The following is a 57,269-nucleotide window of genomic DNA, read 5'->3' as shown; positions in this document are numbered from 1 at the left end:
GGCAGCGCGACCACGGCCGCCACCGCGACGGCCGGATGCCGGTACAGCGCGTCCTCCACCTCGATGCTCGAGATGTTCTCGCCGCCCGAGATGATGATGTCCTTGCGGCGGTCCTTGATCCGGATGTAGCCGTCCGCCATCAGCACGCCCAGGTCGCCGGTATGGAACCAGCCGCCGTGAAAAGCCTCGTCCGTCGCGTGCGGATTCTTCAGGTAGCCCTTCATGCAGAGGTTGCCTCGGAACATGATCTCGCCGAGCGTCTCGCCGTCGGCCGGCACGGGCGCTAGCGTATCCGGATCGAGCACGGTCGCGCCCGCCTGCAGGTGATAGCGCACGCCCTGCCGCGCGTTGAGTCGCGCCGCCTCGTCGTCGCCGAGCGCATCCCACTGCGCCTGCTTCGCGCAAACCGACGCGGGTCCGTAAGTCTCCGTCAGTCCATAGACATGGGTCAGCTCGAAGCCGATCTCCTTCATCTTCGCGATCACGGCCGGCGCGGGCGCGGCCCCGGCGACCTGCGCATGCACCGTGTGCGCGATCCCCTCGCGCCACGCGGCGGGCGCGTTCGCGATCGCGCTCTGGACGATCGGCGCGCCGCTGTAGTGCGTGACGCCCTCGGTCCGGATCAGCTCGAACACGCGCTGCGCATCGAACTTGCGCAGGCACACGTTGACCCCGCCGCGCGCCGCCACCGCCCACGGAAAGCACCAGCCGTTGCAATGAAACATCGGCAGCGTCCACAGGTAGACCGCGTGCTTCGGCATGTCCCATTCGAGGATATTGCTGAGCGCCGCCAGATACGCGCCGCGATGGTGATAGACCACCCCCTTCGGTTCGCCCGTCGTGCCCGACGTGTAGTTCAGCGCGATCGCCTCCCATTCGTCGGCGGGCGGCGTCCACGCGAATTCGGGATCGCCGCCGAGCAGAAACGCCTCGTAGTCGGTCGCGCCGCGAAACCGGACCGGATCGGCCGGCAGCAGATCGTCGACGCTCACGATCCGCAGTTCAGGCAGTTCAAGCGCCGCGCGCTGCGCGAGTTCGCCGTATTCGGTATCGACGATCAGCAGCTTCGCCTCGCCGTGACGCAGCATGAACAGGATCGACGGCACGTCGAGCCGGGTATTCAGCGCGTTCAGCACCGCGCCCGCCATCGGCACGCCGAAGTGCGCGTCGATCATCGCCGGGATGTTGGGCAGCAGCGCCGCGACGGTGTCGCCGCGCCCGATGCCGGCCCGCCGCAGCGCGCTCGCGAGCCGCCGGGCGCGCGCATAGGTTTCGCGCCAGGTGCGCCGCACGTCGCCGTGCACGACCGCCGGCCGCTCGCCGTACACCTCCGCCGCGCGCGCGATGAAATCGATCGGCGTGAGCGGCACGTAGTTGGCGTCGCGCCGGTCCAGCCCTTCGTCGAATCCCTGCGTCATGATGCGTCTCCCGCGGGGCGGGGCGCCCCGTTGTTTTTCAAATATGATTCAATGCGCCGTAGCCTACCCGCGGCCATTGTGGGCCGTCTGTCATCGAAACGACAGACTCGCCCCCCGCGACTTCGTGTAATCCCTATCCTCGCAAACCCTGTCTCATGTCCGACGCAGCCCAAGCCTCGCCGTCCCCGCCTTCGTGCACGCCCGCCGAACGGATCGCCGCCGCCGCGCTGCCCGCGCTGTTCGCGCAATGCGGCTGGTTCAACGCGCTCGCGCCCGAACACCGGGCGCTCGTCGTCGCGCAATCGCATGCCGAGTACCGCGAGGCCGGCGACTGGGTCGCGCGCCGGCAGGCGCCGTCCGACTACTGGATCGGCGTGAGCCAGGGGCTCGTCAAGCTCTCGATCTACAACGCGTCGGGGCGGGGCTGCACGCTGTCCGGCGTCCCGTCCGGCGGCTGGTTCGGCGAAGGCAGCTCGATCAAGCGGGAACTGCGCAAATACGACGTGATCGCGATCCAGCGCTCGCTGATACTTTACGTGCCGACCGCCACCTTCCACACGCTGCTCGACAGCAGCCTGCCGTTCTCCGGCTTCGTGATTCGTCAGTTGAACAACCGGATGGGCGAATTCATCGCGTCGATCCAGAACAGCCGCCTGCTCGACGTCGATGCCCGGGTCGCGCAGTCGCTCGCCCAGCTGTTCAATCCGGCGCTGTACCCCGACACCGGCGCGACGCTCGCGATCTCGCAGGAGGAGCTGGGCATGCTGGTCGGCGTGTCGCGCCAGCGGATTAATCAAGCGCTGCAGAATCTCGAACGTCTCGGCGTGCTGCGGATCGCCTATAACCAAATCACGGTCGTCGATCCGGCACGGCTCGCCGCGGTCGGCATGGAACAGATCTGACGCGCGCGGCCCGATCCGGCCCGCCGCGAACGCTACCTGACAATTCCGCCATTTTGGCGTCAGCCATTCGCCCGGGGCGGTTCTCTATCATGCGAAGCCATTCCTCGTGAGGCGCCGCCCGCCTCCCCACCACACCTGCCGCCTCCATGTGGATTGTCAATCTCGCGCTCCGGCGCCCCTACACGTTCATCGTGATGGCCATCATGATCCTGCTGGCCACGCCGCTCGCGTTGACGCGCACGCCGACCGACGTGCTGCCGTCGATCGACATCCCCGTCATCAGCGTGATCTGGAATTACACCGGCCTGTCCGCGAAGGAGATGAGCGACCGGATCACGTCGGTCCATGAGCGCACGCTGACCACCACCGTCAGCAACATCCAGCACATCGAATCGCAGACGCTGCCCGGCATCGCGATCGTCAAGGTGTTCCTGCAGCCGGGCGCGAACACCCAGACCGCGATCGCGCAGACCGTGTCGTCCGCCCAGGCGATCGTCCGGCAGATGCCGCAGGGCGCGACGCCGCCGCTCATCATCAGCTACTCGGCGTCGAGCATCCCGGTGATCCAGCTCGGGCTGTCCAGTCCGTCGCTGTCCGAGCAGTCGCTCGCCGACATCGCGATGAACTTCCTGCGGCCGCAGCTGATCACGATCCCCGGCGCGCAGGTGCCCTATCCGTACGGCGGGCGAACCCGGGTGATCTCGGTCGATCTCGACACGCAGGCGCTGATGTCGAAGGGCATGACGCCCGCCGACATCGTCAACGCGGTCAACGCGCAGAACCTGGTGCTGCCGACCGGCACCGCGAAGATCGGCCAGACCGAATACCAGATCGGCACCAATGCGTCGCCCGACACCATCGCGGAGCTGAACCGCATCCCGATCCAGACCGTCAACGGCACCACCCTCTATCTGGGCGACGTCGCGCACGTGCGCGACGGCTTCACCCCGCAGACCAACATCGTGCGCAAGGACGGGCAGCGCGGCGTGCTGGTATCGGTGCTGAAGAACGGCGACGCGTCGACCCTGCAGGTCGTCAACTCGCTGAAGGCGCTGCTGCCGTCCGTCGAGAGCACGCTGCCCGAGGACCTGAAGATCACCCCGCTGTTCGACCAGTCGGTATTCGTCGACGCCGCGATCCAGGGGGTGATCCACGAAGCGCTGATCGCCGCGCTGCTGACCGCGATGATGATCCTGCTGTTCCTCGGCAACTGGCGCAGCACGCTGATCATCGCGATCTCGATCCCGCTGTCGATCTTCACGTCGCTGCTCGTGCTGTCGGCGCTCGGCGAGACCATCAACATCATGACGCTGGGCGGGCTCGCGCTCGCGGTCGGGATCCTGGTCGACGACGCGACCGTGACCATCGAGAACATCGAGCGCCACCTGCACCTCGGCACCGGCCTGCGCGAGTCGATTCTGGAGGGCGCGGGCGAGATCGCGGTGCCGGCGCTGGTGTCGACGCTCTGCATCTGCATCGTGTTCGTGCCGATGTTCTTCCTGACGGGCGTCGCGCGCTACCTGTTCGTGCCGCTCGCCGAAGCGGTGGTGTTCGCGATGCTCGCGTCCTACGTGCTGTCGCGCACGCTCGTGCCGACGCTCGCGATGCTGCTGTTCCGCGAAGCGCAGACCCACGACACCGATGCGCGCGCGTCGCGCTTCGCGCGCCTCCATCACGGCTTCAATCACGCGTTCGAGCGGTTGCGCGCGTCGTACATCGTGCTGCTGAGCGTGCTGCTGGTGCGGCGGCGCTTCTACGCATCGCTGTTCGCCGGCTTCTGCGTGCTGTCGACGGGCCTCGTGTTCGTGCTCGGCCGCGACTTCTTCCCGAGCGTCGATTCCGGCAACATCCGCCTGCACATGCGCGCGCCGACCGGCTTCCGGATCGAGGAGACCGCGCGCCTCGCCGACCAGGTCGAGCAAGTGGTGCGCGAGGTGGTGCCCCCGGGCGAGCTCGGCACGATCGTCGACAACCTCGGGCTGCCCGTCAGCGGCATCAACCTGTCGTACAGCAACGCCGGCACGATCGGCTCGCTCGACGGCGAGATCATGATCGCGCTGAAGCCGGGCCACCGGCCCGCGCAGGGTTACGTGGAGCACCTGCGCGCGCTGCTGCCCGCGCGCTTCCCGGGCGTCGAATTCTTCTTCCAGCCGTCCGACATCGTCACGCAGATCCTCAACTTCGGCCAGCCCGCCGCGATCGACGTGCAGATCCAGGGCGCCGATCTCGCGAGCAACATGGCGATCGCGAGCCGCCTGATGAAGCAAATCCGCGCGATTCCCGGCGCGGTCGACGCGCACGTCCTGCAGCGCAACGACCAGCCGCTGCTGACGGCCGACATGGACCGCACGCGAATGCAGCAGCTCAACCTGTCCGCGCAGAACGTCGCGCAGAACATGCTGATCTCCCTGTCCGGCAGCACGCAGACGACCCCCGCGTTCTGGGTGAATCCGGCCACCGGCGTGCAGTACCCGCTGACGATCCAGACGCCGCAGTACCAGGTCGCGTCGGTCGGCGACCTGCTCGGCACGCCGGTGTCGGCCGGCGGCCGCGCGGGCACGCCGTACCAGTTGCTCGCGAATCTGGTCCAGATCCGGCAGGCGGTCGTGCCGGCCGTCGTCAGTCACTACAACATTCGCCCGGTGACCGACCTGTACGTGAGCGTCGAGGGCCGCGATCTCGGCTCGGTCGCGTCCGCGATCGGCCGGCTGGTCGACGACGAGCGCGCGACGCTGCCGCGCGGCACCGAGATCGTGATGCGCGGCCAGGTCGAAACCATGCGCTCGTCGTACTTCGGCCTCGGCGCCGGGGTCGCGATGGCCATCGTCCTCGTGTATCTGCTGATTGTCGTGAACTTCCAGTCGTGGCTCGATCCGCTCATCATCATCAGCGCGATGCCCGCCGCGCTCGCGGGCATCGCGTGGATGCTGTTCATCACCGGCACCCACCTGAGCGTGCCCGCGCTGACGGGCGCGATCATGACGGTCGGCGTCGCCACCGCGAACAGCATCCTGGTGGTCGCGTTCGCGCGGCAGCGGCTCGATGCCGGCGCCCCGCCGCTGACGGCCGCGCTGGAGGCGGGCGCGACCCGGATCCGCCCGGTGCTGATGACCGCGCTGGCGATGATCATCGGCATGATCCCGATGGCGCTCGGGCTCGGCGAGGGCGCCGAGCAGAACGCCCCGCTCGGCCGCGCGGTGATCGGCGGCCTGCTGTTCGCGACCGTTTCGACCTTGCTGTTCGTGCCGCTCGTGTTCGCCGGCGTCCACAATCGTCTGGCGAAACGCCGGGCGGGCCTGGCCGCTTCATCCTGACAGACTGAATCCGCATTGACCGGTTGACCCCATGGAAGAGAAACATCACAGCTCCGTCGGCATTCACGTAGAGGGATCGGGCCTCGATCTCCCCCCGCGCGCGCAGGTCTGGAAACGCGCGCGGATCGTGCTGATCGTGATCGGCCTGCTGCTCGCGGCGCTCGGACTGCGCACCGTGATCGCCAATCTGACGAACGGCAACCGGCTCGATGCGCTGACCGCGCAGAACGCACGCCAGTACGTCTCCATCGTGCTGCCGTCCAAGGCGGGCGGCGACAGCCGGCTCGCACTGCCCGGCACGCTGCGCGGCTACGTCGAGGCGCCGATCTACGCGCGCGCGAGCGGCTACGTGCAGCGCTGGGCCACCGATATCGGCACGCACGTCAAGCAGGGGCAGCTGCTCGCCGTGCTGGAGACGCCCGAGCTGGACCAGGAGCTGGCGCAGGCGGTCGCCCAGCGGCAGCAGGTGGCGTCGACGCTCGCGCTCGCGAAAACCTCGTTCGACCGCGCGCAGCAGCTGCGCCAGCGCGACGCGGTGTCGCAACAGGAGCTCGACGACCGTCAGGGCGCGTACAGCCAGGGGGTCGCGAACCTCGCCGCCGCCGATGCGAACGTGCGCCGCCTCACCGAGCTGAAATCGTTCCAGAAGATCGTCGCGCCGATCGACGGCGTGGTGACGCAACGCAACATCGACGTCGGCGATCTCGTCAACGCGGGCAACAGCGGCACCGGCCGCGCGCTGTTCACGGTCGTGCAGGCCGACCAGCTGCGTCTCTACGTGCAGGTGCCGCAGGCCTACGCGCAGCAGGTGAAGCTCGGCCAGCATGTCGGCGTCACGCAATCCGAGCTGCCCGGCCAGCGCTTCGACGGCACCATCACCCACACCGCGCAGGCGATCGACGTCGCCACCCGCACGCTGCAGATCGAGATCACGCTGCCCAATCCCGACGGCCGCCTGCTGCCCGGCGCGTACGTGAAGGCGACGCTGCCGATGGCGCCCGCCGGCAACCTGACGATCCCGGCCAATACGCTGCTGTTCCGCGCGGAAGGGCCGAACGTCGCGGTGGTCGAGGCCAACGGGCAGATCCGGCTGCATCCGGTCACGATCGCGCGCACGCTCGGCCAGACGCTGGAGATCGACAGCGGCGTCGCCGCCGGCGACCGCATCGTGCTGAACCCGAGCGACTCGCTCGCGAACGGCGACGAAGTGATCGTCGCGCAGCCGCGCAAGCCGGTGGCGGCGGCCTCCGGCGCGGCGGCGGGAGGCCGGCCGTGAGCGCGGCGCGTGCGCCGCGCTTCGGCGTGCTCGCGGCCGTCGCGGCCGTCGCGCTGCTGGCGGGCTGCGCGGTCGGCCCCGACTACCGGCGGCCCGCGGTCGACACGCCCGCCGCGTGGCAGCGCGATCCGGCCGACGGCTACTGGCATCCGGCCGCGCCCGCGCGCGCATCGCTCGATCCGGACTGGTGGAGGACGTTCGGCGATCCGCTGCTCAACGCGCTGGAGACGCAGGCGCTCGCGAACAACCAGAGCGTCAAGGTGATCGCGGCCCGCTACGACCAGGCGCGCGCGACGCTCGCGTCGGCCGCGTCCGCGCAGTTGCCGAGCGTCGGCCTCGCGGCCGGCGCGAGCCGCTCGAAGATTTCCGCCGACCGGCCTCAGACCAACTACGCGACGCAGAACGCATCGACCGTGCAGAACGACGTGCAGATCGGCGCCAGCGTCAGCTACGAGCTGGACCTGTTCGGCCGGATCCGCCGCACCGTCGAAGCGGCTCGGGCGACGACGCAGCAAGCGCGGGACGACCTCGCGAACGCCCGGCTCGTGATGACCGCCAGCCTCGCGACCAGCTATCTCGCGCTGCGCGCCGCCGATGCGGAAATCGACGTGCTGAACCGCTCCGTCGTGCTGCAGCAGAAGGCGCTCGATTTCGTGACCGCGCAGCACGACCTCGGCGCGGTGTCCGGCCTCAACCTGCTGCAGCAGAAAGCGCAGCTCGACGCGACCCGGACCGAAGCCCAGTTGCTGCTCAACCAGCGGGCGCAGTACGAACATGCGATCGCGACGCTGGTCGGCACGCCCGCGCCGTCGTTCTCGATCGCGCCGAAAGTCGTGGCCCTGCCCGCCCCCGTGTTGCCGACCGGGCTGCCGAGCGATCTGCTGCAGCGGCGGCCCGACGTGGCGTCGGCCGAACGCGCGATGGCCGCGGCCAACGCGCAGATCGGCGTCGCCCGCGCCGCGTACTTCCCGCGCATCACGCTGGCGCCCGACATCGGCTGGGACGCGACCCGTTTCGCGAGCCTGTTCAGCGTGCCGAGCCTGCTGTGGTCGGTCGGCGCGTCGGTCAGCCAGCCGCTGTTCGAGGGCGGCCGGCTGGCGGCCGGCGTCGACTTCGCGCAGGCCGGCTACGCGGCGGCGCAGGCCAATTACCGGCAAACCGTGCTGAGCGCGTTCGAGGAGGTGCAGAATGCGGTGACGGGCCTGTCCGTGCTGGACGAAGCCGAGCGCCGCGCGCTGGCGGCCGTCGGCGACGCGCGCCAGTTGGCCGGACTCGCGCAGGACCGCTACGCGGGCGGGCTCGCCGCCTATATCGACGTCATCAGCGCGCAACAGCAGCTCTTGACGAGCGAGCGCCAGGAGGTGCAGATTCGCGGCCAGCGGGCCGCGCTGGTGGTCTATCTGGCGAAGGCGCTGGGCGGCGGCTGGAGCGCCGCGGAAGTCGACGCGGCCGGCGGCCCCGGCACCGCGGGCACGGTCCCCGCCGCGCCGGCCTCGTAGCCGCGCAACAGGAAACGGACATGAAAGTACTGATTGTCGAAGACGAAGCGAAAGTGGTCGACTACCTGAAAAGCGGGCTGTCCGAGGAAGGCTGGGTCGTCGACACCGCGACGGACGGCGAGGAAGCCGCGTGGAAGGCCGTCGAGTACGACTACGACGTCGTGGTGCTCGACGTGATGCTGCCGAAGATCGACGGCTTCGGCGTGCTGCGGGCGCTGCGGGCGCAAAAGGACACGCCCGTCATCATGCTGACCGCGCGCGACCGGGTCGACGACCGCGTGCGCGGCCTGCGCGGCGGCGCGGACGACTACCTCACCAAGCCGTTCTCGTTCCTCGAACTGATCGAGCGCCTGCGCGCGCTGACGCGCCGCGCCCGCGTGCAGGAATCCACGCTGATCTCGATCGGCGACCTGCGGGTCGACCTGATCAGCCGCCGCGCGATGCGCAACGGCATCCGGCTCGATCTGACCGCGCAGGAATTCCAGCTGCTCGGCGTGCTCGCGCGGCGGCGCGGCGAAGTGCTGTCGAAGACCACCATCACCGAGCTGGTCTGGGACGTCAATTTCGACAGCAACGCGAACGTCGTCGAGACCGCGATCAAGCGGCTGCGCGCGAAGCTCGACGGCCCGTTCACCGACAAGCTCCTCCACACGATCCGCGGCATGGGCTACGTGCTCGAAGTGCGCGAGGACACCGACCCCGAACCGAGACGATCATGAAACGCTCGATCTCCCTGCGCCTGTCGGCGATGTTCGGCATCACGTCGTTCCTGGTGTTCACGCTGATCGGCGTCGGCATGTTCGCCGTCATGGAGCGGCAGCTGTTCGCCGAGCTGCGCGCGACGCTCGATACCCGCGCGAAGGTCGCCGAGATGATCCTGTCGCACGCGACGACGGCCGCGCGCTGGCACATCACCCAGGACAAGCTCGCCGACCTCGAACCGCCGAACGGCTCGACCCGCTACCAGGTCGACAGCGCCGACCCCGCGTTCCGCTTCGGCAAGCCGCTGATCGGCACGCCGTCGGGGCCGCCCGCCGGCGCGTTCCAGATGCTGCACCTGACCGACAGCGGCTACGACGCGATGACCAAGACCGTCGTGCTGCCCGCGAGCGGCGAGCGCCCCGAGCTGAAGCTGATCGTGTCGGCCACCTGCGAACGGACGCAGAAGATGCTGCAGCACATCGGCATGACGCTCGCCGCGCTGATCGCGGGCGCGACGCTGATCTCGCTCCTGCTGAGCCGGGCCGTCACGCGCTTCGGGCTCGAGCCGCTGGCGCGGCTGTCGCGGGAAGCCGCCGAACTCAGCCCCGCGAACCGGCGGCAGCGCCTGCAGACCGATGCGCTGCCGCGCGAGCTGCACGATCTCGCGACGTCGTTCAACGGCGCGCTGGAGCGCATCGAGCATGCGTACGAGCGGCTCGAATCGTTCAACGCCGACGTCGCGCACGAGCTGCGCACGCCGGTCAGCATCCTGATCGGCCAGACCCAGGTCGCGCTGACGACGCGCGACCGCTCCGCCGAACGGATGCGCCAGACGCTGCAGTCGAATCTCGAGGAATTCGAGCGGCTGCGCGTGATCGTCAACGACATGCTGTTCCTCTCGCGCAGCGATCGCGGCGAACGCGCGACCGATCTGACCGACGTGTCGCTCGCGGCGGAAGTCGCGCGGATGCTCGACTTCCTCGAGATGTCGTTCGACGATGCGCAGTTGCGCGCCGAGCTGTCGGGCGACGCGCGCGCCCCCGTCGACCCGTCGCTGTTCGGCCGCGCGATGACGAATCTGCTGATCAACGCGATCCAGCACTCGCGCCCGGGCGACACGATCCGGGTGAGGATCGCGCCGCGCGGCGAACAGGTTGAAGTCGCGGTCGCGAATCCGGGCGAACCGATCGAGCCGGCCGCGCGCGCGCATATTTTCGAGCGCTTCTACCGGCTCGAGGAAGCCCGCGCGAACAGCCGGGAAAACCACGGCCTCGGGCTGTCGATCGTGAAGGCGGTGGCCGAGATGCACGGCGGGACGGTGTTCGTCACGTGCAGCGGCGGAATGAACACGCTCGGTTTCTCGGTGGCGGCCCCCTCGTCGGGCGTCGTGACGCGCGCCGCGCCGCCTCCGGCGAACGCGCAGGAACGCGCGGCGGTGTTGCGCGCGGACTGAGAAAAGGGGGCAACCGGCGCGGAAGGTTCGCACCGGGCGCCTTTCTCGGCCGCGCGGGCAACCAGCGCCGCCCTTCCCCCGAGCCGCCGCGGCGCCTCGGGGCAATCCCGCCGCGCCATGCGGGACGAAGCCCATGCGGCCCGCCGCGCGAGCGGTTATCATGACCCGGCATCGCCCAACCGGCGCTCGCCGCCCCCCTTCCGAGAGTCCGCACGCGTGACCATGTCCCCCTCCGCCCCGTCCACGCCGCGCTTCTGGCGTGATCCCGCGCTGCCGTTCATCGAAGCGCGCTCGGTCGACGACGGCCGCCGGATCGGCTATGCGAAGCACACCCACGAGACCTTTTCGATCGGCGCGGTACTGGGCGGACGCAGCACCTACCTCAACGGCGCCACGCGCGAAGCGGTGGGCGCCGGCGCGGTCGTCCTCGTCAATCCCGCCCAGGTGCACGCATGCAATCCGCACGGCGACGATGTCTGGCGCTACCGGATGCTGTACGTCGATACCGGCTGGCTGACCGGGCTGCAGCACGCGCTGGGATTCGACGCGAACCACGACTTCCGCGCGTGCTCGGTCACGCTGTCCACGCAGGCCGATCTGTACGGCGCGCTGAACCGCTTCTACCGGCTGCTGGTTGCGCCGGACGCCGACGCGCTGCGCAAGCAGAGCGCCGCCGTGGCGTTCTTCACGGCGCTGCAGCGCCGGATCGATCCGGCGCCCGCGATCCGGCAGCCGGAGGCGCAGGCGAAGCTCGCGCGCGCCGCCGACTACATCGACGCGCACCGCACGCAGGCGCTCACGCTCGACGACATCTGCGCGGCCGCCGGGCTGTCGCCGTCCTATCTGATCCGCGCGTTCAAGGCGCGTTACGGCATGACGCCGCATGCGTATCTGGTCGATCGCCGGATCCAGTACGGACGCACGCAGCTGAAGCTCGGCCGGCCGATCGCCGACGTCGCGCTCGACGCGGGTTTCGCCGATCAGGCGCATTTCCAGCGCGCATTCCGCAAGGTCGTCGCGGCCACGCCGGGCCAGTACCGAGGCTGACGCCGCCGCGCCGCGCGAGCTACGCGTCGAGCAGATAGAACGCGCTCGCCGCGAGCAGCGCCGCCATCGCGCGATTGAACAGGCGGACGCGCCGCGCGTCGCGCAGATACCGGGTCAGGCAGACGCCCGCCACCGCCCAGCTCGCGACCGAGCCGTAACACACCACCAGGTAGACCGCCGCGAACCGCCAGACGAGCGCGGTGTCGCCGTTCGCCGCGAACGCGCTCATGCCCGCCACCGATGCGAGCCATGCCTTGGGATTGAGCCACTGCATCGCCGCGCCGCGCCACGCCGACGGCCCCGCCGCCGCGCGCTCGACGCCGAGCCGTCCGTCGTCGAGCGCGAGCCGGTATGCCAGGTACAACAGGAAGGCCGCGCCCGACCATTGGATCGCGGCCGTCAGGAACGGCCAGCGATGCAGCGCCGCGTGCAGGCCCAGGCCGATCAGCAGGAACAGCGCGACAAAGCCCAGCGTCGCGCCGGCGACGTGGCGCAGGCTGGCCGAGAGCCCGTATTGCGCGCCCGCGCTCAATGCGACGAGATTGACGGGGCCGGGAGAGATCGATGCGGCCAGCGCGAAGGCGGCCATCGACAGCAACACGTTCATTCGGGATTCCTCTTGCGCTCGTTCTGATCGAGCGTTCGAGGATAGGGAGTGGACGGTCGCGGGTATTGAAGAAAACGACCCTGCTCGCGGGATGAAACGGCGAACGGGACGTATCGCGGGTTCTCCGGCCACGCGGGCCGGGGCCGGGGCCAGCGAGCGGGCCCCATCGGTTCCGGCCCGCCGCGCGGGATTCGCCCCGCGCCGTTCGCGCTACTGCGCTGCTAGGCGGCCGCCATCGCCGCCGATTTCACCACGCCGGGCCACTCCGCGACATACGCCGGCGTCCCCGCCGGCGCGGCATCGACCACCGGCTCGAGCCGCGCGACGCCGATCGGCAGCACACCCGCCCACACCGGCAACCCCAGATCCGCTTCGTCGTCCTTCGGCCCGCCGGTGCGAACCTTCGACGCGGCTTCGTCGAGCGCGATGCGCATCACCGTGGTCGCGGCCAGTTCGTTCGCGTTGCCGGGCCGCACCTCGCGGCTGCGCCCCGGCGCGACCCGCTCGACGAACGCGTCAAGCGCGGCGGCCTTGTGCGTCTCGGACACGACCTCGAACGCGCCGTAGATCACCGCCGACCGGTAGTTCATCGAGTGATGGAACGCCGAGCGCGCGAGCACCAGACCGTCGAGATGCGTGACCGTCACGCAAACCTGCGCGCCGGTCGCCGCGAGCTTCAGCATGCGGCTGCCGTTCGAGCCGTGGATGTACAGATGATCGCCCTCGCGCCAGCACGCGGTCGGGATGCAGTGCACGCCGTGCTCGTCGGCGAACGCCAGATGGCACAGATAAGTGTCGTCGAGAATCGCGTACAGCGTGTCGCGATCGTAGTGCGCGCGCTGGGCGACGCGGCGCACCCGGGTGCGGGCGCTCGGCGCGACGGTATCGTCGATCGGGGTCGTGGTCATGGTGCGGCTCCTGCCGGATGTGGGGTCAACGAAACTGCGGCACTGAAACGATAAGAAAACTATGGCACCATGCATAGACCCATGACGTGTCGATTTCTTGGAGCCATGATGGACTACGGCGTGCTGCTGGCCAACTTCGAGCGGACCTCCGCGCACGACGCCGTCGCGCGCGCTTCGCAGCAGCACCGGCTCTACGCGTGCCTGCGGGCGGCGATCCTGAACGGCACGCTCGAACCCGGCACTTATCTGCTGCCGTCGCGCGCGCTGGCCGAGGCGCTGCGGATCGCGCGCAACTCCGTGCTGTATGCCTACGAGCGCCTTGCCGCCGAGGGTTTCGTCGTCGGCCGCCGGCAGGGCACGATGGTCACGCACGTCGGGCTGCCGAGCGCCGCCGCTGCCGCCGAGACGCGCGCGGCGCCCGTGCTGTCGCACCGGGTCGCGAACCTGCGGCACGCGGGCGACGGCATGGAGGATCCGCTGCCGTTCCTGCCGGGCCAGCCCGCGCTCGATCAGTTTCCGCTGACCCAATGGCGGCGCTGCGTCGAGCGCGCGTGGCGCCATCTCGGTCCGGCCCAGCTCGGCTACACGCCGGTCGAAGGCAATCTGCGGCTGCGCCAGGCCGTCGCCGAATACCTGCGGGTGTCGCGCGGCATGACCTGCGACGCGAGTCAGGTGTTCATCACCGACGGCACGCAGAACGGCCTCGACCTGTGCGCTCGCGCGCTCGCCGACGCGGGCGACACCGCGTGGATCGAGAACCCCGGCTACAACGGCGCGCGCGCGGCCTTCCAGGCCGCCGACCTGCGGCTCGCGCCGATTCCGGTCGACGCCGACGGCCTCGCGCCGCAGCCGGAACACTGGCGCGACCAGCCGCCGACATTGATCTACATCACGCCGTCGCATCAGTACCCGCTCGGCGCGGTGATGAGCCTCGAGCGGCGGCTCGCCCTGGTCCAGCAGGCGCGCGCGGCGGGCGCCTGGATCCTCGAGGACGACTACGACAGCGAATTCCGCTACCAGGGCGCGCCGCTGTCCGCGCTGCAGGGCCTGAGCGACGACGCGCCGGTCGTGTATCTCGGCACGTTCAGCAAGGTGATGTTCCCCGCGCTGCGGATCGGCTTCGTCGTCACGCCCGCCTCGCTCGCCCCGGCGCTGCGCCGGACCGCGAGCGCGCTGTCGCTGCGCGGGCGGCTCGCCGAACAGCTGGCGCTCGCCGATTTCATCGAGGCCGGCCATTTCACCCGGCACCTGCGCCGCATGCGGCCGCTGTACGCGGCACGGCGCGACGCGCTGCAGCACGCATTGCAGCGGCATCTGGCGGAGCAGGTCACGGTGTCGGGCGGCGCGGGCGGGATGCACCTGTCGGCGCGGCTCGACGCGCCCGTGGCCGACACCGACGTCAGCGTGGCCGCCCGCGCGCGCGGGCTGGTGATCCGGCCGCTGTCGCGCCTGTGCCTGCCGGGCACCGATGCCGCGCCGTACAACGGCTTCCTGCTCGGCTACGGCGGCGTGCCCGCGGAGCGGATGGACGCCGCCGTGCTGCAGCTGCGCGCCGCGATCGACGAGGCCCGCCGCGCCGCGCGCTGATGAGGCCGCCCGGCGCGCTGCCGAAACGTCCGCTTTCGTCTAAGCTAGCGCTCGTGCCATCCGCCGGGCATCAGGGCGGCCCATCCCACTTTTTCGAAGTCCATCCATGCATATCGATCTGACTGGCAAGACCGCGCTCGTGACCGCCTCCACGGGCGGCATCGGCCTCGCAATCGCGGAGGGGCTCGCCCGCGCGGGCGCCCATCTCATCCTCAACGGCCGCAGCGACGAATCGGTCAAGCACGCGCTCGCGCATCTGCGCGTCGCCGCGCCCGGCGCGAGCGCGACCGGCGTCGCGGCCGACCTGTCCGACGCGGCGGGCGCGCAGCGGCTGATCGACGCCGCCCCGTCCGCCGACATCCTCGTCAACAACGCGGGCATCTACGGCATGAAACCCTTCTTCGACATCGACGACGCCGAATGGGAGCACTACTTCCAGGTCAATGTGATGTCCGGCGTGCGGCTCGCGCGGCACTACATGAAGGGCATGCTCGCGCGCGACTGGGGGCGTGTCGTGTTCATCTCGTCGGAGTCCGGGCTCAACATCCCGGCCGACATGATCCAGTACGGCTTCACCAAGACCGCGCAACTGTCGATCTCGCGCGGGCTCGCGAAGCTCGCGGCGGGCAGCCGCGTCACGGTGAATTCGGTGCTGCCCGGCCCGACGATGTCGGACGGCGTGAAGGCCATGCTGAAGGACACCGCCGAGCAGCAGGGCAAGACGGTCGATCAGGTCGCGGTCGAATTCGTGCGCGCGCATCGGGCCAGCTCGATCATCCAGCGGCCGGCGAGCGTCGAGGAAGTCGCGAACCTGGTGGTCTACACCTGCTCGCAGCAGGCTTCCGCGACGACGGGCGCCGCGCTGCGCGTCGACGGCGGCGTGGTCGACACGATCGCCTGATGCGTCACGCGGCGGCATCCGCGCCGTGATTCGCCGCGCCGTGCCGCGAGCAGGCTATCTGGCCGCTCCGGTATCGGCGCGCAGCAGGCCCTTGCGGTCCGCGTCCATGCAGGTCGCGAAGCCCCGGCGGATCACGAGGCCGCGCTTGTCGAACACGACATAGTAAGGACGCCGTTCTTCGCCCCGGTGCAGTATGTAGTTGTAGCAAACGCCGGTGCCGTCGCGAACCATCCAGACGCTGTTGGGATTGCCGCCCGCCTTGACGACCTGCGCCTGCGTCGCCCCCGGCTGCGACGCGGCCTTCGGCACCGGCAGCCGCGCATACGAGAACGTGCCGAAGACACTGAACCATGAACATCCCGTCATCAGGATGCTGGCGGCAAACGGAAGAGCAAGCGCGGTTCGGATCGTCGGGAGTTGCATGCCGGATAGCTGAATGGCGCGATGCCGTTGCAGGGTAAAAACCGCATGCTAATCGACGTTCCCCCCCTGTTTGTTTAAATTTGTGAAAACAACCACGAAAAAAATGCGCGTCCTCCGCGCCGGGCGCGACTAAAACGCGGCAATCGGGCCGATTGTTCACGTCATGCGCGCTCCGTTTCACCCCGCTTCTGTTGCGAAAGCCCGGCATTAACTCGCGTTAATGCCGCAATCGCGAGCGATCAACCGGCTTGGCCGCGCGCGGGCGCGGCCGGTGCTCACCCCGTCGCGCCGATACCCTCACCCATCGGAGATAAACGAGGCAATTACCCGTATCGGGTATGCAATAGCCCGGCGGCGCCCGCCCCGGCAGCGCATGCCGTACCGCGACCGCCCAAGTTCGCGACGACGATGCGGCGGGCCCGATCGATGCATGAGACGACATTCGCGCGCCGAATGCGCAAGACGACCGATTGCTTGCATCGAGTACGCGCCGGCCGGGACGGCTCGGGCCAAGCGGCGCAAGCCGCGCCGCCGCCGAGCGAGTCCGCCGCCGCGATGCCGCGATCCGCGTCCACGCTTGAAACCGGGATCGCGCATCGGCGCACGCGGCGGGCCGAATGACCCGCGACGGCATCGGCCGCGATCAGTCGACCCACTCCGCCCACAGCACGGTGAGCACGGTCATCAGCGCGGGGCCGATGAACAGGCCGAGCAGGCCGAAGGTTTCCGCGCCGCCCAGGATGCCGAACAGCACGAGCAGGAACGGCAGTCGCGCGGAGCTGCCGATCAGCACCGGCCGCACGAAATGTTCGGCGATGAACACGACGACGAAGCCGAACGCGGCCAGACCGATCGCCCATCCGGCCATGCCCTGCGCAAACAGCCACAGCGCGGCGCCGCAGAACACCAGCGGCGCGCAGAACGGCAGCATCGCGGCCACCGCCGTCACGAGGCCGAGCAGCGCCGCGTGCGGTACGCCCGCGACCGCATACGCGACCCCGAGCAGCGCGCCCTCGCCGAGCCCGACGACGACGAGGCCCGTCACCGTGCCGTGCACGGCGGCCACCATGCGCTGGATCAACGCGGCGCCGTCGGCGCCGAACGCGCGCTGCACGCCTTTCAGCAACGCGCCGGACAGGCGCGGGCCGGCTTGGAAGATCACGAACAGCGTGACCAGCATGAACCCGAACAGCACGGCCGCGTGCGCGACCCGCGAGCCGAAGTGCCGGGTGAACGCCAGAAAGGTCTCGCCGTTCACACCCTTGACCGCCGTCGACGCATGCAGCGGCTTCGCGAGATTCGCCTGCCACCATGCGTCCACCTGCTGCGCGCCGAACGGCAGGTGACTGACGGCGTCCGGCACCGGAATGCCGTTCTGCTGCACGCCGCGCACCCATTCGAACAGTTCGTGGGTCTGTCCGGCCGCCTGCACCAGCCCGATCACGACCGGCACCACCAGCAGCAACGCGACCGCCGCGGTGAGCGCGGCCGCGATCAGCGTCTTGCGGCCCGCGAACCACGGCTGCGCTTCGATACGATGCAGCGCGGGCCACAGCGCGATCGCGATCACGCAAGCCCACACGATCGCGGGAATGAAATCGGCGATCACCCACAACGCCAGCGCGACGAGCAGCGCGTACAGCACGCCCAGTGCGATCGTCTGAGTTTTCGGGCGACCGGACGGATCCGGGGAAACAGGCGCGGTATGGGCCATGGAATCTCTGAACGAAAAGTGAGGCGGAGCCGGCGCGCGCTCGGCGCGAGTGCGGCCGGCGTCATCGCGGCAGGGCCTGGCGCCGCTTCCGGCGCGGCGCCCGGCAGGCGCGGGCTCAGGCGAGCGACTTGGACATGAATACCCGGCTTGTACCCGGCGGATCGCACGGCACCTCGCCGAAACGGTGCCAGCCGAATTTCTCGTAGAACCCCGGCGCCTGGAAACTGATGGTGTACAGCACGCCCGACTTGCAGCCGCGCGCGCGTCCTTCCGCCTCGGCGAGGCGCAGCAGCTCGGCACCGGTGCCCGTGCCGCGCAGCGCGTCCGGCAGGTAAAGCAGATCGATGAACAGCAGCCCGAGCGACGTCCGGCCGGTCAGCCCGCCGAGCACCTCGCCGGTCGCCGGATCTTTCGCCAGCACGGCAAGCGGACGCTGATCGTCGACCCCGGTCCGCTCGACGTTGAATGCGCTAAGACCTTCCGAGATCAGGTCGACGGCCGTGTCGTCGAGCCGGTCGGTCGTGACGAAGGTAACAGGCGGCATAGGGCCCCCGGAAGTGGCGATGCGCCATGTTACCGCGCCTCGCCCCCCGCAACGGGGCGAAGCGCTTCAACGGCCGCCACGGCTCGGCGCCGCCGCGCGGCGCGAGGTCACTGCGTCGCGCGGCGCAGCTTCGCGACCTCGGCCGCCTCGATCGTCGCGCCGCGATTGTTCCAACCGGTCCGGATGAAGGTCAGCACATCGGCGATCTGCCGGTCCGTCAGCACGTTCGCGAATTTCGGCATCGGATAGGCGGACGGCAACCCCTGGATCACCAGATCCTCGGTGCCGTTCAGCGTCACGTTGATCAGCGACGCCGGATTGGCTTCCAGCACGTTCGGATTGCCCGCGAGCGGCGCGAGCAGCGGCGCGAACGCACGGCCGTCGGTCCCGTGGCAATGCATGCAGTACGCGCCGTACACCGTCGCGCCCGCATTGCCCGACGGCCGCAGCAGCGCCGCCTGCGTCGCCTTCGGATCGTACTGATAGGGCGGCGCGCCCGTGCCGCCCGCCGGCGGCAGCGCCTTCAGGTAGCGCGCGATCGCGCTCAGGTCGTCGTCCGTCATCGCCTGCATGCTGTGGTTGATCACGCTCGTCATCGAGCCGAACGCCGTCGCATGCTGGTTCGCGCCGGTTTTCAGGAACAGCGCGACGTCGGCCTCGCTCCAGCGGCCGAGCCCGACGTTGTGCTCGCCCGTCAGGTTCGACGCGAACCAGTGGTCGATCAGCGCGCCGGACAGGAACGCCGGCCCGCTTTCGTCGAGCGCCTTCTCCTGGAAGCCGACTCCGCGCGGCGTGTGGCACGACCCGCAGTGTCCGAGGCCCTGCACCAGATAGGCGCCCCGATTCCACGCGGCATCCCGGTCCGGCTTGTCCTGGTAGATCGCGGTGTCGAGAAACACCGCGTTCCAGATCTTGAGCGGCCAGCGCATGTTGAGCGGCCACGGGATGTCGGACGCGCGGTTCGGCGCCTTGACCGGCTCGACGCCGTGCATGAAGTACGCGTACAGCGCCTTCACGTCGTCGTCCTTCACCTTCGCGTACGACGGATACGGCATCGCCGGATACAGGTTGTGGCCGTCCTTCGCCACGCCCGCGCGCAGCGCCTTGCCGAACTCCGCCTCCGTGTAGCCGCCGATCCCGGTGTCGCGATCGGGCGTGATGTTGGTCGTGTAGATCGCGCCCATCGGCGTGACCATCTTCAGGCCGCCCGCGAACGGCTGGCCGTGCGGCGCCGTGTGGCACGCGATGCAGTCGCCCGCCTTCGCGAGATAGGCGCCGCGCGCAACCAGCGCGGCATCGTCGGGCGCCGCGGCGAGCGCCGCGCTCGACACGCACGCGGCCGCCAGCGCCGCACCCAGCGCCCGGACGGCGCGCCCCGCTTTTTTCAGATCGATCATCGGCATCCTCGCGTCAGGCCTGTTGAGCGGTTTGCAATTGGCTGCCCACCGGCATCTGCCGCAGCCGCTTGCCGGTGGCCGCGTAGATCGCGTTCGCGACCGCCGCCGCGAGCGCCGCCGTGCCGGGTTCGCCGATACCGCCCGGCGCTTCGGCGCTCTTCACGATGTGCACGTCGATCGACGGCGTCTGGTCGATCCGCAGCATCCGGTAGTCGGTGAAGTTGGTCTGCTCGACCCGGCCGTCCTTGATCGTGATCTCGCCGTACAGCGCGGCGGTGATCCCGAAGATGATCCCGCCCTGCACCTGCGCCTCGATGGTGTCGGGGTTCACCACCATCCCGCAATCGACCGCGCACACCACCCGCTTGACCGTCACGTCGCCGTTGTCGATCGCCACGTCGGCGACCATCGAGAAGAAGCTGCCGAACGCGTGCATCACCGATACGCCGCGCCCCTGCCCCTTCGGCATCGACGCGCCCCAGCCGGCGGCCCGGGTCGCGGTATCGAGCACGTTCAGCGCGCGCGGCGACTTGCCGAGCAGCGCGCGCCGGTACGCGACCGGATCGGCCTTCGCCTGGGCCGCCAGTTCGTCGATGAAGCTCTCGACGACGAACGTGCCGCGCGTCGGACCGACGCCGCGCCAGAACGCGGTCGGCACGTGGCGCGGCTCCTGCCGCACGTATTCGACGCGCTGGTTCGGCAGGTCGTAGGGCAGTTCCGCCGCCACCTCGACCGCGTCCGGATCGATGCCGTCCTTGAACGCGGGCGGCGCGAAGCGCGCCATGATCGACGAGCCGACGATCCGATGCTGCCATGCGACCGGCTTGCCGTTCGCGTCGAGCCCGGCGGAGATGCGGTCGTAGTAGTACGGGCGATACATGTCGTGCTGGATGTCCTCCTCGCGCGTCCACACCACCTTCACCGGCGCGCTCACCTGCTTGCCGATCTTGAGCGCCTGCTCGACCATGTCGGTCTCGAGACGCCGCCCGAACCCGCCGCCCAGCAGGTGATTGTTGACGGCGATCTTCCCGGCCGGCAGCCCCGTGACCCGCTGCGCGACGTCGACCACGCGCGTCGGCACCTGCGTGCCGACCCAGATGTCGCAACCGTCGGGGCGCACGTGCACCGTGCAGTTGACGGGTTCCATCGTCGCGTGCGCGAGAAACGGCTGCTGATACACCGCGTCCACCCGCGTCTTCGCGCCCGAGAACGCCTTCGCGACGTCGCCTTCCTTGCGGGCGACCGCGCCTTCGCGCTCGGCCGCCTTCGCGAGATCCGCGACGATGTCCTGCATCGACACCTTCGCGCCCGCACCTTCGTTCCACTTGATCACGAGCGCCGACGCGCCGCGCTTCGCCGCCCACGTGTGATCGCCGACCACCGCCACCGCGTTGTCGACCCGCACGACCTGGCGCACGCCCGGCACCTGCTTCGCGACCGTGTCGTCGACGCTCGCCACCGTGCCGCCGAACACCGGGCTGTTGACGATCACCGCGTACAGCATGCCCGGCACGCGCACGTCGAGGCCGAACTGCGCGGTGCCGTCGACCTTCTCCGGCGAGTCGAGCCGCTTGACCGGCTTGCCGATCAGCGTGAAGTCCTCCGGCTTCTTCAAGACGACGTTCTGCGGCACCGGCAGCTTCGCGGCCGCGTCCGCCAGCTGCCCGTAGGCGAGCCGGCGGCCGCTCGCCGGATGCCGGACCTCGCCGCCCTGCGCGCTGCACGATGCGAGATCGACCTTCCACTGCTGCGCGGCCGCCGCGACCAGCAGCGTGCGCGCCGTCGCGCCCGCGCGCCGCATCGGCTCCCACGCGTAGCGGATCGACGTCGAGCCGCCGGTCAGTTGGCCGCCGAGCAGCGGATCGAGGAACAGTTTCTCGTTGGGCGGCGCGTGATCGAGCGTCACGCTCGACAGCGGTACTTCCAGTTCTTCCGCGATCAGCATCGGCAGCGACGTATAGACGCCCTGGCCCATCTCGACCTTCGGCATCACCAGCGTGACCCGGCCCGACCGGTCGATCTGCACGAACGCGTTCGGCGCGAACACGCCGGGCTGCGGCGTTTCGACCGCATCGCCGCCGATCACCGATTTGCGCGCGTCGTCGCCCGCCGCCGGCACGCTGAATGCGAGCAGAAAACCGCCGCCCGCCGCCGCGCCGAGCGTCATGCCGAATTTGAGGAACGTGCGCCGCGATACGCCCGCGGCGTCGGCGGCGTCCGCCACGGCCGCGCGGCCGGCCTCGATCAGTCCTTGCGACATGTCAGGCCCCCTTCGCGGCTTGCTTGATCGCCGCGCGCACGCGGTTGTAGGTGCCGCAGCGGCAGATGTTGCCCGCCATCGCCGCGTCGATGTCGGCGTCGGTCGGCGCCGGGTTCGACGCCAGCAGCGACGCCGCCGCCATCACCTGCCCGGACTGGCAATAGCCGCACTGCACGACGTCGAGCGCGCGCCACGCCTGCTGCACCTTCTGGCCGGCGGGCGTCGCGCCCACCGCCTCGATCGTCGTGATCTTCTTGTCGCCGACCGCCGCGACGGGCAGCACGCACGAACGCACGGCCACGCCGTCGAGATGCACGGTGCACGCGCCGCATTGCGCGATGCCGCAGCCGAATTTCGTGCCGGTCAGGCCGACCAGGTCGCGCAGGACCCAGAGAAGCGGCATGTCGCCGGGCGCGTCGACGTCATGCGTCGCGCCGTTGATATTGAGCGTTGTCATCGTGGGGCTCCGGGATTCGGTTGTTTTATATCGTTGCTGCACCTGCACTTGCATCTACATCTACGCCGGCTGATTCCTCATCCGCTGCCGCACCCGGAACCGGCGGCCGGCGCGCATCCGGTCGAGACGCGCCGGGCCGCCGCCCGCTCAGGCCGCCTTCGACGCGACCTTGTACCGCTCGAGCCAGTGCGCGTACGGCGCGGGCAAGGTCCACGCCGGCCGCTCGACGCCCAGTGCCTTCGCAGCGTAATACGGCCAGTGCGGGTCCGCCAGATGCGCGCGGCCGACCATCACGAGATCGAGCTGCCCGTCCTCAATCACGCGCTGCGCCAGCTCGGGGGTATCGATCCCCCATGCCGACGCCACCGGCAGCTGCGCCTCGCGGCGCACCCGCTCGGCGATCGGCGCGAGAAACGCCGGCCCCCAGGGAATCTGCGCGGACGGCGTCGAGAACCCGATCGTAACGCTCAGCAGATCTAAACCTTCCTGCTTGAAGCGCTTCGCGAGTTCGATCGACTCGGCGAGCGTGTCGTCATCCCGGCCATCGTACTCGATCACGCCGAAACGCGCCGTGAGCGGCAGATGCTCCGGCCAGACCTTGCGCACCGCCGCCAGCGTCTCGATCAGAAAGCGGCTGCGGTTGTCCGGCGAGCCGCCGTAGGCGTCGTCGCGCCGATTGGAGTGCGAGGAGAAGAAACTCTGGGCCAGATAGCCGTGCGCGAAATGCAGTTCGAGCCATTCGAAACCCGCGTCGCGCGCCCGCCGCGCGGCCGCGACGTAGTCGGCCTGCACCCGGGCGATGTCGTCGGTCGTCATCGCGCGCGGCAGCTTCGGCAGATGCGCGCCGAACGGCACGGCCGACGGCGCGAGCGTCGGCCAGCCGCGCGGATCGCCATCCGCGATATGGTCGTCGCCCTCCCACGGGCGGTTCGCGCTGGCCTTGCGGCCCGCATGCGCGAGCTGGATGCCCGGGACCGCGCCCGCCGCCTTGATCGCCGCGACCGACGGCGCGAACGCGGCCGCCTGCGCATCGTTCCACAGGCCGGTGCAGCCCGGCGTGATGCGGCCTTCCGGCGACACCGCGGTCGCCTCGGCGATCACGAGTCCCGCGCCGCCGCGCGCGATGCTCGCGAGATGGACCTGGTGCCAGTCGTTGACGACACCGTCGACGGCGACGTACTGGCACATGGGGGGCACCGCGATGCGATTGCGCAGCGTGACGTCTTTAAGCTTGAATGGTTCGAACAACGCGGACATCGTCAACTCCTTCCTGCAGTTTAGTCATCCGTAACGAAGCACGGCAATCCCGCCCCGTGCCAACGAGCGGCCGGGATCGGGATCGGGGGAAACGCCGGCGCCGCGCGCCGGCTCGGGTTCAGGCGTGACCCAGCAGCTTCAGCAGCGCTTCGGCGACCGGCTCCGACGACGCGGGGTTCTGCCCGGTGATCAGCAGGCCGTCAACCACGGCGTGCGGCGCCCAGTCGGCGCCGCGCGAATACTCGCCGCCGTTGGCTTTCAGCATGTCCTCGACGAGGAACGGCACGACGTCGGTCAACTCCACCGCCGCTTCCTCGCTGTTGGTGAAACCGGTCACGCGCTTGCCTCGGACGAGCGGCGCGCCCGCCGCGTCCTTCACGTGGCGCAGCACGCCCGGCGCGTGACAGACGGCCGCGACCGGCTTGCGGGCCGCGAGCGCCTGCTCGATCAGCGCGATCGAGTGCCGGTCCTCGGACAGATCCCACAGCGGACCGTGGCCGCCGGGGTAGAACACCGCATCGTAGTCGCCGATCGACACGTCGGCGAGCCGGCGGGTCGAGGCGAGCGCCGCTTTCGCGTGCGCATCGGCGTCGAAGCGGCGCGTCGCATCGGTCTGCGACGCGGGATCGCTGCTCTTCGGATCGAGCGGCGGCTGGCCACCCAGCGGCGACGCGAGCGTCAGCTCGGCGCCCGCATCCTTGAACACGTAGTACGGCGCGGCCAGTTCTTCGAGCCAGAAACCGGTTTTCCTGCCGGTGTCGCCGAGTTGGTCGTGCGAAGTGAGAACAACGAGGATCTTCATCGGTGCGGCTCCTTGTAAAGATGACGCGGGCAAACCGGTCCGCCGAACGGCGGACCGCTCAAAGGCTGGCTTCCAGCACGCGGCGGCTGACCTCGAGCGTCACGTCCCGGCGCTCGCCGAGCGCCGTCATCGCGTGCGTGTCGAGTTGCGCGATCAGGCCGTCGATCGCGTCCGCCGCCACGCCATAGTCCGGCAGACGCGTCTTGACGTCGAGGCTTTCGAAGAACGCGCGGGTACGGGCGATCGCCGCGTCGATCCGCGCATCCTCGGTGCCTTCGGTGAGATTCCATACGCGCTGCGCGTATTGCAGCAGCTTCGCGCGTTTCGCTTCGCGGCGCACGGTCAACATCGACGGCAGCACGATCGCGAGCGTGCGCGCATGGTCGATGTCGTAGCGCGCGGTCAGTTCGTGGCCGATCATGTGGGTCGCCCAGTCCTGCGGTACGCCCGCGCCGATCAGGCCGTTCAGCGCGAGCGTCGCGACCCACATCAGATTGGCCCGCACCGCGTAATCGTGCGGCTCGGCGAGCGCCTTCGGGCCGATCTCGATCAGCGTCTGCAGCAGACCCTCGGCGAACCGGTCCTGCGCACGGCCGTCGACGGGATAGGTCAGGTACTGCTCGACGATGTGCGTGAATGCGTCCACCACGCCGTTCGCGATCTGCCTCGGCGGCAGCGAATAGGTCTTGCTCGGATCGAGAATCGAGAAAAGCGGAAACGTATGCGCGCTGCGAAACGCGAGTTTCGCCTGGGTCGCACGCCGCGTGATCACGCCGCCGTTGTTCATTTCCGAGCCGGTCGCGGGCAAGGTCAGCACGCTGCCGAACGGCAGCGCGGCCGTCACGTTCGCGCCGTGCGCCTCGAGCATGCTCCACGGTTCGCCGTCGAAGCAGGCGGCCGCCGCGACGAACTTGGTGCCGTCGATGACCGAACCGCCGCCGACCGCGAGCAGGAAATCCAGCCGTTCCACCCGCACCTGCTCCACCGCCCGCATCAGCGTCTCGTACGACGGATTCGGCTCGATACCGCCGAACTCGCGCACCGTGCGCGCGCCGAGCGCCGAGCGCACTTCGGCGAGCGTGCCGTTCTTCTCGGCGCTCGCGCCGCCGTACAGCACCAGCACGCGCGCGTCCGCCGGCAGCAGATCGGCCAGCCGCTCGACCGTGTGTTCGCCGAACACGATGCGGGTGGGGTTGTAGTAATCGAAATTCTGCATCGGGATGCTCAATCTATTAGACCAGTCGTCTAGAGAGGGAATCAAAAAAACGCGACCGGGCGGCGGGCAGCCGCGAACCGTCGCGTCGGGAAAGTCAGGCGGCGACGGGCAGGCGCAACAGGTACCGGGTGGTGGCCATCGCCACGTCGAGCGGCGTGCCGTCGCGCCGGATTTTTTCGAGCAAGGTTGCGCCGAGCCACAGCTCGTACAGCATCGCAGCCATGTGTGGCGGATCGAAGTCGCCCGCGAGCGAGCCGTCGCCGACCCCTTCCGAGATACAGACGGCCAGCCGCTCGACGATCTGGCCGGTACCGCGTTTGAGCACCGCGCGCATCGTCTCCGACAGGTCGCATACTTCCGCGCCGAGCTTGACCGCGAGGCATTTGCCTTCCGGATCGTTGCCGACCTGCATCAGCTGCCAGTGGCTCCAGTAGCGCATCAGCCGCTCCGCCGCCGAACCGCCGCCGTGCACGAGCAGCGCGTCGAGGTGCGCGAGATAGTCGACGAAATACGATTCGAGCATCGCTTCGCCGAACACTTCCTTCGATCCGAAGTAGTGATAGAACGACCCCTTCGGGATCCCGGCCGCGGCGAGGATCTCGTTCAGGCCGACGCCCGTGAAACCCTTGCAGAGCATGATGGGCTTGGCGGTGTCGAGGATGTGCTGCCGCACGTCGGCGGCGGTGGTCGCGTTCATGGAAGCGGATCATAGCGCAGAATTAGACCGGTCGTCTAGTAACTTGAACGGCGGTCGCGGGCGAATCCGCATGCGCCCGGCCGTCCTGCCCGCGCGCGGCGGAACGCCCCGCCGGGCGCCGCTTGCTTCGCCCCGTCGACGGCGCATCGCACCGCCTCCGGTCCGTCGCGCACGCCCTCTGCGGCGAGGCAGACATCGCCCGTCAAAACCTGTATATTCATACAGCCTTGCGCACTTGCAACGCGTCGCTGGACAAGCGCCCGGAAACGCAGATAATCACCGCCTGCCGCCCCCGCTGTCCCGGCCGTTGCCGGCTGCGCGCATCGGCGGCAACCTGCGCGACGCGGGGTCCAGGCAGCGCATACGGAGAAGAGACAGTGAAACGAGCGGGATGCGGGTTGTGCGTATTGGCGTTCGCCGCGTCGGCGTATGCCGGCGACCACTATGTCGAAGTCTGGAATCCGCCGGAGGCGCGCGGCACCGCGCCGCGTACGCCCGCCACTACGCAGAAGAACCGGCGCAACGCGCCGCATGTCGTGCCGACGAACGTCCATCGTCCGGTCGCCCCGTCCGCGCCCCCGAAGCTCGCCGCCAAGCCGCGCGCGGTGCCCGCGCCGAACACGGCGCGACGCGACGGCGCCGGGCGCGCGGCGCCGGATCTGTCGGCCACGCCGCAGATTCCCCGGCAGATCACGCCGGAAGGCAACATCCTGCAGGTCGGGACCCGCGGCCACGGCATCGAGGTCACGCGCTGATGGAAGCGGAAAGCTACGAGGGCTACCAGATCTGGGGGCACGCGATCCTGCAGCAGGATGAAATCCTCCAGCCGGAGCGCTATGCGGCCAGCGGGACGATCACCCAGAACAACAAGCTCATCGAAGCGTCGAGCGTGCTGGGCGTGTTCGATACGGAGGACCAGGCGCGCCAGGCAGGGCTCGATTGGGCGCGCGCCTGGATCGATAGCCACGGTTGACTCACGAAGGTCGTGGTTCGGCCATCATCGGCGGACGCGGCAGGTCGTCGTTTCCGGTTACGGCCGGCCTCAGCCGGCGCGGCGCCGATCTCGGCAACGCATTCGGCAAGCACGCACCGCCCCACCGAACCGGCCCCCACTTCGTGCAATCGGCCCGCGCACCCTGTTCCGCTTCGCGGCCCGTTCGATCCCTTCAGCGTCTCGGCCAGCCACGCAGCCCCCCATCGCAAACGATGCGCCGGCCTTACGCTTCATCCCGTTTCCGCATCGCGGTCGGCCAGATCCACTCGGCGTCTCGCCCGGCCACGCACTCGACGTCGCGAACGATGCCCAGGCGTTGCCGTCCGGACCCGCTTCGCTGGGCGTCTCGCGCGATCCCTTCCGCGTCGCGACCGGCGACGCCATCTCCGTCACCAACGATGCCCGGACCTGACGGTCCAGGCCGTTTCCGCATCGCGGCCCGCTCCCTCCATCCTGCGTGACAACGACGCGCCCCGCCCTCCGTTCCCGATAAGTTTCCGGTCTGCGCCATGCGACTCGGCCCGGCATCCTGCCTCCGTCCGGAACGCAGAGCCGGCCGTCAGGCCGGCCTCGCCTCCGCGTCACGGCGCGCTCGTCACGATCGCGGTCACTCGCCTTCACCGCCTCCCCAAACGAAAACAGCCGGCACGAGGCCGGCTGCTCACTGCTTCACGACATCACGCGGCGCGCACGCCGCGTCGCATCAGAAGCGGTGGATCATGCCGACGCCGACAGCCGTCTGGCTGCGCGACGACGACGGCGACGAGTTGAAGCCGTCGCCGATCGACGCGGTCGCGTCGATGATCTTGCCGCCCGCGAGCGTCTTGCCGTTCGCGCGCTGGTAAGCCTCGACCGCGTACAGGCCGGTGCGCTTCGACAGGCTGTAGTACTGCGACAGCGAGAACTGGTGGTACTGCGCCGCGCTCGTCACGCCGTTCGACTGGGTCGCGCGCGTGTAGCTGTAGCCGCCCGCGAAGTCCCACGTAGCCGACGGCTTGAAGTGCAGCACCGCGCCGGCCGTGTTGAAGATCGCCGTGTTGCGGAACGCCGAGTTGCTACCCGGGATGTACTGGACGTTCGAGTACGACGCCGACACGTCCCACGCCGACGAGAACTGATAGCCCGCCGTCACGGCGATGCGCTGTTGCGCCTGCGCCGTGCGGTAGCCGCCGTTGATCGCCGTCACGGCCGTTTGCGCGCCGTTGCCGTCGGTGCCGAGACCGTTCTGCGTCGTCGAGTTCGCGCCCCACACGCCGCCGCCCGGCGTCGAGTTGTTCACGCGCTGGAACGCGGCCGCGATGCCCATCGGGCCGTTGATGTACTGGACGCCCGCGCTCCACGTCGAGCCCGCGTTCGTGCTGCCCGCGACGCCGCCGAACGAGTACGAACCGCCGAACGTGAAGCCGTAGTACTTCGGCGACATGTAGACGAGGGAGTTGTTCGCGCGATAGCTGGTGTCGAGCGAATCGATATCGCCCGGATGCGCGCCGAACGCGCCCGTCAGCCAGGTCGTCGGGCTGTACGGCGACAGCAGCGTGTAGTACGCCGTGTACTGACGGCCAGCCGTCAGCGTACCGTACGCCGGGTTCGTCAGGCCGACCCACGCTTGACGCGTGAAGATGCCGCCCGCGTACTGCGACGTGCCGTTCGCGGTGTTGACGCCCGCTTCCAACTGGAAAATCGCCTTCGAGCCGCCACCCAGATCTTCGCTGCCCTTCAGGCCGAAGCGGCTGCCCGCCCACACGCCCGTCGACATCTTGACGGCCGAACGGCCGCCCGTCGTCGAACCGACGGACGTGCTGCTGTTCTGATAGGTCAACCCGTTATCGACGATCCCGTAGAGGGTCACGCTGCTCTGAGCGTGGGCGGTAGTGGCGGCGGCAAGGGCCGTCAAGGCGAACGCTACGCGCTTTTTCATTGATTCTCCGTCCTCAAAAATTCTTTTGTGTGGTGTGGTTCCTGCACATGGGCGAGACCATGCGGGCGCCATTCTGACGGATTACCAGATATTTCAAAATGCTGAATAAAACGCCGTCTGATCGGCGCAACGCGCGCGCTGACGGAACAGTAATCTGTTAGGCGCCTGCGCTGTGGGCCTTGCCAGACTTGACGCCGGTTTGATGGAACCGGTCCCGGACAAACCCTGATTTACATTCCTGCAAACCTTCCATTCCTGATTAATTCTTCTTACATATTCATCACACCCACGGCCGCACCGCTCTCGCGACGGACTTGGCCGACGCGGCCGCTTCGCTCGATGCGCCCGTTCGTCGCGCGAGATTGAAGCGCCACGAACGACTGCCGGCGCGCACGAGCGCAAGCCGGCAGGCCGCCCGCTCCGCTCAAAGGGAATCGATGTCGCGGCGCCGTCGCCGCGTACGCAGTGCGCCGCGTACGCCGCACTCAAGAGAAGTGCCGGCCCGATGAACCGCCGGCCGCGGACGGACATGCGGCCATGCCGCGCCGCGCATGGACGTCCTCGCGTCGAGTCGCGTGAAAAGTCAGATCACGTTGAAGTGGTGCGTGCCGTCGCGATCGAGTTGCGCGACCAGCCCGTACTCCCAGTCGAGATACGCCTGCATCGCATCGGCGGCATTCTCCGTGCCTTCGTACGGACGCCGATAACGATCGACACGCGCCGACGCCAGCCGGGTTTCGCCGCGCTCGACCGGTAAGCCGGCCGCGATCCACGCGCGCGTTCCGCCTTCCAGCACATAGCGTTCGGCACCGGCCGGCAGCCATGCGCGCAGATCCTGCGCCGCGAACGCCGCCAATTGCCCGGTCGCGCACGTCACCACGTAGCGGCGCGCGGCGGGCACGCGCCGCAGCGCATCGCGCCACTGAGCACGCACCGCGAACCAGGCGCCCGGCACATGCCCGTTCACATACGCCGCGCTGGCCGTCACGTCGAGCACCGCGACGTCGCCGTCCGCGCCCGCCGCCGCGAGCCACCCGGCGAGCGTCGCGGGCGCGACCGGCGGCACCGCCTCGGCGGGCACCGGCGCCGGCACGGCGGTCGGACCGGTCGCGCTACGTTCCGCCGGCTCGACCGGGTCCAGCACATGCACGTCCCAGCCCATCTGCGCGAGCCACGATGCGCTCATGTCGGCACGCACGCCGTCGTCGTCGGCCAGCACGATGCGCGCGCCGCGCACCGGCGCATGATGATCGGTCTCCTGCACGAGCTGGCCGCCTGGCGCGAGCGCGAAACCGGGTACGTGGCCCGCCGCGTATTCGTCGGGCGTCCGCACGTCGAAGCAGTACAGCGTGCGTCCGGGCGACGCGAGCGACGGCAGATCGCGCCATGCGATCCGCGGCACGCCCGCGCGCGCGGCGACCCGCCGCGCCGCCCGTCGCGCGTCGTCGCGCACGGCCGCGCCGACCCGCTCGGGACAACGCCGCGCGGCGCCGTGTTCCAGCGCCTGCCCGGCCAGCGTCCAGCCGATCGTGCCGTTGCGCAGCGCCGCCACCGGATTCGGCAGCCCGGCATTGATCAGCGACTGCGTGCCGATGATGCTGCGGGTCCGCCCCGCGCAATTGACGATCACCCGCGTCGCCGGATCGGGCGCGAGTTCGCGCACCCGCAGCACCAGTTCGGCGCCCGGCATGCTCGTCGCGGTCGGGATGCTCATCGTTTGATATTCGTCGAAGCGGCGCGCGTCGACGATCACGACATCCGCCCGCGCATCGATCAACGCCTTCACCTGCTGCGCGGACAGCGACGGCGTGTGGCGCTTCGCATCGACCCACTCGCCGAACGCCTTGCTCGGCACGTTGACGTCGATGAACAACGCCCCGCCCGCCGCCGTCCAGCCCGCGAGCCCGCCCTCGAGCAGATGCACGCGCGTATAGCCGAGCGTCACGAGCACGGCGGCCGCGCGCGGCGCGAGATCCTCGCCGAGCGCTTCGCCGTAGAGCACGATCGTCGTGTCGAGCCGGGGTATGCGGGCCCACGCATGAAGCTCGAGCGTGGACAGCGGCGCATTCGCCGCCCAGAGCGGATGCCCGCGCGCGTACGGATCCTCCTCCCGCACGTCGAGCAGCGCGATTTCATCCCGGGCGAGCAGCGCCGCGCGGACAGCCTCGGCGGACAGGGTCGGAAAGCGGGCCGCGGCAGCGGGATCGATAGCGGCGAGAGTAAGCGGAGAAAGCGTCATGAGCGGCAAAAGGAACCGTGCGAAAGAAAGAAGGCATGCGGCGGCGCACACACACGGCGCGTACCGTCAGGATCAGGCAGGAGCGGCCTGGCCGTCGGGCGGCCAGACGGGCGGCGCGTAGCCCGACACGAAGCGCTGGCGGACGCCATCCGGGCGATAGATCGAACGCTCGACCGCGCCGATGTCCGCGCCGTACGCGTGAATGCTGATCGATACGCGGTCGGCAAACGCGTTGCTCACGGAATGGATGTCACCGATCGTGGGCGACACCGCTTCGACCTGCCCCGGTTCGAGCCGACGCGCGTCGCCCGCCGCGACCGGCCGCCCGTCGGCGGCCAGCGCGAACGGCTGCGACAGCTCGGCGCCGCGCAGCATCCCGATCAATCCCCAGACCGTATGGTCGTGCACCGGCGTGGCCTGCCCCGGCCCCCACACGAAGCTCGCGACCGAGAAGCGCCCGGCCGGATCGCGATGCAGCAGGAACTGCTGGTAACGGCCGGGATCCGGCCGGCCCCACGGCGCGGGCAGCCAGTCGTCCCGCGCGACCAGCGCGGCGAGCAGCGCGCGCCCGTCGCGCAGGATCCGTGCTTCGTCCGGCCGCGCGTCCATCAGCGCGGTGAATGCGGCGACGAACCGGCGCAACCGCTCCGACGATGCTTGCGCGCGCAACGACGACTCCGTCCCTTGGTCCAGCGTATTCATCCGACGTCTCCCCGCATTCGATCCAGCGCCATGATGCACCTCAAATCGACGGCGCGGGGACGCGATGCGGGGCCGGCCTGCGCGGACCGGCCCCGGAGCCCGATCGGACAACCGCGCCGTTGCGTTTCGCATCGCTCGCGGGCGGCCGGCGCCGGCACGCCGATGAATCCGGAGAAGCCGGCCCGCCCGCCCCACCTGCCCATCCGCCGGTTCGCGCACTCGCGCTTGCGTCCGCCCATCCCGCTGCCCATCCCCGATACGACACCCTCCGGTTCTGGCAAAATCAGGGCTTGCCCGCCCCTCCGTTCAAGCCAGCACCATGCCAGCCATCAGCGAACTTTTCATCTATCCGATCAAATCGTGCGGCGGCATCGCGCTGCAGCGCGCGCGACTGCTCGCGACCGGCCTCGAATACGACCGCCGCTGGATGGTGACCGATGCCGAAGGCGGAATGCTGACGCAGCGCGCGCATCCGCTCTTGGCCCGCATACGCGTCGCGATCGGCGAGCGCGACCTGATCGTCAACGCACCCGACATGCCCGAGCTGCGCACCCCGCTCGCGGCGTCCGATCTCCCCCGCGCCGAACCGATGGCCGCCACGGTATGGCACGACACGGTCGGCGCGCTCGACACCGGCGCGCACGCCGCCGCGTGGTTCAGCGAATACCTGCGCACGCCCGCCCGGCTCGCGCACTTCGCGCCCGCCGCACGGCGCGCGGTCAGCGCCAAATGGACGGGCCCGACCCCTTCGTACACGCAGTTCGCCGACGGCTTCCCGCTGCTCGTCATCGGCCAATCGTCGCTCGACGATCTCAATGCGCGGCTGCGGCGCAAGGGCGCGCCGGCGATTCCGATGGACCGTTTCCGGCCCAACCTGGTCGTGACGGGGATCGAAGCCTACGACGAGGATTTCGTCGACGAGATGGAGATCCGCGCCGGGTCGCACGACGTGCTGCTGCGTCTCGTGAAGCTGTGCGCGCGCTGCCCGATGCCGACCATCGACCAGCACACCGGCGCGCCGGACCCGGCGTGGCCGAACGAGCCGCTCGACACGATGAGCGTCTACCGCGACAACCCGAAGATGAACGGCGCGCTGACGTTCGGCAAGAACGGCATCGTCCTGAAGGGCGACGGCGCGGTCCTCGAAACCGGCCAGGCCGTGTCGGCGGAAATCGGCTTCGGCGACTGAGCGAACCCGGCGCGTCACGCATCGCGCATCGCGCGCCGCTCGCGGCGTTCAGGCCGCGTGCACCGGCAGCGTCACCCGCACCACCAGCCCGCCGCCCGGCGCATCCGCCAACGCCACCTTGCCGTGATGCACGCGCGCGATCTCGCGGACGATCGACAGGCCGAGCCCCGTCCCCTCGACGGTCTGCGTGAGCGCGCTGCGATAGAAGCGCTCGAACACCGCATCGCGCTCGTCCGCCGCGATGCCCGGCCCGTTGTCGATCACCTCGAGCCGCGCGGCGGCGCCGTCGCGGGCGATCCGCACCGTGACCACCGCGCGGTCGCCCGCGTAGCGGATCGCGTTGTCGATCAGGTTGCCGACCAGCTCCGCCAGCAAGTCCGCGCGCCCGGTCACCTCGACGTCCGCCTCGTGCTCGAAACCGAGATCGATCCCGCGCGCCCGCGCGACGGGCGACCAGTCGAGCGTCACGCTGCGCGCGACCTTGTGCAGCGCGATCGGCTTGCGTTCGATCGCATAGCCGCTGTCCGACTCGAGCCGCGACAGCGACAGCAGCTGCTGGACGATCTTCGCCGCCTGGCGCACCGCGCCGTTCACGCGGCGCAGATGCACGTTCACGCGCGCGCTCTCGTCGGGACGCAGCGCCAGCTCGACGCCCGCCTGCACCGCCGCGAGCGGTGTCTTCAACTGATGCGCGGCGTCGGCGAAGAAGCGCCGGCGCGCGACCTGCATCCGCTGCGTGCGCGCGATGTACTGGTTGATCGAGTCGACGAGCGGCGCGACCTCGCTCGGCATGCCGCCCGTGTCGAGCGGCGTCGGATCGTCGTCCGCGCGGGCGGCGACCTTCGCCGACAGCCGGTTGAGCGGCTGCAGGCCGCGCGTCACGCCGAACCAGACGATACCGAGCGCCAGCACCACCAGCAGCCCTTCCTGCAGCAGCGACCCCACCAGGATCTCGCGCGCGAGCGCCTGGCGCGCCTCGATGGTCTCGCCGACCATCACCCATACCACCCGCGTCTGCGCGCTCGGCACGTCGTGCACCGGCAGCCGCAGCGCGGCCATCCGCAGTTGCTCGCCGCGATACACGGCGTCGTAGAAACGCGTCGTGAACAGCTCCACGTAGGTCTGCTTCGGCAGCGGCAGATCGGGATAGCCGGTCACCGCGCGGCCGCCGTCCTCGCGGATCAGGTAGTAGATCTTGCCGCCGTCGTTCGATTCGAGCATCTCGAGCGCGAGATACGGCAGATCGACCTCGACGTCGCCGTGATTGAGACGCACGCCCTCGCGGATCGACTTGATCGACGACGCCAGCGTGCGGTCGAACGCGGTATGCGCGGCGCTCATCGCGCGCTGGTAGGTCAGCCACGAATCGAGCGCGAGCAACCCGAGCAGCGGCAGCAGCAGCCACAGCCCGACCTGCATCCGCAGATTGAGCCGCGTCATTCGGCCTTCGCCTCGAGCAGATAGCCGAGCCCGCGCAGCGTGACGATCACGACGCCGCTGTTCTCGAGCTTCTTGCGCAGCCGGTACACGTAGATCTCGATCGCGTCGGCATTCACCAGCTCGTCCAGCCCGAAGATTTTCTCGGACAGCGTGTCCTTGTTGATCGCGCGCCCGTTGCGCAGCACCAGCACCTCGAGCACCGAGCGCTCGCGCGGCGTCAGCGCGAGCACTTCATTGTTCAGACGAAAACTGCGGTCGACGCTGTCGTACGCGAGCGGCCCGCACTCGACGCGGGTGTGCTCATGGCCCAGGCTGCGGCGGATCAGCGCGCGGGCGCGCGCCTCCAGCTCGGTCAGCTCGAACGGCTTCGAGAGATAGTCGTCGGCGCCGAGGTCCAGCCCCTTCACGCGGTCCTCGACCGACCCGTGCGCGGTGAGGATCAGCACCGGCACCGGGTTGCGCCGCGCGCGCAGCCGGCGCAGCACCTCGAGCCCGTCGAGCTTCGGCAAGCCCAGATCGAGGATCACCAGCGCGTAGTCCTGCGTATGCAGCACGTGATCGGCGGCCTCGCCGTCCGCCATGTGATCGACCGTGAAGTGCGCGGCGCTGAGCGCATCGGTCAGCGATTGCGCGAGGATGGGATTGTCTTCGACGAGCAGCACGCGCATATACGACCTCGGGAAATCCATGAGGAAAAGACAGCTATTGTGACGCGAAATGAAAGCAGGCTGAAAGTGCCTCACACTTACCATCCGCCTCACTCATAAAAGAGCAGCAGCTTAACCGGAGGAAGACATGCAGTTTGCGTTGAAAGGCATTGCCGTTGTTCTGACTGTCGCTGCGAGCGCCGCCTGGGCTCAGGTTCCCGACGGTTATCCAGGTAACTACCAAGGCTTGATCGATGCCGCGAAGAAGGAAGGCAAGCTGATCGTCTACTCGACGACGGACACCGGTCTCGTGCGCCCGCTCATCAAGGATTTCGAAAGCCTGTACGGTGTGAAGGTCGAATACAACGACATGAACAGCACCGAGCTGTACAACCGCTACGTCAGCGAGAACGCGGCGAAGAGCACCAGCGCCGACGTGCTGTGGAGCTCGGCGATGGATCTGCAGGTGAAGCTCGTCAACGACGGCCTGATGGCGTCGTACGATTCGCCGGAAACGGCCAGCCTGCCGCAATGGGCGCAGTACCAGAAGCAGGCGTACGGCACCACCTACGAACCGCTCGCGATCGTCTACAACAAGCGGCTGATCCCCGACGCCGAAGTGCCGAAGACGCGCGCCGACCTGATCAAGCTGCTGCAGTCGCAGCCCGAGAAGTTCAAGGGCAAGGTCACCACCTACGACATCGAGAAGTCGGGCGTCGGTTTCAACTACCTGACGCAGGACGCGCACATGAACGAGAAGGCCACCTGGGAGCTGGTGCGCGCGATCGGCGCGACGGGGCCGAAGCTGCAGTCGAGCACCGGGGCGATGATGGAGCGCATCTCGTCGGGCGAGAACCTGATCGGCTACAACATCATCGGCTCGTATGCGTATGCGAAGGCGAAGAAGGACAAGTCGATCGGCTATGTGTTTCCGAAGGACTACACGCTCGTCGTGAGCCGGCTGGCCACCATCTCGAAGCAGGCGAAGAGCCCGAACGCGGCGAAGCTGTGGATCGACTACCTGCTGTCGAAGCGCGGCCAGGCGCTGATCGCGAATCAGTCGAACCTGTACTCGATCCGCGCGGACGTGACCGGCGAAACGTCGATGGCGGGGCTGACGAAGGAGCTCGGCGATTCGCTGAAGCCGATCCCGATCGGCTCGGGCCTGCTCGTCTACCTCGACCAGGCGAAACGCCTCGCGTTCCTCAAGCAATGGCAGCAGGCGATCAAACGCTGATCCGCCGCGCCTGAACGCCCGCGCGGCCGCGCGGGCGTCCTCCCCCCTTTCTCCGATTTCCATTCAGGCGGCCCGTGGGCCGCAGGGGCGAACTCATGCTTTCAACCAGCACCGGCGGGACCACTCCCGCCCTCCCGCGCGAGCGCAACCAGGCCGTGCCGACACTGCCGGTCAGCAGCCTGCGGCCGTTCGCCGGCATGCTGCGCTGGATCGTCATCGCGGTCCTGACCATCGCGGTGGCGCTGCCGCTCGGCTTCATCCTGTTCCAGAGCGTGCTGTCGGCGCCGTTCTTCGACGCGAACCGCACGCTCGGCCTCGACGGCTTCCGCTTCATTTTCAGCGACCCGGATTTCTGGTCGGCCCTGAAAAACTCGTTCGTCATCGCGAGCGGCATGCTGTTCATCTCGATCCCGTTCGGCGGAATCCTCGCCTTCCTGATGGCGCGCACCGACCTGCCCGGCCGCCGCTGGCTCGAACCGCTGCTGCTCACGCCGGTATTCGTGTCGCCGATGGTGCTCGCGTTCGGCTACGTCGTCGCGGCCGGCCCCGTCGGCTTTTATTCCGTGTGGTTCAAAGATCTGTTCGGCGTATCGGACGTGCCGTGGAACGTCTACTCCGTCTTCGCGATCACCGTGATCGTCGGCCTGACGCACGTGCCGCACGTCTACCTGTACTCGTCGGCGGCGCTGCGCAACCTCGGCTCGGACGTCGAGGAAGCCGCCCGCGTGTCGGGCGCGCGGCCGTTCCGCGTCGCGCTCGACGTGAGCCTGCCGATGACGATGCCCGCGCTGCTGTTCTCGGGCGTGCTGGTGTTCTTCCTCGGCTTCGAGGTGTTCGGGCTGCCGCTCGTGCTCGGCGATCCCGAAGGCCACCTGGTGCTCGCCACCTACCTGTACAAGCTGACCAACAAGCTCGGCGTGCCGTCGTATCACCTGATGGCCGCGGTCGCGGTGTGCATCATCGCGATCACGTTCCCGCTCGTACTGCTGCAGCGCCGCCTGCTGCGCACCGCGAACCGCTTCGTCACGGTGAAGGGCAAGGCCGGCCGCTCGACCGTGCTGCCGCTCGGCGCATGGCGCTGGGTCGCGCTCGCGATCGTCGCGCTGTGGCTCGCGCTCACCGTGGCGGTGCCGCTGTCCGGCATCGTGCTGCGCGCGTTCGTGACGAACTGGGGCGAAGGCGTGGCGATCGCCGACGTGCTGACGCTGTCCAACTTCACCGAACTGTTCGAGCAGGACAACCTGGTCCGCGCGATCGTCAACACGCTCGGCATCGGCGTGATCGGCGGCGCGCTGGCGATCGGCTTCTACTCGCTCGTCGCGTTCGCGGGCCATCGCCGCAACGACTGGGCGACCCGCCTGCTCGACTACATCGTGCTGCTGCCGCGCGCGGTGCCCGGCCTGCTCGCCGGCCTCGCGTTCCTGTGGATCTTCCTGTTCGTGCCGGGGCTGCGCGAGATCAAGAATTCGATGTGGAGCATCTGGATCGCGTACACAGTCGTGTGGCTCGCATACGGGATGCGGCTGATCCAGAGCGCGTTGCTGCAGGTCGGCCCCGAACTGGAGGAAGCCGGACGCAGCGTCGGCGGCACCCGCGCGCGCGTGTCGCTCGACGTCACGCTGCCGCTCGTGCGCTTCGGCCTGCTCGCCGCGTGGCTGCTGATCTTCATGATCTTCGAGCGCGAGTATTCGACGGCCGTGTACCTGCTGTCTCCCGGCACCGAGGTGATCGGCGCGCTGCTGGTGTCGCTGTGGGCGACGGGCGCCGTCGACCAGGTGGCCGCCCTTTCTGTCATCAACATCGCGATGGTCGGCGTCGGACTCGGCGTGGCCCTGCGTTTCGGAGTGAAACTTCATGGATAAGCTCAGCGTCGACAACCTCTTTCTCAGCTACGGCGCCAACCCGATCCTGAAGGGCGTGTCGTTCGAACTCAAGGCGGGCGAAGTCGTCTGCCTGCTCGGCGCGTCGGGCAGCGGCAAGACCACGCTGCTGCGCGCGGTCGCCGGCCTCGAACAGCCGTCGGACGGCGTGATCCGGCTCGACGATCAGGTGTTTTTCGACGGCGCGCGCCGCATCGACCTCCCGGTCGAACAACGCTCGCTCGGCCTCGTGTTCCAGTCGTACGCGCTGTGGCCGCACCGCACCGTCGCGGACAACGTCGGCTACGGCCTGAAGCTGCGCCGCGTCGCGGCCGCGGAGCAAAAGCGCCGCGTGCAGTCCGCGCTCGACCAGCTCGGCCTCGGCCATCTCTCGCAGCGCTATCCGCACCAGCTGTCGGGCGGCCAGCAGCAGCGCGTCGCGATCGCGCGCGCGCTGGTCTACAACCCGCCCGTGATCCTGCTCGACGAACCGCTGTCGAACCTCGACGCGAAGCTGCGCGAGGAAGCGCGCGCCTGGCTGCGCGAACTGATCGTGTCGCTCGGGCTGTCGGCGCTGTGCGTGACGCACGACCAGTCGGAAGCGATGGCGATGTCCGACCGCATCCTGCTGCTGCGCAACGGCCGCATCGAGCAGGAAGGTACGCCGTCGGAGCTGTATGGCGCGCCGCGCTCGCTGTACACCGCGGAATTCATGGGCAGCAACAACCGGATCGACGCGCGGGTCGCGTCGATCGACGGCGAACGCGTGACGCTGGCGGGCGACGGCTGGCAGTTGCAGGCGCTGGCGCGCGAAGCCCTGCAGCAAGGACAGGACGCGCAGGCCGTGATCCGGCTCGAACGCGTGCAGGTGGCGGACGGCCCGGGCGCGAACCGCCTGCAGGCCGACCTCGTGACATCGATGTATCTCGGCGACCGCTGGGAATACCTGTTCCATTGCGGCGACCTGCGCCTGCGGGCGTTCGGCCAGGTGCCGCGTCCGGCGGGCAAGCACTGGATCGAGTTCCCGGCGAACGACTGCTGGGCATTCGCGAAGGCGGGCTGAGCCCCCGTCGCGGGCCGGACCCTGGCAGCGCGGCGCGAAACACCGCGAATCGCACCGGACCGGCGCACCGGCGCACCGGCGCATCGGCATCGGATGACGCGGCAACGCGTGCGCCGCTGCCGGACGGCAGCACGCATCCGTGCCGGACCCGCGATCGCGGGTCCGGCACACCGCCCGGAACACACCGCCCTTCCGGCACCCGCCGGCCGGCGTCCGCCCTCACCCGGGGCCACGGCGCCCGACCGGCCCGCTTCGGGTTCGACGTCCGACGCGAGCAGTACCGCAAACCACCATAAACGATACGGAGACACCTTCAATGAACAAGACGCACCTGCTGGCGGCCACGGCGGCCGCGAGCCTGACGAGCCTGCTGACGCCGGCGGCTCACGCCCAATCGAGCGTCACGCTGTACGGGATCATGGACGCGGGCGTGGAATTCACCAATCACGCGGCCAAGGACGGCGGCAACGCGGTCCGAATGAAATCCGGCAACAAGAACACGTCGCGCTGGGGGCTGCGCGGCGTGGAAGATCTGGGCGGCGGGCTGAAAGCGGTGTTCCGCCTCGAAAGCGGCATCGATCTCGCGAACGGCGCGCTCGACGACGGTCCCGATTCGATCTTCGGCCGCCGCGCGACGGTCGGCCTGAAGGGCAAATGGGGCGAAGTGACGCTGGGCCGGAATTTCACGGTCACCTACGACTACATGCTGCAGTTCGACCCGATGGGCTACGCGCAGAACTACTCGTGGGCGACGTCGTCGACCGCCACCGGCGGCCGCAAGGACGGCCTCTTCACGCGCTCGTCGAACGCGGTGCGCTACGACGGCGAATTCAGCGGCTTCAAGTTCGGCGCGCTGTACGGGTTCGGCAATACGCCCGGCAGCCTGAAAACCAGCTCGAAGTACGACTTCGCGATCGGCTACGAAAGCGGGCCGTTCGCGGCCGTCGCCACGTTCGACCGCCAGAACGGCGCGAGCGACAGCGTCACGCCGGCCGATCCGGTCAAGTACATCCAGGGCATTCATGCCGGCGTCAGCTACGACTTCGGCAACCTGAAGACGATGGCGGGCTATCGCAATTACCGCCGCACGTTCAACACCACGGCCGCCACGCAACAGAGCGACATGTACTGGGTCGGCGGCTCGTACCAGTTCACGCCCGCCTTCTCGCTGATCGGCGCGGTGTATCACCAGAACATCAAGGGCGGCACCGACGCCGATCCGACGCTGTTCTCGCTGCGCGCGCAGTACGCGCTGTCCAAGCGGACGACGCTGTACGCGTCGGGGGCGTTCGCGATGGCGCAGCATGGACAGAAGGTCGGCGTGTCGCGCGATGTGGTGGGCTATGCGGATACGCAGGTCGGGTTGACGGCGGGAATTCAGCAGCGGTTTTGATGTGACGGGAGGTGCGCGACGTGGGCGGGTGCGATTGTCGCGCCCGGCTCATGCGCCGCGTCGACGCGCTCGGGGTCGGCGTGTTCCGGCTCGGGGCGACCCGATACCGGCGCATGCCACCCGCGCCGTAACCACGCAGTACCGGTGAAACGGGAGAACGCGGGATATCCGCGTTCGATTTGAATGCACGGCGGCCCGACGGTCGTCGTGCTTTTTTTATTGTTCAGAGAATCGAGCGGTGGGCGTGCTGGACGCCCGGCGCGCGATCCTCGTCCGCCGCACCGCCACGTCAGGCGCGAAGGTGTTTCGTCATGACCGGATTCCGTTTGGCCGCCCCCGTTCGAAGCGCGGCTTCGTCGGCAATCGTCTCGGCGAATTCGACGGCCGCCGGCATCTTGGCGTCGTACAGCATGACGAATTCCATGTCGGGCAACGCAGGCAAGCCTTCGGACGCGCCCAATTCGCGCAGCTCATCGCCGATCGCGTGACGCGGCACCGGAGCGATCGCGATGCCCGCTCGCGCGAATGCCCGAATGCCGGTGACGCTCGGGCTTTCGCATGCGATCCGATACGGCATGCCGGCCAACGCGAGCGCCTTGACGGCGGCCTCGCGGTACGGACACGGATCGGGGAAGCACGCGAGCGGGACATCGCCTTCGGGAAGCGGTTCGTGACGAGCGAATGCCCAGGCGAGCGACTCCCTCCACAACGTGACGCCACGGTCCAGGTGTGAACACCGGCTGCCGATCACGAGATCGAAATCGCCGTTTGCATACCGTCGAAACAAGCTGTCGCCAATGTCGACCTTCAAATCCAGCAGCAAACCACGGCGCGCCGCGCTGTAGCGGCGCATCACGTCCGGAAGCCAACCGCCCGCGAAATCCTCCGATGCGCCAATGCGCAGCTTGCCGCCGCATGCGCCGCCCGGCCCCAAGCGGACCCTCGCCTCCTCGCTCAGATTGAGCATGGCGCGCGCGTATCCAAGCAGCGTCCGACCGTGCTCCGTGAGCGCAACGCTGCGCGTATCCCGGATGAAAAGCGCGCGGCCGATCTGCTCTTCCAGACGCACAACCTGGGCGCTCACCGCGGATTGGCTGAGATTCAGTCGCCGGCCGGCGCCGGTGAAGCTCAACACATCGGCAACGGCTACGAACGTATGGAGCAACGCGGTGTCGAGGGGATGGCTCATTGATCACAATTTAGGGTTAATTCAATCAATTAATATCATTTCCAAATTATAGATCGACTCGATACGCTGCGAACCGCAGTAGGCGAGCGCGCATCCCGCGCGTCGCCGTCACTTCTGACAAGGACCGGTTCCATGACACGCGTGCTCTATATCGAAGGCTCACCCAACAAGGGGTATTCGGCATCCATCGAAGTGTGCAATGCCTTTCTCGATGCCTACCGGCGGGAACATCCCGATCATGAGATACAAAAGCTCGATCTGTGGGACATGGCGATACCCGAATTCGGCGAAGACGCCCTCGCCGCGAAGTACGCCGGGCTGAACGGAACGGCGTTGACGCCGGCGCAGGCGGCGGCGTGGCGCAATATCGAAGCGCTCGCGGCGCCGTTTCACGAGGCGGACAAGTTGTTGTTCGGCGTGCCGCTGTGGAATTTCAGCATCCCGTATCGGCTCAAGCATCTGATCGACGTGATCTCGCAGAAGGACGTGCTTTTTACGTTCGATAGCTCAGGGTTCAATGGGATGCTGCGAGAGAAAAAAGCGGCGGTTGTGTATGCGCGGGGGCTCAGTTATCACTCGCCGGGGTCGTTTACGCCGGCCGACGAGTTCGATCTGCAGCGGCCTTATATGGAGATGTGGCTCAAGTTCGTGGGGGTGAAAGACGTCGTCGGTCTGGTGGTCGAGCGGACTTTGTTCGGGGCGGATGGGAAGGTCGATCGGCGCCGGGCGATCGAGGAGGCTCGGGAGATTGCGCGGAGGTTCTAGCGGCGGCGGGCAGCGGTGAGGATTCGTCGTCGGATGTGCGATGGGTATTGAGAATACGCCGAATACGTGAACGCTTGCTTGTGTGCTCGGACGCTTGTCTGATCGACGGCTATCGGAGAGGGGTGACCGCAGTCGGCGCACAAGGGGCCGTCGAATGGGCAACACGCGGACCGGGTGGCCTGGTCCGCGGCACCTTCCAAAAAAGCGGAGCCAAAGGCTCCGCTTCCTGACCGGAGGTCGTTGCAATGCGTGCAAATCCAACCGATCCAATTCGACACGTGAGTCAACGCGGAGGTATCGCGAGAAGTAAGCGCCGAGTCACCGCGTCACGAGGGTGAGTTCGTTGCCCCGGCCCGGGTTGATCGGAATCGACTGCGAGAGATAGCCGTTCGCCGGATCGCGGACATAGTCCAGGTAGACGTTCTCATGATCCAACGCGTTTTCCGCGAGGATCAGCGCGCTGCTCTTTAAACGCGGTTCGAGCAGCTTCAATACCGGCAGATACAGGCTGAATGCCCCATCGAGCAGGACCAGGTCGATTTCGCCGTGCAGATCGGCGAGTGTCTCGCGCGCGTCACCTACGCGGATGTCCACCAGATCGGCGAGGCCCGCGGCTTCGAGGTTGGCGCGCGCGCACGCCGCTTTGCTGGCTTCCAGCTCGCTGCCGATCAAATGACCGCCGCCCATGTCGCGGAGTGCGGCCGCCAGATAGACGGTAGACACCCCCATCGACGTCCCGAACTCCACGATCCGCGTTGCGTTGCTTGCGCGTGCGCATTGATAGAGGAATTGTCCATATGCGGGCGTCACGTTCAGGAAGTTGTCTACGTAGCCGTGATAAAAGCCGCGCAAGTCTCGGCGTTCTTCCGCGAAAAGTTCAGCGATCGCGTCGGCCAGCAGTTGCTCCGGCTGATCGCTCTCGCTGAACTGCGCCATCAACGCGCGATCGGCGTGTTCCGCTTGCGCAAACATGTGCTGCAAGGTCTGGGCGACGCGCCCGGTGCTCAATGAATTCATGGTTTCGTGTGCTCTGAAGAGGTTCGGAAATGTTTGACGGAGGGTGTCGACAGCCCTCGCCCAGCCAATCGGTCAGTGCTCGTGGGCATGCTAAACAACGTCGCTCTTGGCAACATCAGGAGACTTAGCCAAAATATGTGGAGTTCTTGCCAATCCATGTCCTGACGTGCAGCGCGTCCATCGGGTGCCTTTCCATGCCGGTTCTCAGTCAATTGTCCGATCCCGCCGAGTGGCTGGATCCCGACGACGTGCCTCGTCCGGTGGTGACGGTTGGCGCGATCGGCGTCGACATGAAAACGCTCGATGAGAAGGCGGCCGCCTTGTATCGGGAACGGAAGGAAATGGGCGCTCATCATCATCGCAAGGGTGAACTGCTGCTTGCGATGCACGGCGTGCTCACGTGCGAGGTGGAGGGCAGCTTATGGATCGTTCCGCCGCAAAGCGCGATCTGGGTACCGGGCGGCGTCGTCCATCGATTCGTTGCCGCTGGCCGGCTCGAATGCTATGTCGCCTTCGTCGATCCGAGCGTCGCCTCGAACTTGCCGTCGACGTGCTGCGCCCTTTCAGCGACGCCGCTGCTGCGCGAACTGCTCATCCGCTCCGCCAGCCTGCCGACGATGTATGCGGACGGCGGCATGGAATCGCATCTTGTCACGCTGCTGCTGGACGAAATCGCGGCGGCGCCGATCGGCAACCTTCATTTGCCGATGCCGACGGATGCGCGGCTGCGCAGGATCGTCGAGATGATCACGGCCACGCCCTCCGATCGCAGCACGATGGCGACATGGGCGAAGCGAGTGGGCATGAGCGAGCGCACGCTGGCACGTGCGGTCACCCGTCAAACGGGTATGAGTTTCGGGCGCTGGCGACAGCAGCTTCATCTGATGCTGGCCGTGCAATGGCTGGGCGTCGGGACATCGGTGCAGCAGGTTGCCGACGACCTCGGCTATGAAAGCGCAAGCAGCTTCGTGTCGATGTTCCGGAAAAGGCTCGGGGCGCCGCCCGCGCGGTATATGGCGGAGCGGGTCTGATCTCGGCGGGAAAGCGAGATGGCATGTGGACGGGGAGTTTCGACCCTGAACGGATGGTCGACATGACGCGACATCAACGATCGTTCCCGACCCATAAGGGACTTTGCGACAAATCCTGGAAATGTCAGGCATGCACGTGGCAACAGACATTGAAGAATGTCGCACTCCGTCCGCATCTGGGCCAGAACATGTGGTTGCGGACACGGCAGCTTCGCTGCGACCGCTTCTAGATTGGGAGCCGGGTTGTTTGCTTGATTCGTTTCAGCGGAATCTCGGTTTCGACATTGCGCACCCCTTTGATCTTCGTGAGCGTTTCCATTTGAAACCGCTGATAGTCGTCGAGATCTTTTGCGACAACGCGCAGAAGGTAGTCGTAGCTGCCGGCCATCAAATGACACTCGAGCACTTCGGATGCCTTCTCGATTTCCCGCGCGAAGTGCTCGACAGTCGTTTTGTCCTGGCGCTCCAGCGTAACGCGCACGAAGGCCGTAAAGCTCAAATCGAGGGCCGCCGCATTCAGAAGCGCGACGTACCCGTCGATGACACGTTGCGCCTCGAGGAGGTGAACGCGGCGTAGACAAGGGGTCGCGGAAAGCCCGGCCTGTTGCGCCAGTTCGGCGTTCGTCTGGTTCGAATTGCGTTGCAGCGCACGCAAAATGCGTCTGTCGATCGCGTCCAGCTTGATTAGCATATTTCACCACCCTGATTTTCGATACTAGATAATATCTCCAAATTCTATGTGAATTGCAGCCAATTACGCATCCAATCTCCACGAGAAGATGGCCATAATCCAAAGGCCGGTCAGCCCATGAAGCGTGTAATGGCTGCACACGCGACGTGCGGTTCCCACCCAGCCAACCCATTCAGGAGATATCTCATGCTGCACATCTCGTGGCTGCCGTTCATTGCCACTTCCCTTCTGATCATCCTTACCCCGGGCCAAGACATGATCCTGGTGATGTCACGCACGCTGTCTGGCGGAATCCGGGCGGGTATCGTCACCGCAGCGGGTGTCAGTGTCGGGCTGATCGTGCATACGACGCTCGCAGCTTTGGGCTTGGGTGCGATTCTCCAGGCTTCCGAGTGGCTGTTCACGGGACTGAAACTGGTCGGCGCTCTGTATCTTCTGTACCTTGGAATAACGTTGCTTCGTTCGTCGGGAGAGCTAGTGCTTTCGGGCAGCCACGACGCACCGAAATCAAGGCTGCGTACGTTCGCACAGGGCGCACTGTCCAATGTGTCGAATCCAAAGATTGCACTCTTCTACTTGGCCTTTCTGCCGCAGTTCGTCCCCACGGATGCGACGCATCCGATGCTTACCCTGTTCGTATTGGGCGCAACGTTTGCCGGCCTCACGTTTCTTGTCAAAGGACCTGTCGCGCTTTTCGCCGGCCTGCTATCGACGTCGATTCGCCGCAACCCGCACATTCTGACGCGCATGCATCGGATCAGTGGTGTCGTCCTATTGGCGCTTGGCGTCAAGTTGGCGTTCGAGCGCCGATGACTGCCAGTCGTTGCTCTGTGTCTTTGCGAGAGCACGACCAGTTCGAAAAGTGATGCAGATGGCGACGACAGGCCGTCAACCATATCAAACATCTTCGTCGCGTCTCCACTCGATACCACAAGCTTGCTGGACGCCCATGAGTAGTGCGAGCGTCCGCTCTGCGTCCGACTTGTGCCGCCTGGGCAACGTCTCCGAGTGTCTCTTCCTGGCCGAACCCCGTCCCCTGACAAGCTTCGGTGATCACGCTGAACGCCGCCGGTTATGACCGGCCGCCCCCGACCCTGAGCGGCCCTCCGGCTAGATCTTTTGATTGTCGCTACCGTTCTCCATAATAGTCGCTCTTCGGATGCGGCGAGATCGTCTTCAGTAACAAATCCGCAACGTCAAATGTGCTAATGGGCGACACCAAGCATGTATCTGATCCGAACATATAAATGTGCTTCTATCGAGCGTGGGAGCACGCCGTCAACACATAGTATTTTCACAAGACGTAATAATGGGTGACTTGCCGTGAATGCGGCAGGAATTCAGAATGGCGGCGCTCTCCACGTTGTTAAATTCGCGCCATGCGCGTAAAAGAACCATTGACTGTAGTGGCCGATGCCGACACGGCTCGCCGCCGAGCGCAGTTTTCGGAGTGTGGTGCGGCGTATTTTTAAGTGCGTGCGGAGGCGGATCCGGCAACTCGAGTTCGACCACACCTACGACGTCGCCTGTCACCATTGCGGCAGGTTCCAGCATGACCATGATGGCAGACACTTCCGTGAACGTGCCTGCCGGGACTACCGTTAGTGCGCCGAACGGCACGATCGTAACGATTAGTGGGTCATCAGATACCGTCGTTACACAGGCGGGCGCATTCGTCAGCGTACCGGCTAGTGCGACTGGCCCGGCGAACGATGTCGTTACAACCGGGCAGGCATCCGGTAGTGGCCTTTCGACGTCCGCCTTGTCGGTTACCAGCCTCGCCGGTTCATCAACCACAAACCTGCATCCTGTCGACGGCACGGGAGCAGCCGCCATTTTCTGGGGCGGTGGCCATCTTGCGATGGACTCGTCTGGCAACATTATCCTGTCCGATCAAGGTGCCCTTCGGAAGGTCACGCAGACAGGGGTAGTCACTACATTGACGACTCAGGGCGATTGGGATGGCGTTGCAATCGATCCGTCTGGCAACATTTATGGGTCGGGATACGTCTGGGGAATTTCCGCCTCCCCGCCCACATTTGTAACGTCGCTGCAAGAGTACTCAGCGTCGGGGGCCTACCAGCAATTGTTTGCGAGTTGGGAAAGCTCAGCCAATTTCTCGGTCGGCACCGGTGGTCTTGCGATGGACAGCCATGGTGCTCTGTTTCTGGCCGATGTGGTGAACAACCGTATCGTCAAGTTTAACGTCGGCAGCAACACCTGGACGGTTTTTGCTGGCAGCGGAACCGCCGGTAATCAGGACGGAGTAGGCACTGCCGCCACATTCACGCTTTATGCGATGCCCGATCTCGCAATCGACAACAACGACAATCTGTACGTAAGAAGCGTCGATACCGTTCGAAAAATTGCACCGGACGGCACAGTCACAACGATCGCCAGCCAGTTGCAAACGGCTGGCACGATTGCCGTCGACAAGTCGGGAAACATATACACGCCCGGTGCTCAGGTGATCAACCGTATTGCCAGCGACGGAAGCGTCATTTCGTATCCGTTTACGAACACGGCGGACTTTATTACGTCGTTAACCACTGATAGCAGTGGCAATCTCTATGCTGGTACGCGAGGTTTCGGAGCGCAGATCTTCAAGATCACGTTCCCAAATGACTGATCGTGGCTTCTGGCATGATTGATCATGCCGAATCGGAGCCGCTCGTGAACTGGCGCAGGCAAATGATACATGCGACCGTCTGTAGCGCCTTGCGCGTTCGCGCAAAGCGCCGATCAAGTCATGGCGAAAGCGTGCTGCTGTGCGCCGTCGCACACGCGACTGCGCTCGTGTTCTCTTCACCGAATGGCGGCGTACCGCGCATCAACAGACGTTCTGTCATGCGACCGCGAACGACAAGTTCATGGCCGACACCGGAAGCTCGCCTTCTGAACGGGACCGGGAATCGGCCCAACATTTACCCAAGGCATCTGTTATGCAACAGTTACACTGGGTTACATTTTCCCCGGAAAAGCGCAGTCCGCGACCGCCAGACGACCGCCGCGGCTATACTCCTTCTGCTTGGGAATCAGCCACTTTCGTAGGCACGGAACATAGAGCGGCTACTACACTGCGTGAGTGAACATCAACAACGCCTCTCCGAAAACATCCTGGTACAGGCGCCATTAGCAGAATTAGCGTACCCAATATCACAATTAGCGAACCTCAACAGTTGCCTCCTCGACGCAAGTTGTCACGTAACAGCTCGTAGCGGCTGAAGGTGGTTTCCAGCATACCTTCCCCACTGGTCAGCGAGGGAAGCAATTTCTGAAGCGCACACACGCTGGCGGCGCTTATCTCACCTTCCAAGGTACAAGAATTACCTCGCGTGACGGGAGCGCCATACGATGCCTTATGCTTGGCAAGGGCGGCAATCACTGCTCCGAAGGATGATGAAGGAAGATCCAACTGGAAGCCATGTATCGGCTGATACACTCGCGTTCCTGCTTGTTCGAGTGCCTTCGCCACGACCAGAGGCGTGAGTGCGCGATGTTCCGCCGGCGTGGTAAGCGAAGCCCAGTGACGACGCCGGATGTGATGCGTCATAGAGATCACGCAATCTGTCACCTCCCATCCATATCGTCCGTGACGAAGCGATGCCCGCGCCGCTTCCTCGACCGCTACGAAATATGCCGGCGGCAATGCGCCGTCCGGAACCTCCAGACTGAACACGACGCCCGATCCTTCCTCGCCGGGTTCCAGTCGCAGCCCGACGGTGGCGACGTATGGATCAGGCGCCACTTCCAAGGCCGCGCCACTTCCTGCCAGCTTCTCCACACAGATCATGGTGGTCTCTTGAAACTCGACTTCAATGCCGAAATCCGTGCGCAGGGTTTCCTTGATTACTTCCTTCTGGACTTCTCCATACAGCGACAATGCGATTTGCTGCAATGACTCGTCGTGACGCAGGTTGATCAGCGGATCCTGATCGGCAAGATAGGACAGCGCGGCATATAGCGGGGCCGCGTCGTCCTGATCGAGTGGAACGACACGCGTCTCCAGCGTCGGCGGCGCAAATCTATATGCCGTCGCCGGGCTCTCCTGCTTGCCGAGTACGTCGCCAATCTGTACGGCTTCGAAGCCCGAAATCTTTGCGATCTGGCCCGCACCGACAGTTTCGCGCGCCACGATCTCGCCGTGTTCGAATACCTGAATCGACGTCACCTTCCCGCTTCGATGACCCATCCCAATCGAGTCCCGAACACGGAGACAGCCGGAGAGCATCCTGACGAACGCCCGCTTCCCACCGCGTTGATGACGTTCGATCTTGAATACAATGCCCGACATCGGGCCATCTGCATTGGGCTCGGATGCGGGCAGAAGATCGACGATACCGGAGAGGAGCGCCGCCACGCCGGCGCCCGAAATCGCAGAGCCGAAGATGAGCGGGTAAATCTGCGCGCACTTTGCCTGAGCCGCCAGTTCGCGCTTCAGGAAGACGTAGTCAAGCTGTCCGCCATTGCGAATGAATAGCTCCAGGACGGCGTCGCTGTGCAGGGCTAGTTCGTCGGCAAGCGCAACACGATGCGCTTCGTCACGGCTCGTGTATGGGTGGTATGCCGCATCGGCGCTACCGCACGCGCTCACTCGGCCGAGGGCCACTGTGGCGGAGCTGAGCTTCTCGGCGACATCCTGCAGGACCCGATGGACCTCGGCGCCGGCGCGATCGATCTTGTTGACGAAAATCAGGCATGGAAGATTCAAGCGCCGAATGGCCCGCATCAAGACGCGCGTTTGCACCTGGACGCTTTCAACGGCCGAAATGACGAGAATCACCCCATCCAATGCCCTGAGGACCCGCTCGACTTCAGCGATGAAGTCCGGGTGACCAGGCGTATCGATCAGGTTGACGCAGGTATCGCCGACAGAAAACGAGGCCACCGCAGATTTGATCGTTATGCCGCGATGACGCTCTTGATCGAGCGTGTCGGTATGGGTATTGCCTTTGTCGACGCTGCCCAGCGCATCAATGGCGCCAGCAGCGAAAAGGAGATGTTCAGTGAGGCTGGTTTTTCCAGCATCCACGTGGGCGAGTATGCCCAGATTGAGCGTGCGCATGGTCGGTCGTTCCAGTTCGCATGATGATCATTGGGTTATGGGCGAACGAGAACTGACTGCGCATCGGTATATTTCCTTGGCTAAAAAATAGGGTATTTACTATATGCCACTCTAAGGAATAGGTCAATCATTTCGTTAGTCTAAATTAAAAGGTTATTACCCTCTTTGCAACCGAAGTGCGTGTCCCGATCAGCCCCGTCGCTGACTGTGTCGAGAAATGCCCCGCGCTACCGCTTGCCGGCATCGAGGCGCGGGACCGCTATTCTTCGATCAACGGAAACGAAGTCGATATTGGTCGACCGAACGCGATATGCATGGACTCACGCCGCTCGACACCGTGCGTGCCAATTTGATTTATTGTTGTCTCGCGACAAGCGCTCGGCGACGGAGGTCGTCGAGCACCTCGATGCTGAGTTCGGCAAGGCGCTCGACAGGTCGCTCTAAGTGGGTGCAGCTACAGATCCCGCATGACATATCGATGCTCATGCCATCGAGTATTCCGTGATAGATGCTTAATCTTTTGCAAAAATGGAATTGCTGATCGATGCGCTGCCTTCGCAGCTTTGCATGCTGATCTGATAACTCTGTTCGCATCCCATTTTCGCTATATAGCTCCCTCCACATGTTGCCAGGCAATGCTCGAGGACCGGAAACCACCTCTGTTGGCACTTGTCAGGAGGAGGGTTGGCTTCGCTGAATGACGAGAAGGACAATAAGCCCAGGGCAGGTACTGAAAGCAGCGCGATCACCGCAAGTTTTCTTGATATCATCATATCCTCTTCTGTTTGATGAACTCAAATTGAAGACTCATGAGTAGCTAATATAATCAGCAAAATTTACTGGGTGACGCCTACATAAAGATTTTTAAAAATTGCACCACCATCAACGAAATTTTGTCTGACAGCAACGATGCTACGACTAATCCCGTTAAAATTAGTGACTGAGAATTTATTTTCACACTGCGCTTCTCATATTGATTTAGGGACTTATTACGCCAGCTGTCGAAGAACGAAATACCTGCGAATATGAGCGAATAGTCTGCGAACGGCCGATTGTGTCCACATGCAGCCACGGTGCTGCTGTGAGGCATATTCATTCAGTTCGACCACGAGTTGCGGCGCGACAACATGCTCTCGAGTTTGAACGCAAATTCCGCGAATATGTCGCAGACTGAACGCATAAACTGCAAATGTCTCGCTCTGCCCGAGGAGCGCTTCAGTGGCTTCCAAGCCCATCCCGAACAAGCTCCCCTTGCACGACAATGCTCCGGACGGCAACAGGCTCGCAATTTATTCGTTCATATTCGCAGGTATTTCGTTCTTCGACACCAGCGCCGGGACATTGCGCATCGAAATACGGCTTCGGCACTGATTTGCATTGGCGACATCACGACGTTTTGCCTGCGAACACTTGGGCGCGGTATGCCACGCGGAGACCGTTCGCACCCAAAACGAATACGCTTGCCGACTCTTCTCGGTCATCGGCCCTGTTCGGGCGAACGGCCGTTCACCGCCCCGGATTTGCCATTGCCCGCTTGACCCGGGTCTCTCGCCGGGATCGGTCGTTGATGACTTGATGGCGCCGATGGTCGGTCATCTTTTTCCAGTCGCGGATTTCCTCGCGCGTGCGCAGGCAGCCAATGCAAAGGCCGGTCTTGCCGTCGAACGCGCAAACATCAATGCACGGCGATTTGACTGCCATTGCTCAGGCCACTGCGCGGGTCGGGTTGACTTCGACCGTCACATGGGAAAGTCCCTTGAAACGCTTGAGTGCTGCGTGGTAGAAGCTCGGACTGCGTTGGGTATCAGGGGTGGCGACCGACACCACAGCGCTCATGTGACCCGGGCCGACGCGCCATACATGAAGGTCAAGCACCGTGTCGCCGTTGTCCTCGATGACGTAGCGTACGTTCTCGGCTATTTTCCGGTCCAGGTTCACGTCGAGCAGAATGCCACCCGTATCGCGCATCAAGCCCCACGACCAGTTCGCAATCACCATTGCGCCGATCACGCCCGCGAGAGGGTCCATCCAGAGCCAGCCGAATGCGCGGGCGAGCAGGAGGCCAATAATCGCCAGCACCGAAACGGCCGCGTCCGCAATGACGTGAATGTAAGCCGATCGGATGTTGTGGTCGCGGTTTGCGGCGGCGTGGGCGTCGTCGTGATCGTGCTCGTGTTCTTCAAATGCGAGGCGATGCTCGCCGTCTGGCAGACGGACAACGGCCTCGAATGCATGCGGCTCCGGAATGTCTTCTTTCGACTCCAGATAGCCGCCGCGGTCAGCGAACGCGAAGGTCTGGCGCGTGCCGTCGGGGCGAATCGTCGTGACGGAAACTGCATCGGCCGGGAGCGTCGAAGCCGCGGTTTGCGGAGCAATGCGAAACACGGGCGGCACGCCATCCTCGAAGATCGACACGGCAAAGACACCGGCGCTGCCGAAGATGTGCTGCACCTCGTCCTCATGTGCATGGTCGTCGTGATGGTCATGCCTGTGGCTATGTCCATGGCTATGGCCATGGTGGTCGCCGCTCAGCAGCCAGACGCTGGCGAGGTTGACCAGCAGGCCCAGAACGGCGATAGGGATTGCCTGACCGAAGTGGATCGGTACGGGCGAGAAAAAGCGTGAGACGGCTTCATACGCGATCAGCAGCGCAATCATCGCGAGCACGATCGCGCTGGTGAAGCCCGCGAGATCCCCCAGCTTGCCGGTGCCGAAGACAAAACGGGGATCGGTCGCATGCCTGCGCGCGTAGGTGTACGCGAGGGCCGCAATCAGCATCGCACCCGCGTGCGTCGACATGTGCAGCCCGTCGGCGACCAGTGCCAGCGAACCAAAGAGGCTGCCGCCGACAATCTCGGCCACCATCATGGCACTGCACAGCGCAATGACCATCCAGGTCCTGCGCTCGTTTTCCTCGTGGGCGGCGCCCAGGAAGATGTGGTCGTGCCCCGCCCCCAAGGCGGCGTCTTCAAACTTGCTCATGCTTTTCTCACTTGAAGTAGCTGTGGACTACCTCGATTAACTGTTCGGTGCCGCTGCCATGTTCGTCGTCCGGCTCGGCGTCAACCAGATGGGTGCGGATGTGGTCCTCCAGCACGACGGCGAGCAGCCCGTTCATCGCACCCCGACAACTGGTGACCTGCTGCAGCACTTCCATGCAGCCGCGCTCTTCCTCAAGCGCACGCTCAATGGCTTCAACCTGCCCCTTTATCCTGCGAATGCGGTTGAGCAGCTTCTGTTTTTCGCGAATCGTATGGCTCATGTCCGTTCTCCCGTTGCGGGCGCAGTGTAGCATCTATAGGGTAGGGGGGTATGCTAAAATGCACTTTCCCCTTTAGGTGGCACACCTTTATAATCGCGGCCCTCTTCGGGGAGTAGCCGCTCCGGACACGATGTCCGGGGGCATACGTCAACATACTTGTCAGCCTGACCGCGACATGGCGTGTGCAGCGCAAGCCTGGCAAGACCGATGACGTGTATCCCTACCGGACCGGGTCGCAGGGGTGCGTGTCATCGCGTGTTGACTGCGCGGCCCGGTAATAACAAGCCCCATGGAATCCTTCCTTGCCTCGACCAGAGTGGTCGCCCTTGCCGAAATTCCCAGCTGCTCTCACTCGTTCTCGCGGCCCGTTATCGCAAGCCCATTCCGATCGTGCTCGGCGTTTTCGTCGCAACGCTGGTCAATCACGGGTTTTCCGGCGCGCTGGGCGCGTGGCTCGCGAACGTCATCAATCCCCATGTCATGAACTGGGCCGTTGTCGCGTCATTCGCACTGATGGCCATCTGGATTCTGATTCCAGACAAGCTAGACGAGACAGATGCCGTCACGAAGAGACATATGGACGTGTTCGGCACGACAGTGGTGACGTTCTTCCTTGCCGAAATGAGCGACAAGACACAGGTGGTGACGGTTGCGCTGGCCGCGCGCTTTCACGAGTTTTTTGGAGTCGTTGCCGGTACGACGTTGGGCATGATGCTCGCGAATGTCCCCGTCATCTATCTCGGGCACAAGTTCGCTGACCGCTTGCCGACAAAGGCGGTGCATATCGTCGCGGCGATCATATTCGTGGTGCTAGGTGGCTTCGCGCTCAGAACGGCGCTCTATCCGGATGCTCACCCGATGTTCTGATGCCCCCGGAAGGCCGAGGTGCGCCATAAAGCTGCCAGTCGCTTCGCCGCCTTGAGCGTCGCCTCTTGGCCGAATCCGGAAATCGAAGCGGGTCGGCGGACACCGTGACGCACGTCGGCCTCGAACTTCCGTTCCCGACCCGTTGCGGTCAGTCGCACAGCACATTCGGTAAAGGATCGCCGGATGCGGGTATTGGCAGCCCCGGCCTCCTCGTATCTGATGAATTGCTATCAGTTTCGCTTGGGGTTCCACGCCTTATGTACAAACTCAAGACGGTTGCCATCCAGGTCGGCAACATTGGCGGCGTAGTATCCGGGGGCGAAGTAGGTACGATCTGCTGGCTTCCCCTCATCGATGCCGCCGGCTTTGATTGCTGCTGCGTAGGCGGCGTCAACCAGTTCAGTCGTGTCGCAGACGATCCCGAGGTAAAGGCCAGTCTCGCCGTGCTTGCGTTGACGTAGCCAGATGCTCGATCCAACACCCTTTCCGCTACCGTAAACATCGTCGCCGATGCCATAAAGATCCGGGATGCCATCCGGGCCCGAGGCGGAGTCGTAGTTGCCGAACACCTTCCAGCCCAGCGGCTTCAAGGCTTCCGAATAGAACGTCATCGCCTTGTCGATGTCGGTGACTGAGATGTAGACGTGGTCGATCATTGGTGTCCTTCGAGGTGGATGGCTGCTGGGGGTCCAACTATATCGGAGGATAGCGTAATGTTCATGCACTAGCTGGCTCGATCGAGCGTCTCTTGTTGGCCGAATCCGGAAATCGAAGCGGGTCGGCGGACACCGTGACGCACGTCGGCCTCGAACTTCCGTACACGACACTGAACTGGCGCTCGATTTTCGCGAATGCGGCCGTTCAAACTATCCGGCTTTCGGTGCGTAGCTGGTGTAGGGTCGAACGCACTAACGGCGGTATCCCGTCATATATACAACTGCACTCACAATCACTGGCACTCAATGCGCACAATCGAATTGCCAGATGAGCCAGCGCTCGACGCGGAGTTTGGACACGGCGGAACCCCGTCCGATAAGGAATTGCTTGGCGAGAAACTGACTGGCACACGCAACCGGTAACGGTCCGCGTTCGCCGTTGCTGGTACTACGCACTCCGATTTCTGAATCGCTTCGACTGCTGACGCATCGAAGAGTGGATAGCCGCTGGTTTTCCAAACGAAGACGTCTGTTATCTGCCCGGATTTACTCACCGTGTACTGCACATACACCGTGCCTTGATGCAGATACTGCATCTCACTGGCTGGATAGATCGGCGCGCGGAAGTGACAAGCGATCCCGTTACTGGCAGTACTAGCAGCTCCGATGAAATTGACCGTCGGATCGGGTGGCGACGGCGCGGTGCATCCCACAAGAGCGATTGGGACGAACAACCGAGCCAGCATGTTCAAACGTATCGTCAATCGTGTCATTTGCAATAAGCCCAGTTTCAACCAACTACGTTGCCTAGCGCGCAACGCGAAATGGTTAGGGTATCTATCCGTGTGACTGCCCGCCTGATTTTCGACGATCTGCGGCACCCTGTCGAACGTCCGTTGATGGCCGGTTACCACCGTACGCAGGCGACGGCTTCCAACCCGAAGCGATCGTTCACCATGGATCGAGCCAATGACCGCCTTCAAGGTTCCGCGGCAGTCCGCTTCGCCGCCGCCCCGGATGACGGCTCAACCAAAGTCGAACCACGACCCGGTCGCTCAAACCCTCAATAGCGACGCCATGGGCCTTTCGTCCCAACGCTACGTGCCCAAATACCGTGTAGTCCACTCCGAATCGAGTCGCTTCAGTCTCTCCGGATCGAGGCCGATACCGCGAGCGGACGTTCGATATTCTGCATGTCGCAGAAACCTCGCCAACCGCATGCCGCGAAATATTGCCGATCGTCCGTTTAAACGAAGCACCTCGTTCAACAGGCGCGTACGATTGCGCTCACCCGTTAATTTCTTTGCTTCGGCCGCTCGCATCAGATCTTCCGGCGGCAAATCTTCCAGGCGCGCGGCCTCGGCCCAGAGCAAATCGATCAGGATCAGACACCTACGACGTATTCCGTCGTGACACACGAGCCAGGTTTGTACTTCGCGCCGAATATTATCGTGCCGGCGATCCGCATCGCTAGGCCCGGACTTCCCGTAAATCGGCAGATAAGAACCGTCGAGTAGTGCGCGCAGGGCAGCACTGTGGCGAAGCAACTCGGTACCGAAGATCGGATAGACCTCTTGAACATGCAATCTGCCCTGCATCATTCTCTGGCAGACATCACTCAAAATACCGCAGACATCTCGCGCGGAAGCCCGTGCCCATATCGT

The 57,269-nt window shown here is 66.2% G+C and carries 49 protein-coding genes, 1 pseudogene and 1 riboswitch (2 of these 51 cut by a window edge); of the genes and pseudogenes, 22 read left to right on the top strand and 28 right to left on the bottom strand.

Going from position 1 to position 57,269, the window contains the following annotated elements; genetic code table 11:
- A protein-coding gene (locus RZR99_RS19500; RefSeq protein ID WP_323121407.1) for an acyl-CoA synthetase crosses the window boundary here: on the bottom strand, positions 1-1,418 show its 5' portion. 241 nt of this gene lie to the left of the window's left edge; 1,418 of the gene's 1,659 nt are visible here — the first part of the coding sequence; its start codon is at positions 1,416-1,418; the stop codon falls past the left edge of the window.
- Positions 1,419-1,573: 155 nt separating this feature from the next.
- Between RZR99_RS19500 and RZR99_RS19495 the strand changes: the two genes are divergently transcribed.
- From RZR99_RS19495 to RZR99_RS19465, 7 genes are all read left to right on the top strand, one after another.
- Complete coding sequence (locus RZR99_RS19495) at positions 1,574-2,320, top strand: Crp/Fnr family transcriptional regulator (RefSeq protein WP_407655477.1); 747 nt, start codon at positions 1,574-1,576, stop codon at positions 2,318-2,320.
- A 146-nt stretch (positions 2,321-2,466) separates the two neighbouring features.
- A complete protein-coding gene (locus tag RZR99_RS19490; RefSeq protein WP_323121406.1) occupies positions 2,467-5,634 on the top strand; it encodes an efflux RND transporter permease subunit in 3,168 nt (1,055 codons plus the stop codon).
- Positions 5,635-5,665: 31 nt separating this feature from the next.
- Positions 5,666-6,910, top strand: coding sequence for an efflux RND transporter periplasmic adaptor subunit (locus tag RZR99_RS19485; protein ID WP_323121405.1), 1,245 nt, complete (start codon positions 5,666-5,668; stop codon positions 6,908-6,910).
- The gene (locus RZR99_RS19480) at positions 6,907-8,409 is read left to right on the top strand and encodes an efflux transporter outer membrane subunit (protein WP_323121404.1); all 1,503 of its coding nucleotides are present in this window, start codon (positions 6,907-6,909) and stop codon (positions 8,407-8,409) included. The genes RZR99_RS19485 and RZR99_RS19480 overlap by 4 nt, the downstream gene beginning before the upstream one ends.
- Before the next feature lie 20 nt (positions 8,410-8,429).
- Entirely contained in the window at positions 8,430-9,128 is a 699-nt protein-coding gene (locus RZR99_RS19475) for a heavy metal response regulator transcription factor (protein ID WP_323121403.1), read from the top strand.
- A complete protein-coding gene (locus tag RZR99_RS19470) occupies positions 9,125-10,564 on the top strand; it encodes a heavy metal sensor histidine kinase (protein ID WP_323121402.1) in 1,440 nt (479 codons plus the stop codon). Before RZR99_RS19475 ends, RZR99_RS19470 begins: the two co-directional genes overlap by 4 nt.
- Positions 10,565-10,786: 222 nt before the next feature.
- The gene (locus RZR99_RS19465) at positions 10,787-11,611 is read left to right on the top strand and encodes an AraC family transcriptional regulator (RefSeq protein ID WP_323121401.1); all 825 of its coding nucleotides are present in this window, start codon (positions 10,787-10,789) and stop codon (positions 11,609-11,611) included.
- 19 nt (positions 11,612-11,630) lie between these two features.
- Here the strand turns inward: RZR99_RS19465 and RZR99_RS19460 are convergent, their stop codons facing one another.
- Both RZR99_RS19460 and RZR99_RS19455 read right to left on the bottom strand, forming a co-directional pair.
- Positions 11,631-12,218, bottom strand: a complete 588-nt coding sequence (locus RZR99_RS19460) for a LysE family translocator (RefSeq protein WP_323121400.1) — start codon at positions 12,216-12,218, stop codon at positions 11,631-11,633.
- Between the two features lie 221 nt (positions 12,219-12,439).
- Positions 12,440-13,126, bottom strand: a complete 687-nt coding sequence (locus tag RZR99_RS19455; protein WP_323121399.1) for a pyridoxamine 5'-phosphate oxidase family protein — start codon at positions 13,124-13,126, stop codon at positions 12,440-12,442.
- A 108-nt stretch (positions 13,127-13,234) separates the two neighbouring features.
- On the opposite strand from RZR99_RS19455, the gene pdxR reads away from it, so the two are divergent.
- Together pdxR and RZR99_RS19445 are read left to right on the top strand one after the other, a co-directional pair.
- Positions 13,235-14,713, top strand: coding sequence for a MocR-like pyridoxine biosynthesis transcription factor PdxR (pdxR, locus tag RZR99_RS19450; protein ID WP_323121414.1), 1,479 nt, complete (start codon positions 13,235-13,237; stop codon positions 14,711-14,713).
- Between the two features lie 106 nt (positions 14,714-14,819).
- The gene (locus RZR99_RS19445) at positions 14,820-15,614 is read left to right on the top strand and encodes an SDR family NAD(P)-dependent oxidoreductase (RefSeq protein WP_323121398.1); all 795 of its coding nucleotides are present in this window, start codon (positions 14,820-14,822) and stop codon (positions 15,612-15,614) included.
- A gap of 54 nt (positions 15,615-15,668) precedes the next feature.
- On the opposite strand, the gene bamE is transcribed toward RZR99_RS19445, so the two are convergent.
- The 10 genes from bamE to RZR99_RS19395 all read right to left on the bottom strand — a co-directional run bounded on the left by bamE (position 15,669) and on the right by RZR99_RS19395 (position 26,381).
- The gene (gene bamE / locus RZR99_RS19440) at positions 15,669-16,037 is read right to left on the bottom strand and encodes an outer membrane protein assembly factor BamE domain-containing protein (RefSeq protein ID WP_323121397.1); all 369 of its coding nucleotides are present in this window, start codon (positions 16,035-16,037) and stop codon (positions 15,669-15,671) included.
- Between the two features lie 643 nt (positions 16,038-16,680).
- Positions 16,681-17,751 (bottom strand): AI-2E family transporter, encoded by a 1,071-nt coding sequence (locus tag RZR99_RS19435; RefSeq protein WP_323121396.1) that lies wholly within the window; start codon positions 17,749-17,751, stop codon positions 16,681-16,683.
- A 115-nt stretch (positions 17,752-17,866) separates the two neighbouring features.
- Positions 17,867-18,295 carry a GNAT family N-acetyltransferase gene (locus tag RZR99_RS19430; RefSeq protein WP_323121395.1) on the bottom strand — a complete coding sequence of 143 codons (429 nt, stop codon included), beginning with the start codon at positions 18,293-18,295 and terminating at the stop codon, positions 17,867-17,869.
- 107 nt (positions 18,296-18,402) lie between these two features.
- A complete protein-coding gene (locus RZR99_RS19425; protein ID WP_407655476.1) occupies positions 18,403-19,698 on the bottom strand; it encodes a c-type cytochrome in 1,296 nt (431 codons plus the stop codon).
- Positions 19,699-19,705: 7 nt separating this feature from the next.
- Positions 19,706-21,952 carry a xanthine dehydrogenase family protein molybdopterin-binding subunit gene (locus RZR99_RS19420; protein ID WP_323121393.1) on the bottom strand — a complete coding sequence of 749 codons (2,247 nt, stop codon included), beginning with the start codon at positions 21,950-21,952 and terminating at the stop codon, positions 19,706-19,708.
- Position 21,953: 1 nt separating this feature from the next.
- Positions 21,954-22,409, bottom strand: a complete 456-nt coding sequence (locus RZR99_RS19415) for a (2Fe-2S)-binding protein (protein WP_323121392.1) — start codon at positions 22,407-22,409, stop codon at positions 21,954-21,956.
- Between the two features lie 147 nt (positions 22,410-22,556).
- Positions 22,557-23,666: an NADH:flavin oxidoreductase/NADH oxidase gene (locus RZR99_RS19410; protein WP_323121391.1), complete on the bottom strand. Its 1,110-nt coding sequence runs from the start codon at positions 23,664-23,666 to the stop codon at positions 22,557-22,559.
- 118 nt (positions 23,667-23,784) lie between these two features.
- Positions 23,785-24,468 (bottom strand): type 1 glutamine amidotransferase domain-containing protein, encoded by a 684-nt coding sequence (locus RZR99_RS19405; RefSeq protein ID WP_323121390.1) that lies wholly within the window; start codon positions 24,466-24,468, stop codon positions 23,785-23,787.
- 58 nt (positions 24,469-24,526) lie between these two features.
- Positions 24,527-25,684 carry an iron-containing alcohol dehydrogenase gene (locus tag RZR99_RS19400; protein WP_323121389.1) on the bottom strand — a complete coding sequence of 386 codons (1,158 nt, stop codon included), beginning with the start codon at positions 25,682-25,684 and terminating at the stop codon, positions 24,527-24,529.
- A gap of 94 nt (positions 25,685-25,778) precedes the next feature.
- A complete protein-coding gene (locus tag RZR99_RS19395) occupies positions 25,779-26,381 on the bottom strand; it encodes a TetR/AcrR family transcriptional regulator (protein WP_323121388.1) in 603 nt (200 codons plus the stop codon).
- A gap of 377 nt (positions 26,382-26,758) precedes the next feature.
- Here RZR99_RS19395 and RZR99_RS19390 point away from each other — a divergent pair, with 377 nt between their 5' ends.
- Positions 26,759-27,136: a hypothetical protein gene (locus RZR99_RS19390; RefSeq protein WP_323121387.1), complete on the top strand. Its 378-nt coding sequence runs from the start codon at positions 26,759-26,761 to the stop codon at positions 27,134-27,136.
- Entirely contained in the window at positions 27,136-27,354 is a 219-nt protein-coding gene (locus tag RZR99_RS19385) for a hypothetical protein (RefSeq protein WP_323121386.1), read from the top strand. Before RZR99_RS19390 ends, RZR99_RS19385 begins: the two co-directional genes overlap by 1 nt.
- A 724-nt stretch (positions 27,355-28,078) precedes the next feature.
- Here RZR99_RS19385 and RZR99_RS19380 read toward each other — a convergent pair.
- From RZR99_RS19380 to RZR99_RS19370, 3 genes are all read right to left on the bottom strand, one after another.
- Positions 28,079-29,293 (bottom strand): porin, encoded by a 1,215-nt coding sequence (locus RZR99_RS19380; protein ID WP_323121385.1) that lies wholly within the window; start codon positions 29,291-29,293, stop codon positions 28,079-28,081.
- A gap of 583 nt (positions 29,294-29,876) precedes the next feature.
- Positions 29,877-31,532 (bottom strand): rhodanese-related sulfurtransferase, encoded by a 1,656-nt coding sequence (locus RZR99_RS19375; RefSeq protein WP_323121384.1) that lies wholly within the window; start codon positions 31,530-31,532, stop codon positions 29,877-29,879.
- A 72-nt stretch (positions 31,533-31,604) separates the two neighbouring features.
- Positions 31,605-32,234, bottom strand: coding sequence for a cysteine dioxygenase family protein (locus tag RZR99_RS19370; protein ID WP_323121383.1), 630 nt, complete (start codon positions 32,232-32,234; stop codon positions 31,605-31,607).
- A 319-nt stretch (positions 32,235-32,553) separates the two neighbouring features.
- Here RZR99_RS19370 and RZR99_RS19365 point away from each other — a divergent pair, with 319 nt between their 5' ends.
- The gene (locus RZR99_RS19365; protein ID WP_323121382.1) at positions 32,554-33,423 is read left to right on the top strand and encodes an MOSC domain-containing protein; all 870 of its coding nucleotides are present in this window, start codon (positions 32,554-32,556) and stop codon (positions 33,421-33,423) included.
- A gap of 48 nt (positions 33,424-33,471) precedes the next feature.
- Here the strand turns inward: RZR99_RS19365 and RZR99_RS19360 are convergent, their stop codons facing one another.
- Positions 33,472-34,863: a sensor histidine kinase gene (locus RZR99_RS19360; protein ID WP_323121381.1), complete on the bottom strand. Its 1,392-nt coding sequence runs from the start codon at positions 34,861-34,863 to the stop codon at positions 33,472-33,474.
- Positions 34,860-35,531: a response regulator gene (locus tag RZR99_RS19355; RefSeq protein WP_323121380.1), complete on the bottom strand. Its 672-nt coding sequence runs from the start codon at positions 35,529-35,531 to the stop codon at positions 34,860-34,862. Before RZR99_RS19355 ends, RZR99_RS19360 begins: the two co-directional genes overlap by 4 nt.
- Positions 35,532-35,658: 127 nt before the next feature.
- On the opposite strand from RZR99_RS19355, the gene RZR99_RS19350 reads away from it, so the two are divergent.
- The 4 genes from RZR99_RS19350 (at position 35,659) to RZR99_RS19335 (ending at position 41,062) form a co-directional block, all read left to right on the top strand.
- On the top strand, positions 35,659-36,747 hold the full coding sequence (locus RZR99_RS19350) for an ABC transporter substrate-binding protein (RefSeq protein WP_323121379.1): 1,089 nt from the start codon (positions 35,659-35,661) through the stop codon (positions 36,745-36,747).
- A 95-nt stretch (positions 36,748-36,842) separates the two neighbouring features.
- Positions 36,843-38,609, top strand: coding sequence for an ABC transporter permease (locus RZR99_RS19345; protein ID WP_323121378.1), 1,767 nt, complete (start codon positions 36,843-36,845; stop codon positions 38,607-38,609).
- Complete coding sequence (locus RZR99_RS19340; protein WP_323121377.1) at positions 38,602-39,669, top strand: ABC transporter ATP-binding protein; 1,068 nt, start codon at positions 38,602-38,604, stop codon at positions 39,667-39,669. The genes RZR99_RS19345 and RZR99_RS19340 overlap by 8 nt, the downstream gene beginning before the upstream one ends.
- Positions 39,670-39,985: 316 nt before the next feature.
- Positions 39,986-41,062, top strand: coding sequence for a porin (locus tag RZR99_RS19335; protein ID WP_323121376.1), 1,077 nt, complete (start codon positions 39,986-39,988; stop codon positions 41,060-41,062).
- Positions 41,063-41,351: 289 nt separating this feature from the next.
- Here the strand turns inward: RZR99_RS19335 and RZR99_RS19330 are convergent, their stop codons facing one another.
- Positions 41,352-42,251 carry a LysR substrate-binding domain-containing protein gene (locus RZR99_RS19330; protein WP_323121375.1) on the bottom strand — a complete coding sequence of 300 codons (900 nt, stop codon included), beginning with the start codon at positions 42,249-42,251 and terminating at the stop codon, positions 41,352-41,354.
- 132 nt (positions 42,252-42,383) lie between these two features.
- On the opposite strand from RZR99_RS19330, the gene RZR99_RS19325 reads away from it, so the two are divergent.
- Positions 42,384-43,016, top strand: coding sequence for an FMN-dependent NADH-azoreductase (locus tag RZR99_RS19325; RefSeq protein WP_323121374.1), 633 nt, complete (start codon positions 42,384-42,386; stop codon positions 43,014-43,016).
- A 318-nt stretch (positions 43,017-43,334) separates the two neighbouring features.
- Here RZR99_RS19325 and RZR99_RS19320 read toward each other — a convergent pair whose 3' ends face one another.
- The gene (locus RZR99_RS19320; RefSeq protein WP_323121373.1) at positions 43,335-44,033 is read right to left on the bottom strand and encodes an O-methyltransferase; all 699 of its coding nucleotides are present in this window, start codon (positions 44,031-44,033) and stop codon (positions 43,335-43,337) included.
- Positions 44,034-44,179: 146 nt separating this feature from the next.
- Here RZR99_RS19320 and RZR99_RS19315 point away from each other — a divergent pair, with 146 nt between their 5' ends.
- Positions 44,180-45,064: an AraC family transcriptional regulator gene (locus RZR99_RS19315; protein ID WP_323121372.1), complete on the top strand. Its 885-nt coding sequence runs from the start codon at positions 44,180-44,182 to the stop codon at positions 45,062-45,064.
- A 226-nt stretch (positions 45,065-45,290) separates the two neighbouring features.
- On the opposite strand, the gene RZR99_RS19310 is transcribed toward RZR99_RS19315, so the two are convergent.
- Positions 45,291-45,755 (bottom strand): Lrp/AsnC family transcriptional regulator, encoded by a 465-nt coding sequence (locus RZR99_RS19310; RefSeq protein ID WP_323121371.1) that lies wholly within the window; start codon positions 45,753-45,755, stop codon positions 45,291-45,293.
- 186 nt (positions 45,756-45,941) lie between these two features.
- Here RZR99_RS19310 and RZR99_RS19305 point away from each other — a divergent pair, with 186 nt between their 5' ends.
- Positions 45,942-46,568 (top strand): LysE family translocator, encoded by a 627-nt coding sequence (locus RZR99_RS19305; RefSeq protein WP_323121370.1) that lies wholly within the window; start codon positions 45,942-45,944, stop codon positions 46,566-46,568.
- A 739-nt stretch (positions 46,569-47,307) separates the two neighbouring features.
- Positions 47,308-48,384, top strand: a complete 1,077-nt coding sequence (locus RZR99_RS19300; protein WP_323121369.1) for an NHL repeat-containing protein — start codon at positions 47,308-47,310, stop codon at positions 48,382-48,384.
- 543 nt (positions 48,385-48,927) lie between these two features.
- Here the strand turns inward: RZR99_RS19300 and RZR99_RS19295 are convergent.
- Entirely contained in the window at positions 48,928-50,820 is a 1,893-nt protein-coding gene (locus RZR99_RS19295; protein ID WP_323121368.1) for a translation factor GTPase family protein, read from the bottom strand.
- Between the two features lie 1,218 nt (positions 50,821-52,038).
- Here RZR99_RS19295 and RZR99_RS19290 point away from each other — a divergent pair.
- On the top strand, positions 52,039-52,191 hold the full coding sequence (locus RZR99_RS19290) for a hypothetical protein (protein ID WP_323121367.1): 153 nt from the start codon (positions 52,039-52,041) through the stop codon (positions 52,189-52,191).
- 135 nt (positions 52,192-52,326) lie between these two features.
- Here RZR99_RS19290 and RZR99_RS19285 read toward each other — a convergent pair whose 3' ends face one another.
- From RZR99_RS19285 to RZR99_RS19275, 3 genes are read right to left on the bottom strand one after another with little or no spacing between them, the layout of a single operon-like run.
- Positions 52,327-52,521 (bottom strand): DUF1289 domain-containing protein, encoded by a 195-nt coding sequence (locus tag RZR99_RS19285; RefSeq protein WP_323121366.1) that lies wholly within the window; start codon positions 52,519-52,521, stop codon positions 52,327-52,329.
- Between the two features lie 3 nt (positions 52,522-52,524).
- The gene (dmeF, locus tag RZR99_RS19280) at positions 52,525-53,802 is read right to left on the bottom strand and encodes a CDF family Co(II)/Ni(II) efflux transporter DmeF (RefSeq protein ID WP_323121365.1); all 1,278 of its coding nucleotides are present in this window, start codon (positions 53,800-53,802) and stop codon (positions 52,525-52,527) included.
- Positions 53,803-53,809: 7 nt separating this feature from the next.
- A complete protein-coding gene (locus RZR99_RS19275; RefSeq protein WP_009691845.1) occupies positions 53,810-54,082 on the bottom strand; it encodes a metal/formaldehyde-sensitive transcriptional repressor in 273 nt (90 codons plus the stop codon).
- Between the two features lie 100 nt (positions 54,083-54,182).
- Positions 54,183-54,358: riboswitch (yybP-ykoY riboswitch) on the top strand.
- A gap of 13 nt (positions 54,359-54,371) precedes the next feature.
- Between RZR99_RS19275 and RZR99_RS19270 the strand changes: the two are divergent.
- A pseudogene (locus RZR99_RS19270) lies at positions 54,372-54,949 on the top strand (TMEM165/GDT1 family protein).
- A 230-nt stretch (positions 54,950-55,179) separates the two neighbouring features.
- Here RZR99_RS19270 and RZR99_RS19265 read toward each other — a convergent pair.
- From RZR99_RS19265 to RZR99_RS19260, 3 genes are all read right to left on the bottom strand, one after another.
- The gene (locus RZR99_RS19265; protein ID WP_323121364.1) at positions 55,180-55,605 is read right to left on the bottom strand and encodes a VOC family protein; all 426 of its coding nucleotides are present in this window, start codon (positions 55,603-55,605) and stop codon (positions 55,180-55,182) included.
- 293 nt (positions 55,606-55,898) lie between these two features.
- Entirely contained in the window at positions 55,899-56,351 is a 453-nt protein-coding gene (locus RZR99_RS33345; RefSeq protein ID WP_407655478.1) for an energy transducer TonB, read from the bottom strand.
- 351 nt (positions 56,352-56,702) lie between these two features.
- Positions 56,703-57,269, bottom strand: partial view of a hypothetical protein gene (locus RZR99_RS19260; RefSeq protein ID WP_323121363.1) — the 3' portion only. 264 nt of this gene lie beyond the right edge of the window; 567 of the gene's 831 nt are visible here — the last part of the coding sequence; its start codon lies off the right edge, out of view — the gene reads right to left on this strand; it ends in the stop codon at positions 56,703-56,705.

This window comes from Burkholderia alba, assembly GCF_034721475.1.
GTDB classification, from domain to species: Bacteria; Pseudomonadota; Gammaproteobacteria; order Burkholderiales; family Burkholderiaceae; genus Burkholderia; species Burkholderia alba.
The sequence above is the reverse complement of the archived record's forward strand: the minus strand, read 5'-3'. Positions and strand labels throughout refer to the sequence as shown.

Excerpts from the sequence above, each read along its gene's own strand:
- RZR99_RS19425 (WP_407655476.1), bottom strand. The coding sequence starts at position 19,698 with ATGCCGATGATCGATCTGAAAAAAGCGGGGCGCGCCGTCCGGGCGCTG.
- RZR99_RS19275 (WP_009691845.1), bottom strand. The coding sequence starts at position 54,082 with ATGAGCCATACGATTCGCGAAAAACAGAAGCTGCTCAACCGCATTCGC.
- RZR99_RS19330 (WP_323121375.1), bottom strand. The coding sequence starts at position 42,251 with ATGAGCCATCCCCTCGACACCGCGTTGCTCCATACGTTCGTAGCCGTT.
- RZR99_RS19400 (WP_323121389.1), bottom strand. The coding sequence starts at position 25,684 with ATGCAGAATTTCGATTACTACAACCCCACCCGCATCGTGTTCGGCGAA.
- RZR99_RS19355 (WP_323121380.1), bottom strand. The coding sequence starts at position 35,531 with ATGCGCGTGCTGCTCGTCGAAGACAATCCCATCCTCGCGCAATCGCTG.
- RZR99_RS19325 (WP_323121374.1), top strand. The coding sequence starts at position 42,384 with ATGACACGCGTGCTCTATATCGAAGGCTCACCCAACAAGGGGTATTCG.
- RZR99_RS19335 (WP_323121376.1), top strand. The coding sequence starts at position 39,986 with ATGAACAAGACGCACCTGCTGGCGGCCACGGCGGCCGCGAGCCTGACG.
- RZR99_RS19445 (WP_323121398.1), top strand. The coding sequence starts at position 14,820 with ATGCATATCGATCTGACTGGCAAGACCGCGCTCGTGACCGCCTCCACG.
- RZR99_RS19375 (WP_323121384.1), bottom strand. The coding sequence starts at position 31,532 with ATGACGCTTTCTCCGCTTACTCTCGCCGCTATCGATCCCGCTGCCGCG.
- RZR99_RS19405 (WP_323121390.1), bottom strand. The coding sequence starts at position 24,468 with ATGAAGATCCTCGTTGTTCTCACTTCGCACGACCAACTCGGCGACACC.
- RZR99_RS19430 (WP_323121395.1), bottom strand. The coding sequence starts at position 18,295 with ATGCCGCCTGTTACCTTCGTCACGACCGACCGGCTCGACGACACGGCC.
- RZR99_RS19385 (WP_323121386.1), top strand. The coding sequence starts at position 27,136 with ATGGAAGCGGAAAGCTACGAGGGCTACCAGATCTGGGGGCACGCGATC.
- dmeF (WP_323121365.1), bottom strand. The coding sequence starts at position 53,802 with ATGAGCAAGTTTGAAGACGCCGCCTTGGGGGCGGGGCACGACCACATC.
- RZR99_RS33345 (WP_407655478.1), bottom strand. The coding sequence starts at position 56,351 with ATGCTGGCTCGGTTGTTCGTCCCAATCGCTCTTGTGGGATGCACCGCG.
- RZR99_RS19475 (WP_323121403.1), top strand. The coding sequence starts at position 8,430 with ATGAAAGTACTGATTGTCGAAGACGAAGCGAAAGTGGTCGACTACCTG.
- RZR99_RS19310 (WP_323121371.1), bottom strand. The coding sequence starts at position 45,755 with ATGCTAATCAAGCTGGACGCGATCGACAGACGCATTTTGCGTGCGCTG.
- RZR99_RS19395 (WP_323121388.1), bottom strand. The coding sequence starts at position 26,381 with ATGAACGCGACCACCGCCGCCGACGTGCGGCAGCACATCCTCGACACC.
- RZR99_RS19380 (WP_323121385.1), bottom strand. The coding sequence starts at position 29,293 with ATGAAAAAGCGCGTAGCGTTCGCCTTGACGGCCCTTGCCGCCGCCACT.
- RZR99_RS19420 (WP_323121393.1), bottom strand. The coding sequence starts at position 21,952 with ATGTCGCAAGGACTGATCGAGGCCGGCCGCGCGGCCGTGGCGGACGCC.
- RZR99_RS19295 (WP_323121368.1), bottom strand. The coding sequence starts at position 50,820 with ATGCGCACGCTCAATCTGGGCATACTCGCCCACGTGGATGCTGGAAAA.
- RZR99_RS19410 (WP_323121391.1), bottom strand. The coding sequence starts at position 23,666 with ATGTCCGCGTTGTTCGAACCATTCAAGCTTAAAGACGTCACGCTGCGC.
- RZR99_RS19485 (WP_323121405.1), top strand. The coding sequence starts at position 5,666 with ATGGAAGAGAAACATCACAGCTCCGTCGGCATTCACGTAGAGGGATCG.
- RZR99_RS19345 (WP_323121378.1), top strand. The coding sequence starts at position 36,843 with ATGCTTTCAACCAGCACCGGCGGGACCACTCCCGCCCTCCCGCGCGAG.
- RZR99_RS19490 (WP_323121406.1), top strand. The coding sequence starts at position 2,467 with ATGTGGATTGTCAATCTCGCGCTCCGGCGCCCCTACACGTTCATCGTG.
- RZR99_RS19455 (WP_323121399.1), bottom strand. The coding sequence starts at position 13,126 with ATGACCACGACCCCGATCGACGATACCGTCGCGCCGAGCGCCCGCACC.
- RZR99_RS19365 (WP_323121382.1), top strand. The coding sequence starts at position 32,554 with ATGCCAGCCATCAGCGAACTTTTCATCTATCCGATCAAATCGTGCGGC.
- RZR99_RS19350 (WP_323121379.1), top strand. The coding sequence starts at position 35,659 with ATGCAGTTTGCGTTGAAAGGCATTGCCGTTGTTCTGACTGTCGCTGCG.
- RZR99_RS19435 (WP_323121396.1), bottom strand. The coding sequence starts at position 17,751 with ATGGCCCATACCGCGCCTGTTTCCCCGGATCCGTCCGGTCGCCCGAAA.
- RZR99_RS19265 (WP_323121364.1), bottom strand. The coding sequence starts at position 55,605 with ATGATCGACCACGTCTACATCTCAGTCACCGACATCGACAAGGCGATG.
- RZR99_RS19460 (WP_323121400.1), bottom strand. The coding sequence starts at position 12,218 with ATGAACGTGTTGCTGTCGATGGCCGCCTTCGCGCTGGCCGCATCGATC.
- RZR99_RS19360 (WP_323121381.1), bottom strand. The coding sequence starts at position 34,863 with ATGACGCGGCTCAATCTGCGGATGCAGGTCGGGCTGTGGCTGCTGCTG.
- RZR99_RS19415 (WP_323121392.1), bottom strand. The coding sequence starts at position 22,409 with ATGACAACGCTCAATATCAACGGCGCGACGCATGACGTCGACGCGCCC.
- RZR99_RS19300 (WP_323121369.1), top strand. The coding sequence starts at position 47,308 with ATGACCATGATGGCAGACACTTCCGTGAACGTGCCTGCCGGGACTACC.
- RZR99_RS19470 (WP_323121402.1), top strand. The coding sequence starts at position 9,125 with ATGAAACGCTCGATCTCCCTGCGCCTGTCGGCGATGTTCGGCATCACG.
- pdxR (WP_323121414.1), top strand. The coding sequence starts at position 13,235 with ATGGACTACGGCGTGCTGCTGGCCAACTTCGAGCGGACCTCCGCGCAC.
- RZR99_RS19285 (WP_323121366.1), bottom strand. The coding sequence starts at position 52,521 with ATGGCAGTCAAATCGCCGTGCATTGATGTTTGCGCGTTCGACGGCAAG.
- RZR99_RS19495 (WP_407655477.1), top strand. The coding sequence starts at position 1,574 with ATGTCCGACGCAGCCCAAGCCTCGCCGTCCCCGCCTTCGTGCACGCCC.
- RZR99_RS19305 (WP_323121370.1), top strand. The coding sequence starts at position 45,942 with ATGCTGCACATCTCGTGGCTGCCGTTCATTGCCACTTCCCTTCTGATC.
- RZR99_RS19465 (WP_323121401.1), top strand. The coding sequence starts at position 10,787 with ATGTCCCCCTCCGCCCCGTCCACGCCGCGCTTCTGGCGTGATCCCGCG.
- RZR99_RS19340 (WP_323121377.1), top strand. The coding sequence starts at position 38,602 with ATGGATAAGCTCAGCGTCGACAACCTCTTTCTCAGCTACGGCGCCAAC.
- RZR99_RS19370 (WP_323121383.1), bottom strand. The coding sequence starts at position 32,234 with ATGAATACGCTGGACCAAGGGACGGAGTCGTCGTTGCGCGCGCAAGCA.
- bamE (WP_323121397.1), bottom strand. The coding sequence starts at position 16,037 with ATGCAACTCCCGACGATCCGAACCGCGCTTGCTCTTCCGTTTGCCGCC.
- RZR99_RS19320 (WP_323121373.1), bottom strand. The coding sequence starts at position 44,033 with ATGAATTCATTGAGCACCGGGCGCGTCGCCCAGACCTTGCAGCACATG.